51 protein-coding genes and 1 other annotated feature (1 of these 52 running past the window's edge) are annotated in these 57,671 nt (G+C 45.3%); of the genes, 39 read left to right on the top strand and 12 right to left on the bottom strand.

Annotation, left to right across the window (positions count from 1 at the left end; genetic code table 11):
• Window positions 1-165 precede the first annotated feature (165 nt).
• Window positions 166-3,123: a transglycosylase domain-containing protein gene (locus LCM20_RS04275; protein WP_225194196.1), complete on the bottom strand. Its 2,958-nt coding sequence runs from the start codon at window positions 3,121-3,123 to the stop codon at window positions 166-168.
• A 125-nt stretch (window positions 3,124-3,248) separates the two neighbouring features.
• Window positions 3,249-3,459: a binding site (T-box leader), on the top strand.
• 156 nt (window positions 3,460-3,615) lie between these two features.
• On the opposite strand from LCM20_RS04275, the gene tyrS reads away from it, so the two are divergent.
• Entirely contained in the window at window positions 3,616-4,881 is a 1,266-nt protein-coding gene (gene tyrS, locus LCM20_RS04280) for a tyrosine--tRNA ligase (RefSeq protein WP_225194197.1), read from the top strand.
• A 258-nt stretch (window positions 4,882-5,139) separates the two neighbouring features.
• A complete protein-coding gene (locus tag LCM20_RS20240; RefSeq protein WP_412097983.1) occupies window positions 5,140-5,298 on the top strand; it encodes a hypothetical protein in 159 nt (52 codons plus the stop codon).
• Between the two features lie 23 nt (window positions 5,299-5,321).
• Here LCM20_RS20240 and LCM20_RS04285 read toward each other — a convergent pair whose 3' ends face one another.
• Together LCM20_RS04285 and rpsD are read right to left on the bottom strand one after the other, a co-directional pair.
• Window positions 5,322-6,089, bottom strand: coding sequence for a hypothetical protein (locus LCM20_RS04285; protein WP_225194198.1), 768 nt, complete (start codon window positions 6,087-6,089; stop codon window positions 5,322-5,324).
• Window positions 6,090-6,379: 290 nt separating this feature from the next.
• A complete protein-coding gene (rpsD, locus tag LCM20_RS04290; protein ID WP_225194199.1) occupies window positions 6,380-6,982 on the bottom strand; it encodes a 30S ribosomal protein S4 in 603 nt (200 codons plus the stop codon).
• A 374-nt stretch (window positions 6,983-7,356) separates the two neighbouring features.
• Here rpsD and LCM20_RS04295 point away from each other — a divergent pair, with 374 nt between their 5' ends.
• Complete coding sequence (locus tag LCM20_RS04295; protein ID WP_225194200.1) at window positions 7,357-9,225, top strand: diguanylate cyclase domain-containing protein; 1,869 nt, start codon at window positions 7,357-7,359, stop codon at window positions 9,223-9,225.
• A 36-nt stretch (window positions 9,226-9,261) separates the two neighbouring features.
• Here the strand turns inward: LCM20_RS04295 and LCM20_RS04300 are convergent, their stop codons facing one another.
• Window positions 9,262-9,741 (bottom strand): GAF domain-containing protein, encoded by a 480-nt coding sequence (locus LCM20_RS04300; protein WP_225194201.1) that lies wholly within the window; start codon window positions 9,739-9,741, stop codon window positions 9,262-9,264.
• Between the two features lie 119 nt (window positions 9,742-9,860).
• Here LCM20_RS04300 and refZ point away from each other — a divergent pair, with 119 nt between their 5' ends.
• Window positions 9,861-10,463 (top strand): forespore capture DNA-binding protein RefZ, encoded by a 603-nt coding sequence (gene refZ, locus LCM20_RS04305; protein ID WP_225194202.1) that lies wholly within the window; start codon window positions 9,861-9,863, stop codon window positions 10,461-10,463.
• Here the strand turns inward: refZ and hisJ are convergent.
• Window positions 10,460-11,257, bottom strand: a complete 798-nt coding sequence (hisJ, locus tag LCM20_RS04310) for a histidinol-phosphatase HisJ (RefSeq protein ID WP_225194203.1) — start codon at window positions 11,255-11,257, stop codon at window positions 10,460-10,462. The genes refZ and hisJ overlap by 4 nt on opposite strands.
• Window positions 11,258-11,417: 160 nt before the next feature.
• On the opposite strand from hisJ, the gene ezrA reads away from it, so the two are divergent.
• The 5 genes from ezrA to LCM20_RS04335 all read left to right on the top strand — a co-directional run bounded on the left by ezrA (window position 11,418) and on the right by LCM20_RS04335 (window position 17,611).
• Window positions 11,418-13,109: a septation ring formation regulator EzrA gene (gene ezrA, locus LCM20_RS04315; RefSeq protein WP_225194204.1), complete on the top strand. Its 1,692-nt coding sequence runs from the start codon at window positions 11,418-11,420 to the stop codon at window positions 13,107-13,109.
• 10 nt (window positions 13,110-13,119) lie between these two features.
• Window positions 13,120-13,440 (top strand): hypothetical protein, encoded by a 321-nt coding sequence (locus LCM20_RS04320; protein WP_225194205.1) that lies wholly within the window; start codon window positions 13,120-13,122, stop codon window positions 13,438-13,440.
• A 135-nt stretch (window positions 13,441-13,575) separates the two neighbouring features.
• Window positions 13,576-14,718 (top strand): cysteine desulfurase family protein, encoded by a 1,143-nt coding sequence (locus tag LCM20_RS04325; RefSeq protein ID WP_225194206.1) that lies wholly within the window; start codon window positions 13,576-13,578, stop codon window positions 14,716-14,718.
• A gap of 2 nt (window positions 14,719-14,720) precedes the next feature.
• Entirely contained in the window at window positions 14,721-15,929 is a 1,209-nt protein-coding gene (gene thiI, locus LCM20_RS04330; RefSeq protein WP_225194207.1) for a tRNA uracil 4-sulfurtransferase ThiI, read from the top strand.
• 95 nt (window positions 15,930-16,024) lie between these two features.
• Window positions 16,025-17,611, top strand: a complete 1,587-nt coding sequence (locus LCM20_RS04335; RefSeq protein ID WP_225194208.1) for an amidohydrolase — start codon at window positions 16,025-16,027, stop codon at window positions 17,609-17,611.
• Window positions 17,612-17,698: 87 nt separating this feature from the next.
• Here the strand turns inward: LCM20_RS04335 and LCM20_RS04340 are convergent, their stop codons facing one another.
• Window positions 17,699-18,502 (bottom strand): NAD kinase, encoded by an 804-nt coding sequence (locus LCM20_RS04340; RefSeq protein ID WP_225194209.1) that lies wholly within the window; start codon window positions 18,500-18,502, stop codon window positions 17,699-17,701.
• 224 nt (window positions 18,503-18,726) lie between these two features.
• Here LCM20_RS04340 and LCM20_RS04345 point away from each other — a divergent pair, with 224 nt between their 5' ends.
• The 4 genes from LCM20_RS04345 to LCM20_RS04360 all read left to right on the top strand — a co-directional run bounded on the left by LCM20_RS04345 (window position 18,727) and on the right by LCM20_RS04360 (window position 22,501).
• Window positions 18,727-19,713 carry a class I SAM-dependent methyltransferase gene (locus tag LCM20_RS04345; protein ID WP_225194210.1) on the top strand — a complete coding sequence of 329 codons (987 nt, stop codon included), beginning with the start codon at window positions 18,727-18,729 and terminating at the stop codon, window positions 19,711-19,713.
• 127 nt (window positions 19,714-19,840) lie between these two features.
• Complete coding sequence (locus LCM20_RS04350) at window positions 19,841-21,031, top strand: acetate kinase (RefSeq protein WP_225194211.1); 1,191 nt, start codon at window positions 19,841-19,843, stop codon at window positions 21,029-21,031.
• Window positions 21,032-21,158: 127 nt separating this feature from the next.
• Complete coding sequence (locus LCM20_RS04355; protein WP_225194212.1) at window positions 21,159-21,989, top strand: EcsC family protein; 831 nt, start codon at window positions 21,159-21,161, stop codon at window positions 21,987-21,989.
• The gene (locus tag LCM20_RS04360; RefSeq protein WP_225194213.1) at window positions 21,989-22,501 is read left to right on the top strand and encodes a molybdenum cofactor biosynthesis protein B; all 513 of its coding nucleotides are present in this window, start codon (window positions 21,989-21,991) and stop codon (window positions 22,499-22,501) included. The genes LCM20_RS04355 and LCM20_RS04360 overlap by 1 nt, the downstream gene beginning before the upstream one ends.
• Before the next feature lie 518 nt (window positions 22,502-23,019).
• On the opposite strand, the gene LCM20_RS04365 is transcribed toward LCM20_RS04360, so the two are convergent.
• Together LCM20_RS04365 and LCM20_RS04370 are read right to left on the bottom strand one after the other, a co-directional pair.
• Window positions 23,020-23,472, bottom strand: a complete 453-nt coding sequence (locus tag LCM20_RS04365; RefSeq protein ID WP_225194214.1) for a universal stress protein — start codon at window positions 23,470-23,472, stop codon at window positions 23,020-23,022.
• Between the two features lie 258 nt (window positions 23,473-23,730).
• A complete protein-coding gene (locus tag LCM20_RS04370; RefSeq protein ID WP_225194215.1) occupies window positions 23,731-25,047 on the bottom strand; it encodes a purine-cytosine permease family protein in 1,317 nt (438 codons plus the stop codon).
• Between the two features lie 110 nt (window positions 25,048-25,157).
• Here LCM20_RS04370 and LCM20_RS04375 point away from each other — a divergent pair, with 110 nt between their 5' ends.
• The 9 genes from LCM20_RS04375 (at window position 25,158) to LCM20_RS04415 (ending at window position 33,691) form a co-directional block, all read left to right on the top strand.
• The gene (locus tag LCM20_RS04375) at window positions 25,158-25,916 is read left to right on the top strand and encodes an SDR family oxidoreductase (protein WP_225194216.1); all 759 of its coding nucleotides are present in this window, start codon (window positions 25,158-25,160) and stop codon (window positions 25,914-25,916) included.
• A 127-nt stretch (window positions 25,917-26,043) separates the two neighbouring features.
• Window positions 26,044-27,162, top strand: coding sequence for an alanine dehydrogenase (gene ald / locus LCM20_RS04380; RefSeq protein WP_225194217.1), 1,119 nt, complete (start codon window positions 26,044-26,046; stop codon window positions 27,160-27,162).
• 245 nt (window positions 27,163-27,407) lie between these two features.
• A complete protein-coding gene (locus LCM20_RS04385) occupies window positions 27,408-27,917 on the top strand; it encodes a DUF4178 domain-containing protein (RefSeq protein WP_225194218.1) in 510 nt (169 codons plus the stop codon).
• A 15-nt stretch (window positions 27,918-27,932) separates the two neighbouring features.
• Entirely contained in the window at window positions 27,933-28,604 is a 672-nt protein-coding gene (locus LCM20_RS04390; protein ID WP_225194219.1) for a PspA/IM30 family protein, read from the top strand.
• Between the two features lie 72 nt (window positions 28,605-28,676).
• Window positions 28,677-29,447: a DUF4247 domain-containing protein gene (locus tag LCM20_RS04395; protein ID WP_225194220.1), complete on the top strand. Its 771-nt coding sequence runs from the start codon at window positions 28,677-28,679 to the stop codon at window positions 29,445-29,447.
• A gap of 15 nt (window positions 29,448-29,462) precedes the next feature.
• A complete protein-coding gene (locus tag LCM20_RS04400) occupies window positions 29,463-29,858 on the top strand; it encodes a DUF350 domain-containing protein (protein ID WP_225194221.1) in 396 nt (131 codons plus the stop codon).
• A gap of 96 nt (window positions 29,859-29,954) precedes the next feature.
• Complete coding sequence (locus LCM20_RS04405; RefSeq protein WP_225194222.1) at window positions 29,955-31,505, top strand: polyamine aminopropyltransferase; 1,551 nt, start codon at window positions 29,955-29,957, stop codon at window positions 31,503-31,505.
• A gap of 34 nt (window positions 31,506-31,539) precedes the next feature.
• Complete coding sequence (locus LCM20_RS04410; protein WP_225194223.1) at window positions 31,540-32,220, top strand: metal-dependent hydrolase; 681 nt, start codon at window positions 31,540-31,542, stop codon at window positions 32,218-32,220.
• A gap of 157 nt (window positions 32,221-32,377) precedes the next feature.
• Window positions 32,378-33,691, top strand: a complete 1,314-nt coding sequence (locus LCM20_RS04415) for a DRTGG domain-containing protein (protein WP_225194224.1) — start codon at window positions 32,378-32,380, stop codon at window positions 33,689-33,691.
• 586 nt (window positions 33,692-34,277) lie between these two features.
• On the opposite strand, the gene LCM20_RS04420 is transcribed toward LCM20_RS04415, so the two are convergent.
• Window positions 34,278-34,571: a YtpI family protein gene (locus tag LCM20_RS04420; RefSeq protein ID WP_225194225.1), complete on the bottom strand. Its 294-nt coding sequence runs from the start codon at window positions 34,569-34,571 to the stop codon at window positions 34,278-34,280.
• Between the two features lie 120 nt (window positions 34,572-34,691).
• Here LCM20_RS04420 and LCM20_RS04425 point away from each other — a divergent pair, with 120 nt between their 5' ends.
• Window positions 34,692-35,639 carry a DHH family phosphoesterase gene (locus LCM20_RS04425; protein WP_225194226.1) on the top strand — a complete coding sequence of 316 codons (948 nt, stop codon included), beginning with the start codon at window positions 34,692-34,694 and terminating at the stop codon, window positions 35,637-35,639.
• A 49-nt stretch (window positions 35,640-35,688) separates the two neighbouring features.
• On the opposite strand, the gene ytrI is transcribed toward LCM20_RS04425, so the two are convergent.
• Together ytrI and LCM20_RS04435 are read right to left on the bottom strand one after the other, a co-directional pair.
• Complete coding sequence (gene ytrI, locus LCM20_RS04430) at window positions 35,689-36,210, bottom strand: sporulation membrane protein YtrI (RefSeq protein WP_412097979.1); 522 nt, start codon at window positions 36,208-36,210, stop codon at window positions 35,689-35,691.
• A complete protein-coding gene (locus tag LCM20_RS04435) occupies window positions 36,183-36,515 on the bottom strand; it encodes a YtrH family sporulation protein (RefSeq protein ID WP_225194228.1) in 333 nt (110 codons plus the stop codon). Before LCM20_RS04435 ends, ytrI begins: the two co-directional genes overlap by 28 nt.
• 128 nt (window positions 36,516-36,643) lie before the next feature.
• Here LCM20_RS04435 and dnaE point away from each other — a divergent pair, with 128 nt between their 5' ends.
• The 8 genes from dnaE to LCM20_RS04475 all read left to right on the top strand — a co-directional run bounded on the left by dnaE (window position 36,644) and on the right by LCM20_RS04475 (window position 47,465).
• Entirely contained in the window at window positions 36,644-39,967 is a 3,324-nt protein-coding gene (gene dnaE / locus LCM20_RS04440; RefSeq protein ID WP_225194229.1) for a DNA polymerase III subunit alpha, read from the top strand.
• Between the two features lie 133 nt (window positions 39,968-40,100).
• On the top strand, window positions 40,101-41,339 hold the full coding sequence (locus LCM20_RS04445; protein WP_225194230.1) for an NADP-dependent malic enzyme: 1,239 nt from the start codon (window positions 40,101-40,103) through the stop codon (window positions 41,337-41,339).
• A 77-nt stretch (window positions 41,340-41,416) separates the two neighbouring features.
• Window positions 41,417-42,034 carry a FadR/GntR family transcriptional regulator gene (locus LCM20_RS04450; protein WP_225194231.1) on the top strand — a complete coding sequence of 206 codons (618 nt, stop codon included), beginning with the start codon at window positions 41,417-41,419 and terminating at the stop codon, window positions 42,032-42,034.
• Window positions 42,035-42,109: 75 nt separating this feature from the next.
• Window positions 42,110-42,970: an acetyl-CoA carboxylase, carboxyltransferase subunit beta gene (gene accD, locus LCM20_RS04455; RefSeq protein WP_225194232.1), complete on the top strand. Its 861-nt coding sequence runs from the start codon at window positions 42,110-42,112 to the stop codon at window positions 42,968-42,970.
• Window positions 42,967-43,929, top strand: coding sequence for an acetyl-CoA carboxylase carboxyltransferase subunit alpha (locus tag LCM20_RS04460; RefSeq protein WP_225194233.1), 963 nt, complete (start codon window positions 42,967-42,969; stop codon window positions 43,927-43,929). Before accD ends, LCM20_RS04460 begins: the two co-directional genes overlap by 4 nt.
• Before the next feature lie 222 nt (window positions 43,930-44,151).
• Window positions 44,152-45,111 carry a 6-phosphofructokinase gene (gene pfkA / locus LCM20_RS04465; protein ID WP_225194795.1) on the top strand — a complete coding sequence of 320 codons (960 nt, stop codon included), beginning with the start codon at window positions 44,152-44,154 and terminating at the stop codon, window positions 45,109-45,111.
• Between the two features lie 27 nt (window positions 45,112-45,138).
• Window positions 45,139-46,902, top strand: coding sequence for a pyruvate kinase (gene pyk, locus LCM20_RS04470; protein ID WP_225194234.1), 1,764 nt, complete (start codon window positions 45,139-45,141; stop codon window positions 46,900-46,902).
• A gap of 170 nt (window positions 46,903-47,072) precedes the next feature.
• Complete coding sequence (locus LCM20_RS04475) at window positions 47,073-47,465, top strand: FxsA family protein (RefSeq protein ID WP_225194235.1); 393 nt, start codon at window positions 47,073-47,075, stop codon at window positions 47,463-47,465.
• A 40-nt stretch (window positions 47,466-47,505) separates the two neighbouring features.
• Here the strand turns inward: LCM20_RS04475 and ytvI are convergent, their stop codons facing one another.
• The gene (ytvI, locus tag LCM20_RS04480; protein WP_225194236.1) at window positions 47,506-48,618 is read right to left on the bottom strand and encodes a sporulation integral membrane protein YtvI; all 1,113 of its coding nucleotides are present in this window, start codon (window positions 48,616-48,618) and stop codon (window positions 47,506-47,508) included.
• Window positions 48,619-48,838: 220 nt separating this feature from the next.
• Here ytvI and citZ point away from each other — a divergent pair, with 220 nt between their 5' ends.
• From citZ to hflC, 8 genes are all read left to right on the top strand, one after another.
• A complete protein-coding gene (gene citZ / locus LCM20_RS04485) occupies window positions 48,839-49,954 on the top strand; it encodes a citrate synthase (protein WP_225194237.1) in 1,116 nt (371 codons plus the stop codon).
• Window positions 49,955-50,065: 111 nt separating this feature from the next.
• Window positions 50,066-51,340 (top strand): NADP-dependent isocitrate dehydrogenase, encoded by a 1,275-nt coding sequence (gene icd / locus LCM20_RS04490; RefSeq protein ID WP_225194238.1) that lies wholly within the window; start codon window positions 50,066-50,068, stop codon window positions 51,338-51,340.
• Window positions 51,341-51,446: 106 nt separating this feature from the next.
• Window positions 51,447-52,385 (top strand): malate dehydrogenase, encoded by a 939-nt coding sequence (gene mdh / locus LCM20_RS04495; protein WP_225194239.1) that lies wholly within the window; start codon window positions 51,447-51,449, stop codon window positions 52,383-52,385.
• Window positions 52,386-52,464: 79 nt separating this feature from the next.
• Window positions 52,465-52,941: a MaoC family dehydratase gene (locus LCM20_RS04500; protein WP_225194240.1), complete on the top strand. Its 477-nt coding sequence runs from the start codon at window positions 52,465-52,467 to the stop codon at window positions 52,939-52,941.
• Window positions 52,942-53,236: 295 nt separating this feature from the next.
• The gene (locus tag LCM20_RS04505) at window positions 53,237-53,932 is read left to right on the top strand and encodes a response regulator transcription factor (RefSeq protein ID WP_225194241.1); all 696 of its coding nucleotides are present in this window, start codon (window positions 53,237-53,239) and stop codon (window positions 53,930-53,932) included.
• Entirely contained in the window at window positions 53,933-55,687 is a 1,755-nt protein-coding gene (gene pnpS / locus LCM20_RS04510) for a two-component system histidine kinase PnpS (protein ID WP_225194242.1), read from the top strand.
• A gap of 286 nt (window positions 55,688-55,973) precedes the next feature.
• On the top strand, window positions 55,974-56,930 hold the full coding sequence (gene hflK / locus LCM20_RS04515; RefSeq protein ID WP_225194243.1) for an FtsH protease activity modulator HflK: 957 nt from the start codon (window positions 55,974-55,976) through the stop codon (window positions 56,928-56,930).
• A protein-coding gene (gene hflC / locus LCM20_RS04520; RefSeq protein WP_225194244.1) for a protease modulator HflC crosses the window boundary here: on the top strand, window positions 56,923-57,671 show its 5' portion. Its footprint extends 175 nt past the window's final position; only the first 749 of its 924 coding nucleotides appear in the window; the start codon lies at window positions 56,923-56,925; the stop codon falls past the right edge of the window. The genes hflK and hflC overlap by 8 nt, the downstream gene beginning before the upstream one ends.

Consider the following 57,671-nt stretch of genomic DNA (forward strand, 5'->3'; position numbering starts at 1 on the left):
ATATTGAGCAAAAGAGGGTAAGGAGACCTCTTATCAAGGTCATTTAACGGTTTACATAAAGAAAAAATTACAAATAATGGTATTAGCGCACTATAAGACATAGTTTCTCAACAAACTGGAAGGCAGTGACTATTTATAGTCACTGCCTTCTCGTTAAGAGTGTTACTATTCGTTGCTTGAATCGTTTTCATTGCCGTCATTTGAGCCATCACCTTGTTGTCCTGAATCTCCGTCATCAGGATTTGGTTCAGGTTCGGGTTCAGGCTCTGGTTCCGGTTCGGGCTCTGGCTCTGGCTCTGGCTCTGGTTCTGGGTCCGGCTGTGGTTCCGGTTCGGGCTCAGGCTCAGGTGCGCCTGGGTTTCCGACCGTCGCTGTTCCGGATAATCCAGATACAGATCCGAAGTAGTCAACCGCACGGACTGCGTAAATGCCTTCTGCTCCAGAGTAGCTGATTGAATTACTTGTCGTGCTTCCGATAAGGGAGTAGGATCCTCCAGGTACAGAAGCGCGGTACACACGGTATCCTACGACGTCTCCGCTTCCCGATGCGCCCCAGCTTAGTGCTGAACCACTTGCTGATACGCCTCCTGGCGCAGCTGGTGCCTGACCATCGTTTGGAACGGTAGATGTTGTCGATCCAATGCTTCCGGCTGATGGCAATGCTACATTGCTGAACGCTCCAGTATCAGGTAACAGTTCTCTCAATACAGCAGATGACGTGTATCCATTCTCTTCAAGGAATTCTGGACTAAGTGTCACGCCGCCGCCATCAATGATGAACTCACCGGGGGTATTCGGCCCAGCGACAGCAAGCTGTCCTTGAACTTTTACAAAATTGCCGCTGATCAAGCTGTCATCGACAGTAGTAGGAGCAAATTGAGCGTTGTAAATATCGCTTCTTGCCAGCCCCATTGAACTACACAAATCTGATGCAAGAAGTCCTGATGTGGCACAGTAAGAACGTGTCACTAAACCACCAGGGCTTTGGAAGTTCGTGTCCGGCACCATCAGTTCAGGACGGATTTTGGATACAGCATTGACGACATCAGTCCATGCGCCTTGTGTGCGGCTGCTGTAGCCACGATCAAGTCCTTTATCCTTGTCGTATCCCGTCCACATACTGACGGTTACATTCGGGTTAGTCGCAACAAACCACGAGTCTTTGTAATCCTGTGATGTACCCGTTTTTCCTGCCCAGTCTACGCCCGGGTAGGAAAGCTGGCTTCTGACACGGCTCGCCGTACCGTATTCCAGTACGTCTCTCATGACATCGATCATAAGGTAAGCGGTCTGAGGAGAGAATACATCAGTCATTGTAGACTCATGCTGATAAATGACCTCTCCATCTTTCGTTTCGATTTTCTCGATCAGGTAAGCGTCTGTGAAACGCCCCATATTTCCAAATGTTGCATACGCATTCGTGTTTTCTTCTACAGTGAATTCCTTCGCGCCAAGAGCCAGAGAAGGAATTTCATAGTCTACAGCAGAGAATCCATTGAATCCCATCTTCTCTAAATAGTTCTTTACTGGGTTCTGAGGTAGGATGTTCACGTACTGCTTAACGGCTGGAATGTTGTAAGACCTGGCCAAAGCGTAACGCGCCGATACGAAACCGCTGTGTCCTCCAGAGTAGTTGTTTACTTCCGTGGATGTGCCAGGGTAACGGTAAGGGACGTCCGCGATAACAGAGCCCGGCTGAGCCGCACCCATATCCATACTAGGACCATATACGAGCAATGGTTTCATCGTACTACCGATTGATCTTCTTGCATCTGTAGCATGGTTCAGTTGTTCAATATCAAAATCACGACCACCAACGAATCCGAGGATCTTACCTGTCTCATTCTCGACGATCATGCTTCCAACCTGAACCGGAAGATTAACGGCTACGCGTTCGCCTGTTTCAGGGTCCGTTTCGTAAGTCGTTTTATCTCTTCCGTAGTTTTGGTAGGCGTCTTTCACATCCTGCATCGTGTCATAGATGCCTTTATCGATGGTACTGTGAATCTTATATCCTCCAGCGCTTAATTCGCGTTCTGCTAGAGTACTATATTCCTGGTTCAACTCATCATTTTCATTAAGTTGTTGCTCGGTATAGCCATCTTGTTGGGCTAGTTGAATTTTCAATACATCCTGCGCTCTTTCCTGAATCTCTGTAGTCAGGTAAGGATATCGTACAAAAGCAGATTCTGTAGACTTCGCCAACGTGCTTTGGTTCACGTCAAACTTCATGGCGGCGTCGTACTCTTCCTGCGTAATGTAATTGGCTTCAAGCATCCGGTCGAGTACTTCGTGCATCCGGTCGATTCCAGGCTCCAGCCCTTCAGTAGACTTGATTTCTCCGCCATTCGTAAATGGAGTATAGCCGAATGGTGACTGAGGGAGGCCCGCAATGAACGCGGATTGTGCCAAGTTCAATTCACTTACATCACGACCGAAGATTCCTTTCGCTGCAGCCTGTACACCTGCAATGTTCTGCCCATTCGCATTTCGGCCGAACGGAACAATGTTCAAGTAGGCTTCCAAGATGTCTTCTTTTTCAAAGAATCGTTCGATTCTAAGAGCGAGAAGCATTTCCTTTGCTTTACGTTCAAACGACACTTCATTCGTCAAAATCTGATTCTTGACTAGCTGCTGGGTCAGTGTACTACCACCGGTCTTAACTGAGGAGTTTGTCACTTCCTGAAGAACAGCACGCATGATCGCCTTAGGGACGACACCATTATGTTCTTCGAAGTATTCGTCTTCCGTAGCAATGACGGCGTTTCTCAAATGACCACTGATTTGACTCATTTCAATCTCTTCACGATATAAATCGGAGCGTACATTACCGAGCATCGTATTTTCATCATTAAAATACATTTCGGAGGTTTCCGAATAGTTATAGATGTTTTGAGTCAGCTGCTCTTTACTTTCAATGGGCTGGTCTTTCACGAGGGAAGCAAAGTACCCTGCACCAACACCTCCGGCAAAGAAAAGGCCGACCACACCGATAATGATGAAAAATAAAATAATATTCCAAACGACATCATACGTAATTCGTGTGTTCTTCTGGATTAAGCCATTTTGCCAAAAAGACTTGAAATCCCATTTATTTCGCCCATTTTTCTGGTTATCAGACATTATCATACCCCCTAAAAAATCCACACATAATTATAACATACGTCGATAAGTTAGGACATATTTCCATCGAATCATCTTGTTGCTTTTTTATTTTAGATATGATAAATATAGATATACAGTTTTATAAGCGTGCGTTGAAGGATTGCAGTAGAGGATCAAATCCCTGTTCCCAGAGAGCTGGCGGTGGTGGAAGCCAGTACAGATTTGAACTTGAAATACGGTCTGGAGCGGATCTTCTGGTATGAATCAGAAGACGGCTTATTGGAGCCGTTATCGATACAAGTGGCGCAGTGATGCGCAACAAGGGTGGTACCGCGAATAGACCTCGTCCCTTTTCCAGGGAGGAGGTCTATTTTTTTTGGTCTGCTGAGGCAGGTTTGTTCGATGTTAGAGCCAAACGTTGCATTCTTCGTCGAACTTCCGCCCTCAGTCCATAGAGCCTCTGTACTACTTTATCGGCTGACGGACTTACATTACAAAGGGGTGTCAGAAATGGAATTACTAAAAGACTTGGAACAACGTGGGTTGATCAACCAGGTAACAGATGAAGAAGGATTACAAAAGCATTTAAGTGAGAAGCAAGTGACGTTGTACTGCGGCTTTGACCCGACAGCAGACAGCCTTCACATCGGCCACCTTCTTCCGTTGATGATGCTGAAACGTTTCCAAAAAGCTGGTCACAGGCCCATTGCACTAGTTGGTGGGGGTACAGGAATGATCGGCGACCCAAGTGGCCGTTCGACAGAGCGTCAGCTGAATACGGCTGAGGTTGTTCTCGGCTACAGTGAAAGCATAAAGAATCAAATGGCTAAGGTCTTGAACTTTGACGAAGGAGAAAATGCTGCGGTTGCAAGAAACAACCACGAGTGGCTTTCTGAAATCACGGTCATTGATTTCCTTCGTGATACAGGGAAGCATTTCGGAATCAACTACATGTTGGCAAAGGATTCCGTTGAATCCAGAATCGAAAATGGAATCAGCTTCACAGAATTCACATACATGATTCTTCAATCTCTCGACTTCCAGAAGCTTTACGAAAAAGAAAACTGCACGCTTCAGATCGGTGGAAGTGACCAGTGGGGGAACATTACGGCAGGTCTTGAACTGCTTCGTCGTACGGCAGCTGGTGAGCGAGAAGTCGAAGCGTACGGCATGACGATTCCGTTGATTACAAAGGCAGACGGAACGAAATTTGGTAAAACGGCAGGTGGAGCGGTCTGGCTTGACCCTAAGAAGACGACACCTTACGAGTTCTACCAGTTCTGGATCAACGCAGACGACCGTGATGTGATCCGCTTCTTGAAGTACTTCACGTTCCTTTCTCTTGAAGAGATTGCAGAGCTTGAAAAAGAAGTCGAAACACAGCCGGAGAAGCGTGTCGCACAACGCCGCCTGGCAGAAGAGATGACGGTTCTCGTGCATGACGAAAAAGCTTTAGAGCAGGCAGAGCGCATTACAGAGGCTCTGTTCAGTGGTGATATCAAGTCTCTTTCAGGAGATGAGATTGAGCAAGGATTCAAAGATGTTCCGGCATACAGCTCAGACGAAAAAGAACCACAGCTTCTACAACTTCTTGTCGATTCAGGCATTGCTTCTTCTAAGCGTCAGGCAAGAGAAGACATTTCGAACGGAGCGATCTACATTAACGGGGAACGGAATCAGGACTTGAAGCACACGATCAATGAAGAAGATCGTATTGAAGACCGGTTTACCATTATTCGTCGTGGTAAGAAGAAATACTTCCTTGTTCGTTTCTAATTAGAATAAGAGAAAGGGTTGAGTATAGTCTCTCAGCCTGTGAGAAGCCTGGACGGTTATCGTCCGGGCTTTTTTTATGGAGGGGGGGCTGATTGAGAATGTAGTCAAATGAAGCATCATAAGCAGGGTGTGATTGACGCTTTGGTATGATGTAGAAAAGGAGGAGAGCTAAATAACATAGAAAAAGCCCTCGAACACTTCGAAAAGCATTCAAGGGCTTGATTATATCGCTATTAGAATCGACTCTATTAACGAGACATATTTTTATTGAGCAAAGTCCATTTACTCTCATTTGATGAAATCGCCAAAATAACTGACCTTAATAAAGGGACAGTTCAAAGTAACATCAGAGCTGTCGAACAGAGATTAGATAAAATAATTAGGCATTTACTCGAAAAGGAAATTCAGGTTAGTTAAGGAGAAAAGCGCGGCTGTGCTCTTTAACTATTTTTATTTTGATGAGCTACTGCAATTTCTATAATATCTTGCATGTATTTTTCATATTCATCAAAAGTCTGAGAGAGATCTTGTATATGTGTATCAGCCCAGTCGCTATCGTGTTCATCTTTCAGGAATAAATCGTAAGTATAAGGATAGTTTAATTTCTTTTTTAGCTCATCTCGGATTTCAATAAAACTATCTTTGTGATAGGACCAATCGTCGTCGGTAATGTGTAGAGTGTCTTGAGATTCTAGAAATGATAATTTTTCTGAAACAATAGGGTCTATTTCTTTGAAGGTGTTACTGATTTCAAGTTTTTGCTGCTTTCCTTCAAGGTAGCTTATTTGGGACTTAAGGCTGTCGGTCTTTTCATGTAATTCTATTGTTTGATTTAGCTTTTTAGTTAGCACTCTAAGCTTTGAGGTCATAATACCATCTTTTGACTTAACTTCCTTCTCACTTCTTATGACTTCTTGATAAGCAACTGATACATCTTCAAAATATTTTTTAGTCTCTTCTTTGATTTTATCTATTTCCTCAAGCCGTTCCTCATAGTTCTCTTTATATTTTTTGTTTAAATACATAATCACAAATGTTGTGACCAATCCAACAATCGCTATCAATATGGTGAAATAGGTCATTACATAGGAAAGGTTATTTTGAAGTGCGGATATTCTGTCGTCCTTAAAACTCGAAATCAACTCATTTAGCTTTTCGTTGGTCACAGTAGTGTTAGTAGTTAAAAACATACTAAGAGTCACTTTCAACATTATCACTCCTACAATTTCTATCGGATTATGGAAAACTTTGCATTTTTGTATAGGCTATTGATAAATTTGCAAAGTGTCAATTGATTAGCTTTAATGAAAGTTCTTTACATCCGGCTGCCCACACAATATTTATGAACTCTTCATACTATCTACAACGATAATTCGCCCCAGAATAGAGCATATGTTTGCACTATTTTGCAAAGTAGACAAAAAACAAAAAAGCCCCGAAACGTTGGTATAACAACGTTTCTAAGGCTTTTATTGCTAAGATATACTTTTCGACTCTATTAACGAGAGTAGAATTCAACGATAAGCGCTTCGTTGATTTCAGAAGGAAGCTCAGAACGTTCAGGGAAACGAGAGTACGTACCTTCACGCTTGTCTTCATCGAAAGTAAGGTATTCAGGAACGAAGTTGTTTACTTCGATTGCTTCTTCGACAACGTTAAGCTTTTGAGATTTTTCACGAAGGCTGATCGTTTGACCAGGAGCTACGCGGTAAGATGGGATGTCAACGCGACCACCATCTACAGTTACGTGACCGTGAGTAACTAGCTGACGAGCTTGGTTACGCGTACGAGCTAGACCTAAACGGTACACTAGGTTGTCCAGACGAGACTCAAGAAGAACCATGAAGTTCTCACCGTGGATACCTTTCATGTTACCAGCTTGGTCGAATAGACGACGGAATTGACGCTCAGTCAAGCCGTACATGAAACGAAGCTTCTGCTTCTCTTGAAGCTGAAGACCGTATTCAGAAAGTTTTTTACGTTGGTTTGGACCGTGTTGTCCGGGAGCGTAAGGGCGCTTTTCAAGTTCCTTACCAGTTCCGCTTAAAGAAATACCATAACGACGTGATTTTTTCCAGGTTGGACCTGTATAACGTGCCATAGGAATTTCCTCCTTTGTATTTTTATTTTGTATAAAATAAAAACCGTGTGTGTCCTTGTTCCGTTGCACATTATGTTTTCATGCACCATCGCTCCAGCAGCAGAGAGTTACACGATGCACCTCTTAATAGAGGAACAAAATGTACACAACGGCGGCTCACAAAGGCTGCCATTTATTTTACACAACGACCATTATAATTTTTATTCGGGGATAAGTCAAGTTCTCTAACAAATTTATTAGGTTTAAATTTAAGTTTACAAGGGGATTTAGAAAAAATAAAATTTTTACACAGTTCAACTCGTTCTAAGGTGTAAAGTAGTGGTACAATAGACTCAAGTGTAAATGTGAAGAAGAGAAAGGTGTGAATATTGGTCATGCAAATACATAGCAAACAAAGCCTTCAACACCTTCAAGCCCGGATTTTTGAATTGTTTACGAAAGATACGACATACACCTTTGACACATTTCTTTATTTACTATCTGTAGAAATTCGTAACTTTCTTCAAGTCCAACAGTGTGGCGTGTATGTATTGGATGATTGGGAAGGTGGCTTCCACCTGAATGCAAACCATAAAGATGACGGTATGCAATGGCTGGAGTCCTTTTCGGTTCATGATATATCATTTGAAGGATCCAATATACTTCACAAGGGGGAGTTCGTCAATCCATTAGTTGACCGCGAGGCATCGGATCGCTCCTTCTCAGTGATTCCTTTGATTGAGGACAAGTTGTATGGGTTCTTTGTAATCCAGCATCATTCTTTCAGGGAAATGGATCAACAATTGCTGAGGTCTGTTCGAATCGAAGTCAGCAAATCAATCAATAAAGTGCGTGTCGTATTTGCCGCTTTGGAAGAGAAGCAGAAATATGAACGCTTATATAAAGGAACATCGGACTTTCACTCAACGAACCATAGTGAAGACGTCCTTCAGCAGGTGATCCAAACGGTAAAGAGGGTCTACCCTCAATTTCATTACTACTTATTGCTTTCTCAGGATCACACGTGTCAGGCGGACTTGCCGGTCAAAAGCCTGACGTACAATAAAGAAGCCTCTTCACAAGCCAGTGCGCAGGCCTATTTAATGGGAGAACTACAGATTGAGGATTCTGAAGAAAGAGACGAATCGGTTCTATACGCTCCTCTTAAGGGTAAGCAGGGAGTCTATGGTGTGCTTCAGGTCGTATCATCTCAGCTACTTTATTTTACAGAAGCACAAATCGAGTTTTTTGATCTTTTGTCTCAGGACGCAGGTAATGCCCTTGAGAATGCTCAACTCTATCAACAGTCAAGAAGACTGAATAACGACTTGCAATTGATCAATTCCACGTCGAAACATTTGAATTCAACTATGAAATTAACAGATAAAATTGCGTATGTAGCCGATCGTATCGATCAGTCGTTTGGTGCAGATGAAGTGGGGATTATTCTTTTTGAAAATGAAAGTCACACCAGCTTTGATATTCTGGAGGGCAGTTCAGCTTTCTTTGAAAGTCCAGCCTGCCATTCTTTGATAACCAAAGTTGATCGAGACCTCGTTAAGAATGACGAAGCCGTGTTTATCGGGGACTTGACCATGCGTCTGGAAGAATCGTTTGAATATCACTCTCTTATGGCCGTCCCGATGACGGATCATGAGTATTTGGATGGTCTTGCGATCGTGCTGCACAAGGAACCTTATTATTTCAGCTTCGACTCATTCAAGCTGCTTCAATCCCTTGTCCACCACTCAACGCTCGCTTTTGCCAACTCTATGCTTCATGAAGAGCTTGAGAGGACGGTTATTACTGATTATTTGACGAAGCTCCATTCCAGGAATTATTTAGATCAAAAAGTAGAACATCACCTGAACAAGGACAAGCGGGGGCACTTCTTATTGTTCGACATTGATAACTTTAAGAAGGTCAATGATACGTACGGTCACCAAATCGGGGACGATGTGATTTGTCAGGTCGCTGATATCATCCAGAATACCATTATGGATAAAGGGCTTGGCGCAAGGTGGGGAGGAGAGGAATTGGCTGTGTACCTTCCAGGTTTAACAGAGTCCCATGCGTACCACCTGGCTGATTCGATTCGGTCTACCATCGCTGTAGAGACGAACCCCTCCGTAACAGTGTCCTGTGGTATGGCGTCCTGGAGGTCCTCAGAGCGACCGGATGTGAAGCAGATTGTAAAAGATGCTGATCAAGCCTTGTATGTTGCAAAAGAATATGGAAAGAACCGGATTGTTGTTTCCTCATAAAGAAAGCTCTCTGCTGTTAGGCAGAGAGCTTTTGGTTTAAATGTGCTGCTGTAATGTTTCAACAAATTCTTTAAGGTAGACCTCATCTTCTTCATCGAAGCGGTCTTTGGACGGACTGTCGATATCGAGTACGCCGTACACTTCGTTGTCCTTCATCATCGGTACGACAATTTCGGACTGGGAGGCGGCGTCGCAGGCGATATGTCCTGGGAATGCATGAACATCGGCAATACGCTGAACCTCTTGATCCGCTACGGCTGTACCGCAGACGCCTCTGCCAGATGGGATACGAACGCAGGCAGGTAGCCCTTGGAATGGTCCGAGAACGAGCTCGTCTTTCTTCCATAGATAGAATCCTACCCAGTTGACATCGTCGAGAAACTGGTTGAGCAGGGATGCAGCATTTGATAGATTGGCAATTTCATCAGGCTCATCCTCGATGAGAGCTTTGAGCTGTTTGATGAGCAATTCGTAGTTCTCTTTTTTAGTGCCAGTGTAGGTCATGGTCTGAAACATGTTAAGTCCTCCTTACATGAATTCGCGTGCAGCGCGAAAATCATGTCGTGATTTGATGAACGATTACCAGCAGGAAAATCCTGCTTTTTAAAGAACTATTCCCTTGAGGGGGAAAAATAATGAGCCGACAGAATCAAACGAGTAATAAGGTGCTGGAAGTAGCGTGCCGACTTTTTTACAGCAAGGGATTTAATGGGACATCCGTTCGGGATATAGCTCATGCCGCCGATGTAAACGTGTCTTTGATTCATTACTATTTCAAAAGCAAACAAGGGTTGTTTGAATCGTTAGCTGTCAATTACTTTGAACCTTATTTGGATTTACTGGAACAAGAAGCAGCCTCTGATTTTCAGTTGGGGCTGGAATCGTTGTTGAAAAAAATTCTACATTATAAGCAGATGAATTATCAACTCTCTTGTTTAGTTTATAGAGAACTTTCCCTGAATACGATTTTTGCAAGAGAAATGCTGGTCACTTATATTGCGAAAGAAAACCATTTATTCAACCTCATTCTCTTTAATAAAAGATCAAAAGTTGAAGTGACGTTCAGAGAGAAGCTCTGTCTTCTGCAATTGAAAGGGTTGCTGAATGCCCCTTTTATGATGCCACACGAGTGCAGAGACCCCTTCATTACGGAAGCTTCGATTGATCACTTCGTGGAGGTGTACAGTGAATTGATGTCTGAACAGCAGACGGTCAAATCATTGAGCGCTCACTATTAACGACATACATTTGATAACTGTTGATATCCTTGTTTAAGGCCAGAGGCGCTATGAGCGTCAGAGCCATATACAAGGGGGATCCCCATGGCATGGGCCTGTTCGGCAATTGGTTTTGTCGGGTAGGTCTCATTGCAATGGGGTTTTTGTGTTCCGGCACCATTGTAATCGAGCTCGACATGATGGTCACTGGCAGAACGGAGCACCTCTACGGCCATCTGCTGCCAATTCGACGGTGATGGGAAGAGCTCGTGAAATTTTCGAATCAATGTCATATGCCCGATTCTTGAAGGTTTAAAAGGACCGAGGTCTGTCTCGATCGACGCGCGTACTTGACGGAAGTAGGCTTCATACATTTGCTCTATCCCCCCAAAGTCCAAGACAGCCTCACGGAACATGTCAGGACTAAAGTCCAAGCAATACCATCCGCTATTCCCCTGTAAAAAATGAACCGATAGAATGCCATCGTCAAGCTCTGGTCCATATTGTGTCAGAAAGGCTTCTGTCTCCTTTTCATACCCGGATATATAGTCCAGCTCAAAGCCTGCAAAAATCGTTATGTCCTTTTCATACTCCGCTTTCAATCCGTTCAAGTCTTTGAGGTACTGTTCGACATCCTGTGCGTTCATCCCACTGTCCTTATCAGGTACAGGATCGACGAAGGAAGGCGGGAGGGGGGCGTGCTCTGTAAAGGTCATCGTTGAGTATCCCACATGAATCGCCTTTTCTACGTATTCTTTCAAGGAGTCGAGCGTTCCGTGTGGGCAGTAAGGAGTATGGATGTGTCCATCTCTCATAGGTGAATCCTCCTTTACCTGTTAAAGTAATTGTCAATCAGTTGATAAATTTGAAATATTTTAGCCAAAAGTGCTATTTACATGGTATCATAATAAGCAATCAATCATTAATCTCGGAACCAGTTCCAACTGTGGGCGTTAACGTGTAAGGAGGATAATTATGGAGTACGTCATCGGGGGTATTTTGCTGCTTATCGTGCTGTTCATTACGGGTCTTATTTGGCGGAAGCGTGTGTACGATGAAGTGGATCGCCTTGAAAGCTGGAAGATGGATATTATGAACAGAAGAGTAACGGATGAGCTGTCGAAAGTGAAGGCGCTGAATCTATCAGGCGAAACGCAGGAGAAGTTCGAAGGGTGGAGGAATCGCTGGGATCAGATTCTTACGAAAGAACTTCCTGAGTTAGAAGAAGATTTATTTGATGCCGAAGAAGCGGCGGATAAGTATCAATTCAATCGTGTGAAGAGGGTCGTAGCTCATACGGAGGGGAAGCTCGAAGCGATTGAAGAGAGCATTGCTTCTATGTTTGAAGAGCTTGATACATTGTTGAATTCAGAGCAGAACAGCAGAGAAGAAATGGAATCTCTCAAACCTGAGTTGAAAGCACTGTCCAAGGAGCTCGTAGACCAACGTCATGCTTATGGGAAAGCTGTTCATGTGTTCGAACGCAGAATAGCCGAATGGCAGGCTAGCTTTGACGAATATGAACACCTTGTCGAACAGGGCGATTACTTAGAAGCGGATGAGCTGGCTCAATCGACGAGTCGACAAGTGAAGCAACTGAAAGAGGAAGTAGAACAATTCCCGATTCTTTATAAAAAAGCTCAGACAGAACTACCTGAACAGTTGAAGGAGTTAACGAACGGTCTTCAGGAAATGAAAGAAGATGGTTATCGTCTCTCGCACTTCAGCTTCAAACCGGAAATACATAATTTCGAACGCTCTCTCAAATCTATGGCAGCCAAACTTCAACAGGGAGATCAAACCGACGTGGAGAAAGAGTTGACCGAGATTGAAGCGCGTGTTCAGGAAATTTATCTAATGCTTGAGAAAGAAGCAGTCGCCCATAACTTCGTTGAAAAACAGTATGGTCCTCTTCAATCTCAGCTGGATGAGCTTGATTATGTTTTAGAGCTGACGGAGAAGGAAATAGAAGAGATACAATATACCTATCAACTGGGCGATGAAGATATTGAAACCTACCGCAGCCTGAAGAAATGGTATAGCCAGTTGAAGAACCGCTTATATCAAGTCGATGAGAAGCGGGGAGATGGGGAGACTTCCTTTGCTGAGATCCGAGAAGAGATGGAAGAAGCACAGGAACATCTTCAGCAACTGAAGGAAAAACAGGAATCGTTCAGCGAGAATGTTCAGACGCTCAGAAAAGACGAGCTTGAAGCAAAAGAAAAGCTTGCTGAAATGGAGCAGAAGCTGATGGACACGCACCGTCGCTTAAAACGAAGCAATCTTCCTGGCATCCCTGAAGTCGTATTTGAGAAAATGAAAGCAGCTGGTGAAAAAATTACCATCGTATTCGACTATTTGGAGCAGCAACCACTTGATATGTCACGAGTGGGTGAGAAATTAGAGGAAGCTGTTCAACTGACGGAAGAGTTGACTCAGGCAGCGAATGAAACGTTGCGCACGGCAGAGTTAGCCGAACGAGTCATTCAGTATGCCAACCGGTATAAGAGTAAACATCCATTACTTGCTGCAAAGCTGTTGGAAGCAGAAGCAGAGTTTAGGGAATGTCGTTATCAATCGGCTTTAGAATTAGCGAAAGAGGCTTTAAATGAAGTGGATCCACACGCATTCTCCCGACTTGAAGACAAGGAGCAAGTATTGGCTTAGGAGTGTTAGGATGAGAAAATGGGGTCTTATTGGTTTGGCGACGTTGACGATTGTATTGTGGTCATCTGTTATCGGCTTCTATGTCTTTTCAACGAATACCGTTGAATGGGCTGAAACACACAGCCAAGCTATAGAACCAATCCATTACAATAAATCGATCACGGACGATCAATTAACAGCTCACTTCGAGCGGACTGACCAGTCGATCAACGATGCAGAAACGATCCTCGGTGCGGATGCGCTCACTCAAAACTGGATCAATGATATGAATGAAGATGGAAAAGTCAGTATCGATACAGTGCTTGAGTCTCTCAACATCGAATCACAATAACGTCTTAAAAGTCACTTCCCTTTCAGGGGAGGTGGCTTTTTCTTTTACTGGGATAGAGGGCAGCCTTCTTCCATTTCGATTCGTGTTATGATAATATTATGGATTGGAATTTCAAACAAAGGAGCTCAAGAGCCCATGATCTATCTGGATAATAGCGCAACGACACAGCCTCACCCTGAGGTTCTTGAAAGTTATAAAAAGGTAGCAGATAAGTTTTTTGCAAACCCATCATCTGTTCACCGCTTCGGAAGTGAAGTGGAACGATTGCTTCAGCAAACGAGGAACCAGGCCGCTGAATGGTTCGGTGTACAGCCTAAGGAAGTCATTTTTACTTCTGGAGGAACAGAAGGGAACAATATGGCCATCAAAGGAATTGCTCTTATGCACCAGTCGAGAGGAAAGCATCTGATCACCTCTCAGGTTGAGCATCCATCGGTCATCGAGGCGTTTCGTGCCATGGAATCTTTGGGCTTTGACGTGACGTATCTTCCGGTCGACTCAGAAGGGAAAGTCAACCCACAAGATGTTTCTGAAGCGATGAGGGAAGACACGATCCTAGTAAGCATCATGTCTGTAAATAATGAACTGGGAACCATTCAACCCATCCAGGAAATTGGCGGCATCGTGAACGAGTATCCGAAAGCTTTCTTTCATGTCGACCATGTTCAAGGGCTTGGGAAAATAGATGTTTCATTAAATAAGGATCATATCGATTTATGTACAGTCTCTGGCCATAAGGTTCACGGATTGAAGGGAACCGGCGCTCTTCTTATGAAGCAGGAGGTTCTGTTATTTCCACTTCTTCACGGAGGTGGACAGGAGCAGGAAAAGCGGGCAGGTACAGAGAACCTTCCCGGGAGCGTAGCTTTTGTGAAAGCACTCCGGTTCCTTTTCGAAGACCAAGAAAAGAAGCGGAACCATTTAAACCAGCTTCGTGAGTCTTTATGGAATGAGCTTCAAGAGATAGAAGGAGTTTTCATAAATTCACCGAAGAATGGAGCTCCGCACATTCTTAATTTTTCGGTTCCGGGATTTAAGCCTGAGGTATTAATTCATACGCTGTCTGAGCGTGACATTTATATATCAACGAAGTCGGCATGCTCGTCTAAGCAGCCGGATGTGAGTGCTGTATTAAAGGCGTGCAATGTGGACAGGGAACGGACGACCTCAGCTTTGAGAGTCAGCATGTCCTATACGAACACGGAAGAAGAACTGATGACATTTGTACAAGCATTGAAGGCATCAATTGAACAACTACAAGTGACAATGGGGAGATAAAAATGAACTTTGATCAAATATTGATTCGCTACGGAGAAATGGCGATAAAAGGGAAAAACCGACGCTCGTTCGAGCAGAAGCTTATGCGCAATTTAATTCGTAAGCTGAAGCCTTTTCCCGGTGCAAGAATTCATAAAACAAGAGATCGCATGTACATTCTGCTAAATGGCGAAGACCCGCACGCGGTGATGGATGTATGTCGTAAAGTGTTCGGAATCCACAGCTTAAGTTTTGCTGTGAAGGTGGAGAAAACGGAAGAGAACTTAAAAGAAGCGGCGCTCCTTGCCTTCCGGGATGCTGAGGGAGCAAAAACGTTCAAGATCTCTTCAAAGCGTACGGATAAGGAATTTCCTATTTCCTCTCAGGATTTGAACCCTCTTATTGGAGGTCACATTCTTCAAAATACGGAAGGTGTAACCGTGGATGTCCACAATCCTGATGTAGAGATTAAGGTTGAAGTTCGTCAGGAGGCAGCCTACATTACGGCCCGTGACTATCCTGGAGCAGGAGGTCTTCCAGTCGGCACAACAGGAAAATCCCTTCTCATGCTCTCAGGGGGCATCGACAGTCCGGTTTCCGGTTACCTGACCTTGAAGCGGGGAGTCGAGCTTGAGGCGATCCACTTCCACTCTCCTCCTTATACGAGTGACCGTGCGAAGCAGAAAGTGATCGATTTGGCAGAACAGCTGAGTCAGTATGGGAATAAAATTAAAATACATGTAATTCCGTTTACGTCAATCCAACAGAAGATTCACCGTGAAATGCCGGAAGGGTACAGCATGACCATCATGAGACGTATGATGATGCGAATCAGTGAAAAGCTCGCAGAACGACAAGGGATCCTGTCTCTTACGACAGGAGAGAGCCTGGGACAGGTTGCGAGCCAGACCATGGAAAGTATGAATACGATCAATGAAGTGACCAACTATCCCATCATTCGCCCACTTGCAACAATGGACAAGCTCGAGATCATCGATCTATCCAGAAAAATCAACACGTATGATATTTCCATTCGTCCGTATGAAGACTGTTGTACAGTGTTCGTACCGAAAGCTCCGAAAACCAAGCCAAACAGAGAAAAGGCCAATTATTACGAGTCGAACTCTGATTTTACGGAAGATATTGAAAAAGCTTTAGAAGATAGTTATGTCATTGAAATAGAAGACGGCAAGCAGATCAAGCAGGAAGATGAATTCAGCGATCTGTTCTAATAAAAGAACCGCTCCCTCCGGGGCGGTTCTTTTCGTTTCATTTTGTACTTGAGTGTGGTATAAGTAGTACTAAAAGCTAGAGAGGGTGCAGGGATGTGAAACTTTGGTATGGAGGCAAGATTTATACGATGAAGAAGGAAGGAGAATGGGTTGAAGCAGTTGTGACTGAGAAAGGTACGATTGTCGCAACTGGAGACACGCAGACTCTTTTCCAGAAATTCAAGGATCAAATTGTGGAAGAGCATGATTTGAAAGGCGCTGTGATGTATCCTGGTTTCACGGATAGTCATTTGCACATCATCGGTCATGGAGAGCGCCTTATGAGGCTTGATTTGTCCTTTATGAAGTCAGCAGAAGAGGTCGTCCAAGCATTGAAGCAGCATGCTGAACAGCTGTCACCTGGGGAGTGGATCATCGGCGATGGTTGGAACGAGAATCAGTGGGAAGAAAAACGCATCATACATAAAGAAGAGTTGGATGCGATTTCGACAGAACACCCTATGATGCTGACAAGGGTTTGCCGCCACGCTCTCCTTGCGAACTCACGAGCCATCGATATGGCGGGGGTTACGAAGGGTACGCCTGACCCTCAGGGGGGTGTCATTGTACGCGATGAAAAAGGTGAAACGACCGGATACTTTCATGACCAGGCACAGGAACTGATTAAAGAAGCGATGCCGGAAGTAACGCCGGATTATTTGAGGAAGGCGACCGAACTTGCCGTAAATGACATGCACGCACATGGGCTTGTCGGGGGGCACAGTGAGGATTTGAACTATTATGGTGGATTCAAGAAAACACTGGATGCCTTTACGGACATCATCAATGAACAGCGTTATAAATTCAGAGCTCATCTGCTCGTTCACCACGGCGTCATTGAGGATGTAGATGCTCACAACCTGGGTTTCAAAAAAGGGACGGAATTTGTTGAGCTCGGTGCGCTCAAGATCTTCTCTGATGGCGCGCTTGGCGGCCGGACGGCCTGGCTTTCAGAAGACTATGCGGATGACCCGGGAAATAAAGGGGTAGCGATCCACACGCAAGAGGGGCTGGCTTCACTTGTAGGTGAAGCGAGAAAGCGTGATATGCCTATTGCGGTTCATGCCATTGGTGATGCGGCAGTGGAAGCCGTAGCAAATGAAATTGAACGGCAGCCTCTGCAAACGGGTGAAAGAGACCGTATCATCCATGCCCAGATTCTTCGTGCTGACCTGCTTGAGAAGTTAAAGTCCTTGAACGTGGTCTTAGATCTTCAGCCGACATTCGTTGCTTCAGATTTTCCGTGGGTGATGGATCGTATCGGCAATGTACGCTTAAAGACCTCCTACTCTTGGAGAACACTACTTGATGCGGGGATTATGTGCGCTGGAGGATCGGATGCGCCGATCGAAGAAATCAATCCATTGCTTGGAATCAGAGCCGCGGTGGATCGAAGAGCGACTTATGATCACCAAGTCTATCAAGCGGAGGAACGTCTTTCTGTATATGAAGCGATCTCCCTCTATACGAAGGGCAGTGCGCAAGCGATTTCCAAGGAGCATTCACAAGGTAAGATCGAAGAGAGCTATGTGGCGGACTTCACGGTATTGGATCGGGATTTGTTTGCTCTAAAATCACATGAACTAGCTGATGCCAACGTTATGATGACGATTGTTGATGGAGACATTGTATATCAGCGTTAACGGCTTTAAGAGCATCCTGCTGGAATGATCACAAGAATAAAGCGTCCAGGTTTCGCAGCCTGGACGCTTTGCTTTGGAAAGGTTTTATTATAAGAAGGTCCGCTTGACGCGGTCCCAGTATGTGTTGTGTTTCATTTTCACCGTCTTGATGACATCATCGCTTAATTTGATTGTGACATCATGAATGTTTCGGATGGAGAACGCTTCATTATCCATACCGATCACAGGATAGTCGTTGCCGTCTTGAAGCACGTCAAGCCTTAGTGTACGTTCACCACTCAGGATGAAAGAAGACCCGAGAGTTCGGTAACGATTGTTATTCAAGGAAGCCAGCTCACTGACTTGGAAACAAGGGAGCTTCGGGTCGACTACCGCTCCACTGGTGGACTTATTGTATCCTGTACTGCCGGTAGGCGTTGCCACAACCAGTCCATCCCCTCGGAAAGTCTCGAAATGAAGATCGTCGATATGCACATCCATTTCAATTGATTTAATCAGGGTAGAGCGGACGCTGCACTCGTTCAAGCATTTGAATGTGGATTCCCCATTGACGGTCGCTTCGATGATCGGGAAGCGTCGGACTTCCACTTCAGCATTCTTCATAGATTGGATCATTTCTTCGTGATCATCAATGTCGAAGTCACAATATAACCCTGCTTCGTTTTGGCTGCGGATTCCTACATAAAGGCAGTCTTGTCTGAAGCCTGTCTTTCTGACTGCTTGCAGGAATGTGCCGTCGCCTCCGATGGCGATGATAATATTGGCTTCTTTGGAGTCCTCCACTAAATGAAAGTCATTATCTTGAGCCAATTGGAAAAGGGCTTTTACTTTATCGTCGATCTCATGGTTTGGGTGATAATAGAAATATAGGTTTCTACGTTGATCGGACACAATGTTTCCTCCTTTATGTATGCTGTGATGTCATTTTACCATTTTCTTCGTGAAACCGCACTCAATTTTCACACAAGTCCGTCAATAGCGTCTTTGTTGAATCCAGCTGGATAATTCGATATGGTGTAAACAGAAGAAAGAAGAACAAGATCGATAATGGCGCATTGTGTTTCAGGACAGATGCGCTCTTTTCTTTTTAATTTGCTCGTTGAAGGAGAATGACAATGAAACAAGAGAACGTGGAAAAGTTATTCCAATGGATTGACGAAACGGCTATGACCGTATCAGAAGATATGAACATCACTTATCTAGAATCGATTGCAGAGACGCTCGATGTTCTGTTCAATGGCAAGCCTTTTGATGATATGAGTAAAGGTCTTCAAACAACACTGAACAATGAGCTGACGAAACTATCGAAAGATGAATTTGAGAAAGAAGAAGTCCGGAAAGCTGTCCAGCTGACCATCCTTAAAGGGATGAAAGGAGCGACGCAGCAACAGCACCTTATTACACCGGATTCGGTAGCCATGTTTATGGGATACATCGCATCCAAACTATTCGAAGGAAAAGAAAATCTTAAACTGTTTGATTTAGCTTCTGGTTCGGGTAATTTAATAACGTCGGTTATGAACCAGCTTGAGATGCCTACCAATGCGTACGCTAGTGAAGTGGACCCGACATTGATCCAACTGGCCGTTACCAACGCCAACCTTCAGAAGAACCATATCGAGTTCTTCCACCAGGACAGCCTTCGTCCGTTTCTGATGGAACCGGTTGACTTCGTAGTGGCTGACCTTCCTGTCGGTTACTACCCGGATGATGTCACAGCTGCGAACTATGAATTGAAAGCAGAAGAAGGCCATTCGTACGCTCACCACTTGTTTATTGAACAAGGATTGAACTATACGGAAGAAGGCGGCTACCTTATGTTCATCGTGCCGAACTTCCTGTTCGACAGCGATCAATCCAAGCAGCTGAATGCCTTCTTACGTGAACATGCTCATATTGTCGGCATGCTCCAGCTTTCTGATTCATTGTTCAAAGATGAAAAACATGGCAAGAGTATCTTGATTTTACAGAAGAAAGGGAAAGAGACGAAAGCACCCAAAGAAGCGCTTCTTGTTAAACTTCCATCGTTCAAGAACCCTGATGCCATGGCTGATATCCTTGCTCAGATGAATCAATGGTTTGATCAGTATAAGTTGCAGTAATTGTGTGAAAATAGTGAATATAAGAAGTAAACGTTATCATGTTCTTTCCGCCTTGAAATCGCACGTAACGGGTGATTAAATAGTAGTGGTAGAAACAAACGAACCTATCTTAAGGGGATGAGCAACGTTGAGTAATAAAATTCTAGCAATAAATGCAGGTAGTTCATCACTGAAATTCCAGTTGATTGAAATGCCAGAAGAAACAGTTGTTACAAAAGGTCTTGTTGAACGTATCGGTTTAGACGATGCTGTTTTCACAATCGAGTTCAACGATGAAAAAGATAAAACAGTTACAGAAATCCCGGATCACGGTAAAGCCGTTACGATGCTGTTGGACAAGCTGACAGCTAACGGAATCATCGAATCACTGGATGAAATCAATGGCGTTGGACACCGTGTTGTACACGGCGGAGAGCGTTTCAGTGAATCCGTCCTCATTACGGATGAAGTCATTGAAGAGATCGAAGGTGTATCAGATCTAGCGCCGCTTCATAACCCTGCGAACCTTACAGGTATCAATGCGTTCCGTGAAGTGCTGCCGAACGTCCCTCACGTAGCGGTGTTTGACACAGCGTTTCACCAAACGATGCCTGAACAGTCTTACCTGTACAGCCTTCCATATGAGTACTATGAGGAGTATGGCATTCGTAAGTACGGTTTCCACGGTACATCTCACAAATATGTGTCAGAGCGTGCCGCTGAGATGCTTGGGCGCCCGGCCGAGCAGCTTCGCTTACTTTCCTGTCACTTAGGAAACGGAGCAAGTATTGCAGCCATTGAAGGCGGAAAATCCATCGACACGTCCATGGGCTTCACACCACTTGCTGGTGTAACAATGGGTACGCGTTCAGGTAACATCGACCCAGCCTTGATTCCATTCATCATGGAGAAAACAGGTAAATCTGCAAGCGAAGTCATGAACGTATTGAACAAAGAGAGTGGTATGCTTGCCCTTTCCGGATTCTCAAGTGACCTTCGTGATATTGAAGATGCAGCAAAAGAAGGCGACGAGCGTGCAGAGCTTGCGCTGGAAGTATTCGCTGCCCGTATTCACAAATATATTGGTTCTTATGCATCCCGCATGCACGGAATCGATGGCATCATCTTCACAGCAGGTGTTGGTGAAAACAGTACATCCATCCGTGAACGCGTCCTGAAAGGTCTTGAGTTCATGGGCGTTTACTGGGATCCATCGTTGAACCAAGTACGTGGTAAAGAAGCATTCGTAAACTATCCGCACTCTCCTGTAAAAGTAATGATCATTCCTACGAACGAAGAGGTTATGATTGCACGCGATACAGTTGAAAAAGGACTATAATAGATAGAGTGGTGATCCTCAAACGAGGGTCACCACTTTTTTTGCTTTTCTTCTCGTGCTTGCCCTTTTGAATGGAGTAGCGATACAATAAAGAAAAGGAAAAATAAGGTGCGAGGGGGCGCTTTTTTTGTCTCAAGAACGAATTACCCAAGATGTGAAGAAATGGATGGATCATTACCGGAACTACCAGCCGAACGATTTCGAACGGGTGTATGACGACTGGCTGGCCTATAGCTTCGGTAGGATGGATCCGGGTGTGAAGGAGAAGCTTTTTTCGAAATTGGATGATTGGTTTTTTCATACTCACGCGTTTTTGCAGGGGAGTTCTTTTCAAAACGATGCGAGAGAGCGGATCTTGACGGTCGGGCGTGCGATTTCTGAGGATATTCAAATCATTGATGACATGAAACACCACTTAACCATTGATCAGCTGACGTACATAGCGGACCAGCAAAGAGCGCGGGGGAGGCTTTATTCGTTCACCCAAGGCGGTCTCACCGGAACGGGGGGGTGGCTGCTTCTCGGTGTCGACTTCCCCCTTATGATGGTCATGAACATAAGAGCGGTTCAATTGATCGGTCTCACGTTCGGCCACGAAATGAACCACCCTTATGAGATGATGATTTCTTTGAAGGTATTTCATGCAGCTACTTTGCCTAAACGACTGCAGGCTGATGCATGGCGGGAGCTTGTCCTTGAGATCCAAAATAAAGAGCATCCCTATATCTACAGCGGAGACGATAAATTGACCGATGAGAAATGGTTGGAACAGCCGATTAAGCAGATTACCAAATCGCTGGCCATTCTGATGTTCAGGAAGAAGATATTCCAGGGGCTTCCTTTCATCAGCATCGCTGTCGGAGCTTACTCGAACTACCACCTGACAAAGAGGGTCACGGACTTCGCTCTTCGATTTTATCAATACCGTCATTTACACACGATGAAAGGGGAAAGTTGATGGCTGTCGAAGCTCATAAAAGAGAAGCGCCGGACTCTGTGAAATGTATGGTGATCACGATTAGTGACACTAGAACAGAAGAAACGGATAAAAGTGGGCAGATCATGCTTGAGTATCTCGAGGAAGAACAGCATGATGTGGTGGATTATCGTATTGTTACCGATGACTTTGACAAGGTAACCGGTGCTTTAAAGGACGGGTTCTCACACCCTGATGTTGATGTCATCCTTACGAATGGAGGGACTGGCATCGCTGCGCGGGACATCACGATTGAAGCCGTTCAATCACAAATTGAAAAAGAAATTCCAGGGTTCGGGGAGTTGTTCCGAATGCTCAGCTACACGGAAGACATCGGCTCTGCGGCCTTATTGTCGAGGGCTGTTGCTGGGACGAAAGGGCATACAGCGGTGTTCTCTACACCTGGTTCAAGCGGGGCTGTACGCCTTGCTATGGAGAAGCTGATTCTCCCTGAAATGACTCACGTGGCGAGAGAACTGAATAAAGATAAATAAAAAAGAGACGACTTATGAAAAAGTCGTCTCTTCTAGGATGTCGAGAAAGTCCTATCGGTTCTCATAAAGTTTGAAAAGCGCTGTTGGCGAAACAACTCGCTTTCCGTGGGCGTCCGCTGAGTCGCCTCGCTCCCTTCGGTCGCTGTGGGGTCTCATCTGTACTCTGCTCCCACAGGAGTCTCGCTGTTTCGCCAACACCTTTATGAAGGGGAAACGGAACCTCTATTTGCCACGACCTGAAAGAGGCGATGATCGCACAGAATAACGTTCGGCTTTCCACGTACTAGCTCGGTTCTGTTCCCGCTACCTTCGTACAGTGGGGTGGAAAATGACGAGACTCCTACGGGATGCACGGACCACGGCGAGATCCCCGAAGACGAGGTCTGAGGTAGCTCGCCGTCCGCCGTGGAAAGCGAGTTATTTTCCACCCCACTGTCCTCCACATTTGTAACAGAAGCGTTTTCTAACCTTTTTCAACAGACTGAAAAGAGACGACTTATGAAAAAGTCGTCTCTTCTTTAATCTTCTTTTTGGTCGGGTCTGACTACGAGCACATCGCAGGAGGCATAGCGGGTGATGTGTTCGGAAACACTACCTATGAAGAATCTTTCCATCGTACTTAGCCCCGTAGCTCCACAGATGATTAGATCGGCTTTGTATTTAGGAGCCACATCTTTCGCAATTTTTACCTTCGGGGAACCATATTCTATATCTACCACGACATCTTTAATACCTGCATCTTCTGCTTTCTGTTGGTAATCGTTCAATAATTCCGTTGCGTATTTCTCTGCCCTTATGGCAAGAGAACGATCGTAAGCTTCAACGGTTGCAAAAGCTCTCGTATCGACTACGTGGGACAAGATCAACTTAGCTTCGTTCCGGTTTGCGATATCAATCGCCTTTTTGAAGGCTACCTCAGCAGTTTCCGATCCGTCGACGGCGACGACAATGTCTTTGTATTCAAAAGTCATTTGATGATTCCCCCTTCCTTGTTAGTTCTATTATACCACGTCGTTTTTTAAGAAATGCGAATATTTTACACTATTTTGTGAACAGTAAGAGTGAGGTGATCATAAATGGCGAAAAAGAAGCCGGTTAACCCATTGGAAAGAGAAGCGGAACAGCAAATGATGAGTGCGCTGAACGAAAGCTATCAGTCTGGTGTAGAGACTGAAAAAGAAAACAAGAAATAAAAAAGAGCCCACCGATGAAGATCGGTGGGCTTTGTTTCATCCCCAGGTCCTGTTTTTCATGACCAGCGGGTAGGAGATGGCGACGACCAGGAATGTGAGGAATCCTGGTGATGCGCCTTCTGGAAGAACAAAGTACAGAATGCCTCCTGAAATGATATGAATGATCGCCCATGGATTGATGCTTGAGGTTTTCGTCAACTGTGCGAGTGCCTTCTCGTCGAGCATCCGTTTTTTTACAAATAGATAATCGCTCGAGATGACGGCGGAGATCGGAATGATAAAGCCTCCGAGTAAGGAAATATACGACTCTGCTTCATTTACTAAGTCCGGGAATCCACTTAGCAGAACGCCTAGTGCGCCGAACAGGACAGCACTCTGTACCCGACTCAAGCGACTGAACGTGTTCAGAAGGCTGTAGCCGCCGGTGTACGCATTGCTGATATTGATCGAAACCATCGAGATGATGGCTGTCAGCGTGATGATGCTTATGAATAAGGGTGAATCAGTTACATTACTGGATGACACATAGGGGTTGATATCATTGAATAAGTAAGCTGAACTTGCCCCAATGAATGCTGTGATGAAAAAGCCGATACTGTTGCCGGATAAAAGCCCCCAGAACCCGTGAGCGGGTGTCTTTGCGTACCTGGTCATATCGGCTGATGCGCTGACGCCGGATACATACTGAACAAAAGCCAGGCTTGAAAAGAAAAAGAAGCTCGTCCATGACATTTCTGATGCGTCATCAGGGAGCGTCAGCCATGAACCTTGTGCATCGTTTGTAGTAAAGTAAAGATAAAGCATCGTTCCTTCCCCGATCAGCAACAGTGGAAGGAAGTAACTGGTCGCTTTTTTGACGGCGTCGAATCCGATGATGGCTAGTACGACCATCACGATCGACAAAGGAATGGAAAACAGTAAAAAGGGCAGTTCATTTCCGGTGACTCTTACGATCAGTTGCTGAATCACATATGTACCACCGATGGTCTGAACACTGAACCAATACAATGAGGTCAGACTTCTGATCGGGGAGGATAAGTATCTCGCTCCTTGGACTCCTAGCATCGTACGAATCGAGTACTGAGCAGGGATGCCTAATCTGGCCCCAGGCAAAGATAAATAGGAAACAAATAAAAAGCCTAGTACAGCACCTATGCTGGTTGATAATACCGCACCCCAAAAAGAAAGGCCGCCCTCTATGACGGCTAGTGCCGGGATTAAGAAATTACCCGCATTGGCGGCAATCGCAATTTGGATGATGGCGAATCGATACCAGGGTGTATTTTGCTGCTCTTTTGGAACGGATTCCAATCCAAAGGTTTCAATCATTTTCTTACGAGAGGATGTTCTCATAGCCCTCACGTCCTTTCTGCCGCATTCATTTTACAGAAGCGAATGAATATTGTAAACAAATCAAGATTTAATGTAACGAGAGTGAACTGATATAGAGGAGGAATGAAGTGATGAGACATGCCATTATTACAGCTGGAACGAAAGGGCTCGGCAAGAAAGTGACGGAGAGCTTCTTGAATAAAGGAGTGTCAGTAACCGTCACATATAGAAGCGATCGCGAGAAAGCTCTTGAATTATACGAGCAGTTTCCGTTGCAGAAAGACTCCATACAATTAATACAAACTGATGTCACGAAGAAGGAGGACCTCGAAAGGATCGTCCAAGAGACTGTCGAGAGATTCGGAAGAGTAGACTATCTTATAAACAACGCAGGTCCATATATATTCGAGAGGAAAAAATTAATGGATTATACGACGGAAGAATGGAATGCTATGATCAGAGGCAATTTAGATGCCGCTTTTCACCTTATGAAAGCAACGGTTCCGTATATGCGTAAACAGCAGTTCGGAAGAATCATCAATTATGGATTCCAAGGGGCAGGAGAAGCATCCGGATGGATATACCGCTCGGCCTTTGCTGCGGCCAAGGTTGGACTTGTTTCTCTGACGAAGACCATCGCTTATGAGGAAGCGGAGTATGGAATCACTTCCAACATGATCTGCCCTGGAAAAATATTAGGTGAATGGAAGGAAGCTTCCATAGAAGATGGACGCCAGTCGAAGGATGACGAAACCCCGATTGGCAGACCTGGAACAGGCGAAGATATTGCGAGGACAGTGGAGTTCCTCTGTCATGAGGATTCGGACATGATTACCGGGACAATATACGAGGTGACAGGTGGTCTGGACGTCATTCACCGCCATTTGTAGAAAGATTTATAACTTTGGGAAAAGTAGTTGTTTTTCCTGCCGATTTTGTTACAATGAAGTGGCTTTCGACGTCTTCTTGGCAGAAAGTAGTGGGATATAGAGAAAATGGAATGGGAGGTAGATGACCGTGAAAATCGGAATACCAAAAGAGATAAAAAATAACGAGAACCGTGTCGCAATGACACCTGCTGGAGTTGTGAGTCTGACAAATAATGGCCATGACGTATTTGTAGAAACACAAGCAGGACTGGGTTCTAGCTTTACGGATGAACAATACGAGGAAGCTGGAGCCACGATTGTCTCTACAGCCGAAGAGGCATGGAGCAAAGAGATGGTTATGAAGGTCAAGGAACCACTCGCTGAAGAGTATGATTATTTTTATGAAGGACTTATTTTATTTACTTACTTACATTTAGCTCCAGAGCCTGCATTGACGAAGGCCCTTGTAGAAAAGCAGGTCGTTGCCATCGCGTACGAAACGGTACAAGCGGCAAACGGTTCTCTTCCTTTATTGACGCCGATGAGTGAAGTAGCCGGAAGAATGGCTTCTCAGATCGGAGCGCAGTTCTTAGAGAAGTCTCACGGTGGTAAAGGGATTTTGTTAGGTGGTATTCCCGGTGTCCGTCGTGGAAGAGTCACGGTCATTGGTGGCGGAGTGGTTGGAACGAACGCAGCCAAAATCGCAATGGGACTCGGAGCAGATGTAACCATCATCGACCTCAGCCCGGAACGCCTTCGTCAGTTAGACGATATATTCGGATCAGAGATCAATACACTGATGTCCAACCCACTGAACATTCAGGAAGCACTTGAAGAATCCGACTTAGTCATCGGGGCTGTACTGATTCCAGGTGCCAAGGCGCCGAAACTAGTCAGCGAGGAAGTCGTGAAATCAATGAAAGAAGGTTCTGTCATCGTAGATGTTGCCATCGACCAAGGCGGCATATTCGAAACGACAGACCGAATTACGACTCACGATAATCCGACCTATGAAAAGCACGGAGTTCTTCATTATGCTGTTGCCAACATGCCAGGAGCGGTTCCGCGTACGTCGACAATCGGGTTGACGAACGTTACGGTACCGTATGCAATTCAGTTGGCGAATAAAGGATATGTGAAAGCATGTCAGGATAGTGAGCCTTTGATGAAAGGGATCAACACGTTAGAAGGATACGTCACATACAAAGCCGTAGCAGAAGCGCAAGGACTTGAATATGCAGACGCGCGTAATCTAATTAATAAATAAGGAACTTAAATCCAGCAGTCTGACTGCTGGATTTTTCTTTCAGGTTTCTATGATTCACAAAGAAACATCATGGCTGACAAGTTTGGTATACTAGGAGTGGGAATTTTTGTTTTCCTGGTCATTGTGAACGTTTTGTTACATCGAGAAGAAGAATTTAAATAAAATATTGAAAAACGTGAAACCTCTGTGCCTCCTTACCCGTAAATACAGGTACACGAGGTCAAAGTGGAAGGAGAGGTGAGCACTTGGGATTCTTTTCAAAGTTATTTTCGAGTAAAAAAGAGACACCCGAAGTGAAAGAACGAACCGTATTGAATATTCAAATTGGTGACATTATCACATACGATCTTGTGGATTACGAAGTCGTAGGGAAAATTACGTACCGGGATGGTTCTTATGAGTGGTATTCCTATCAATTGCTAGAAGGGAATTCAACCAAATGGCTGGCGGCTGAAATGGATGATGAACTAGAGCTTGGCATATATGAAACGGTTAAGCTCCCTGTCCAGACTCCTTTTCCTAAGAAACTGGAGTATGAGGGTGCCACCTACTTCAAAGATGAAGAAGGAGAGGCGAGAGTAACGGGAGAAGGGCGCAGTCAGAACATTAACGGGCGCACCACCCGCTACGGGGATTATATCGCCGAAGACGAACAGAGTTATCTGAGTGTTGAATCATGGGGGAGTGAAGTCGAAGTCAGTTATGGCTACGACATAGAATCCTATGAAATTAAAATTATTGCAGGTTCAAAATAACAAGGAGGACTTTACATGTTTAAATTTTTCAAGCGAGTACAGACGGTTGTTGGTTCTGAGTTGAATTCAATGCTCGATAAAGCGGAAGACCCGGTGAAAATGCTGGATCAATTCATGCGCGATATGGAAAGCGATATTCGTGAAGCAGAAGCGGCTGTTGCGAAGCAGATTGCTAACGAGAAGATGATGAAGCGTAAGTATGACGATGCGCAGGCTCTTGTCGACAAGCGTATGCAGCAGGCTGAGAAAGCCATTGAAGCAGGCAACGAAGACCTTGCCCGTCGTGCTCTTGAAGACAAAAACAGCCAGCAGGAGCAGGCTGAGCAGTTCAAAGCTTCATGGGACCGTGCAAAAGCGGACTCTGACAACCTTCGCACAAAACTGGACGATATGAAAAAAGAGTACCAGGAAATGAAACTGAAGAAAGATTCCTTGAAAGCACGTGCTGAATCTGCCAAAACGCGTACGAAGATGAACCGTACGATGTCTAATATCGGTGGAGATGAGTCGCGTCAAGGCTTCAATCGTATGGAAGAGAAGGTTCTGCGTTATGAAGCCGAGGCGGAGACTAGTGAAGATATGTCTCAGGCCAGCCGTTCACTGGATGATGAATTCGATGCACTGGACGACAAGAACGGTGTAGATGATGAACTGGCAGAACTGAAAAGAAAAATGAATAAAGAGTAAGGATGAATACAGGCCCGTGCCCGACATATAATTGTTGGGCACGCCTATTTCTGAAGGAAGGAGGAATTTGTTGTGAATATTAAGGATTTAGCTGGATTAGCGATTGCTGTTATCGTCGGGATCATTCTTTTGTTTAACGTGTTCGGAGAAGATGACGATCCGTTGAGAGGTATGACGGGCTCTTATACGCAAGATACATACAATGAATTGCCGGACGAACCGAGTAGGAATGAAATTATTGATAACATTGATAACTACAGTTCGAATGGGACATCATCAGAGAATGATAATGAGAGCCAGACTCAAGATGATTCCGATGATGCTCAGACGGACAGCTCCTCATCTAAGTCCATTGAAGAGCTGATCCAAGTTGCCTTCCCACTACTGGATACCGTGAATCGAAATAACGGAACTTCAAAGATTTACATGACGAGAGAGCTGACACTACCAGAAGTGGTACAGCAGCTGTCTGATGAAATTCAACCCGAGGAAATCAGTCAGAGACAGGATGACAGACAGGTTCTCGTGTACCCTGAACACTTTGTCATCGTACAAGAAAGCAATGAAGAACCAGGTCTGGTAACGATTGAGCTTGCCAATGACCGATTCGTTCGGGAGAACTATTCTCCAAGCTTCTTCAATGGCATGCTGACGGCCATCGTCCTGAACCGTGTACTGGATGCGGATGATTGGTTCGACCGCAGGAGAAGCAGTTGTAGACAGTCCAATGACTGTTATGGCGGATATGGGATGTATGGAAGCTTCGGTTCAAACAGCTCAGGAAATTCAGGTTCATTCCGTGGATCATCGACACGCGGTGGAGGACCAGGAACAGGAAAATAAAGGAGGAAGATTAGAATGGGACCATTTCTTGCAACAGTAGGATATTTTTTAATTGCCATTATCATTGTGTTAATCGGCTTAGTTATTTTCGAATTTTTAACAAAACAGTATAAGGACTGGGACGAAGTGAAGAACGGAAACCAAGCGGTCGCAATGTCGATTGCTGGTAAAATCATTGGGATCTGTATCGTTCTTTCATTTGCCATCTACCACAGCTTCACGGTATGGGATACACTCATTTGGGGTGCGTTCGGAATGGTGCTTCAAATGGCAGCGTATATTCTATTTGAATTGTTCACGCGTAAATTCTCAGTTGAAACGAACCTGAAGGCAAACAACACCGCAGTCGGAATTATTTCTATGGGAGTTTCGATCGGGCTTGCCTTTGTAATTGGTGCATCGATTACATAAATCATGACTATAGGGGATGTTTTGGAGAAGCCACTAAGAATGAATCCTTAGTGGCTTTTCAGTACGCAAAAGCAGGAAGTGTAGGAGTGAAAAACGTTGGAAGCAAGTAACATCAGAAAAAGTCATTTCATTTATTGGGCATCAGGAATTGTTTCCATATGTGGAATCATATTCGAGGTACTGTTCGGCGCACTGGGTTCTTATATTTTAGGTGACGGAGTCAAGCAGTACACGTTAACAATCAGTCTATTTCTAACAGGGATGGGAATTGGGGCAAGTATCAGTGAAAAAGTGATGAAGCAGCTGATTGTCACTTTTGTCTGGATTGAATTTATGGTGGCGTTGATCGGAGGGTTCTCGAGCTTCACAATGTTCGGGTTGACGGCCTTTGCTCCTTCCGGTACAGATGCCTTTTTCTTATATTTAGTCACGTTCACGATCGGTGCATTGACAGGTTTAGAATTACCGATTTTGATCCGAAAGGCGAACGAAATCGGGGTGGAATTGAATCGAAGTACGGCTCGGGTGCTCTTTTCGGATTACGCGGGAGGCTTGATCGGTGGACTGTTGTTCGCCTTCTATTTACGCCCGCAGATGGGAATGGTCAAGAGCGCATTCTTTGTCGCGTGTATTAACTTGGCTGTTGCACTGGTTGTGTTGTATTTGTTCCGCTCTGAAATTACAAGGATGCGGATCCACGTGACAGCAGGGACCGTTATTGCAGTCCTGTTAGTGGCCGGGTTGTTCTTCGGGGAAGAGATGGCCTTTACTTTCGAGCAGAAATTGTACAAGGACCCGATCATTCATATGGAGGACAGTGCCTATCAAAAGATCGTCTTGACGAAAGAACAGGAAGATACCCGGTTGTTCTTAAACGGCTCTCTTCAATTCAGTTCTTCAGATGAATACCGATACCACGAAATGCTCGTTCATCCAGCCATGGCTTATGCTTCGTCTCATCAGAATGTTCTCGTGCTCGGAGGCGGAGACGGGATTGCTGCTAAAGAGCTGCTTAAATATGACACTGTTGATCAGATATCACTCGTCGACCTTGATCCTGCAGTGACTGAGCTTGCGAAGAACAATCATCATCTTCTGTCGCTGAATGAAGGAAGTTTGAGTGATGACAGGGTCGATGTGAGGAACGAAGACGCTTTTAATTATCTCGAGCAGTCGGATCAGTTCTATGATGTTATCATCGTCGATCTGCCTGATCCGAACAATGAGAGCTTGAACAAGCTTTATACCCGTGAGTTCTATTCTCTTCTCAGAAACCACTTAGCGCCTGGCGGGGCAGCGATGGTTCAGGCTACTTCCCCAGTGTTCGCGACCGAAGTCTATTGGACGATTGATAAAACGGTACGGGAGACCGGTTTAAACACAGCGAACTTCAATGTTGATATTCCGAGTTTCGGTAACTGGGGCTTTGTGATGGCAAGTCGTGATCCGATTGATGTGGAGGACATACAAATCGATATGGACACACGCTACTTAACGAATGAAATGCTTCCTGCCTTGACCGTGTTTGGGAAGGATGAAGATGGGGAAATCGTAACGAGTGACGGGGAAAAAGTGACCATCAAGCCTAATACGCTGATCGATCCTCATTTAATCCAAAAGTATGAAAAAGCATGGCAGAACTATTGAGGTAAGATTCATTTATTCATAAGGAGTGGTATATGTGAAAATATCTTATCATGGACATTCAGTAGTCAAAGTAGAGGCAAATGGGAAAACGATTCTATTCGATCCATTCATTTCTGACAATGGAAACACAGATTTAGATGCAGACACCGTTGAAGCGGATGTGATCCTGCTGACGCACGGGCACAATGATCACGTAGGCGATACATTTGATATTGCGAAGCGGACGGATGCTCAAATTGTGGCTCCGTTCGAGTTAGCTACTTATCTCGGAAATAAAGGGTTGAATGCCCACCCGATGTATATTGGTGGCGGGCACGAATTTGATTTCGGTCATGTGAAGTTTACTCAGGCGTTCCACGGATCCTCTTACACTGAGGAAGATGGAACAATTGTGTACACAGGAATGCCGACGGGGATCTTGCTGACGATCGATGGCAAAACCATCTATCACGCAGGGGATACGGGGCTCTTCTCAGATATGAAGCTGATAGGGGAGCGTAACGATATCGACCTTGCTTTTCTACCGATTGGTGATAATTTCACGATGGGACCAGATGATGCGTTGACAGCTGCCGAATGGTTGAAAGCGAAACAGGTGGTTCCGATTCACTATAACACCTTCGATCTAATCAATCAGGACGGTGAAGGGTACGCGAAGAAGGTCCGCCCCGGAAAAGGAGCGGCCTTGGAACCTGGTGAGTCGATCGAACTTTAAGAATATGCTTTTTTTAACAGCCTTCCTCCATTAGGGGGAAGGTTTTTTATTTTCTGAATACATATTTCCTGGAAGAAATTGCGGTGAAACTGTATCAGTTGTATAATAACAATAGAACCTTATTCGATTAGTACAGTTAGAAAGATTGGTGGACATAATGGCTACAAAGCATGAACAGATCCTACAGCATATTGAATCGTTAGCCGTTGGTAGTAAGATTTCGGTGCGTGGAATTGCGAAGGCTTTAAATGTAAGTGAAGGAACGGCCTATCGTGCCATCAAGGAAGCGGAGAATCAGAACCTTGTTAGTACGATGGAGCGAGTAGGAACAATCCGGATTGAAAAAAAGAAAAAAGAAAACATTGAAAGACTGACATTCGCAGAAATATTGAATATTGTGGATGGACAAGTCCTCGGCGGACGAGAAGGTCTTTATAAGACGCTGGGTAAGTTCGTCATCGGTGCGATGAAATTAGATGCGATGATGAGGTACACAGAGGCGGGGTCCCTCCTGATTGTGGGGAACCGCACGAATGCTCATGAACTGGCTGTCCAGGAAGGCGCGGCTGTTTTGATAACCGGTGGCTTTGACACGAATGAGACTGTCAAACAACTGGCTGACGAGAAGAAGCTGCCTGTCATTTCGACGAGCTACGATACGTTCACAGTGGCTACCATGATCAACCGGGCGATTTACGACCAATTGATAAAAAAAGAAATCGTACTCGTAGATGACATTTACACACCTTTTGCGGATTCGAAATATTTAAAAACGACAGACACGGTCCAGAAATGGTATGACTACAATTCTGAAACGAAGCATAACCGGTATCCGGTGGTCGATCTTCATAACCGTGTGGTTGGAATCGTCACCTCCAAAGATGTGATCGCAAAAGATCCTGGCGTACGAATTGATAAAGTGATGACCAAGAATCCGATGACGGTGAATACCACCACTTCTCTCGCCAACGCTGCTCATGTGATGGTTTGGGAAGGTATCGAGCTGATGCCGGTCGTTGATTCTTCTCATCATTTGCAGGGGATTATTTCAAGGCAGGATGTGTTAAAAGCTCTCCAGCACATTCAAAGGCAGCCGCAGGTCGGTGAAACCATTGATGATTTAGCGACGAAGCAGCTAGAGATTGTAGAAACGTCAGGACGCTCTCATCATTTAAGATCCAAGGTCACACCTCAAATGACGAACCAGCTTGGAACGATGTCTTACGGCGTGTTCACGACGTTAATCACGGAAGCTACCAGTCGGCTCTTGCAGAAGCATAAAAAGGGAGATTTGGTCGTCGAGAATATTTCCGTCTACTTTATCAAGCCCGTTCAGCTCGAGAGTGAAATTGATTTGTATCCTCAAATATTAGAGGTCGGACGTAAGTTTGCCAAGGTCGAGATTGAAGTGCACCACGAAGGAGCCATCGTCGGAAAAGCGCTTCTTATGGCACAACTGATTGACCGTTAATATCATATCTCGTATCTTAAGAAAAGGGCTGTTACTTCTATGAGTAACAGCCCTGCAGGATGTCGAGAAAGTCCTATCGGTTCTCATAAAGTTTGAAAAGCGGTGTTGGCGAAACAACTCGCTTTCCGTGGGCGTCCGCTGAGTCTCCTCGCTCCCTTCGATCGCTGCGGGGTCTCATCTGTACTCTGCTCCCACAGGAGTCTCGCTGTTTCGCCAACACCTTTATCAAGGGGAGACGGAACCTCTTATGCTATCATCTGGAAAAGGCGATGATTACTCTGAATCGTCTCTACTTATCGCCGCTCGGTTCTGGACCCACTGTTATGGCAAAGTGGGGTGGAAAATGGCGAGACTCCAGCGGGATGCACGGACAACGGCGAGATCGAACCCAAAGGAACAAGGATGTTCGAACTAAAACCGCCAAGTCGTTTGGCAACGTCGAACGACCCAACGTCCTGTTGGGCCGCCGCCGGAAAGCGAGTTATTTTCCACCCCACGCTCCACTGTATCTCATCCAGAACCTTTCTCAACACCCAGAAGGGCTGTTACTTCTATGAGTAACAGCCCTTTTCTAACGGTTCTATAGTCAAGTTGTGCGGTGTTTTTGGTATTCCCCTTTATAGTGGTTCATGGCCTTCCAGCCTGTGATGGCTTGATAGCCGCCCAGAAGGATGAAGGCAAGACCGATAAATAGGGAAAGCTGTGTTTGGTAGAATAAGTACTGGTTGATTCCCCAGAAGAAGATGAACGCCCCTAGACAGATTTTAGCCTTGCTGTTCGTGAAGTCTTGTACCAAAGGGTCGTTTGTTCGGGTGATCATGACTTTGTAGTAAATATATAGGACAAAAGAGAGTAAAATAAGAAACGCAAAGATTAGCAAATGAATCGACTCCTGCTACGTATGATTTTTCTCTCCTATTGTAGCTTGTTTTCAGCCATATGGCTACCTGTTGGAAAAAAACTATGTTTTAATGAGAGGTAGAACGAAAGGAGCAACGATATGACCAAACAAGCGATTTTCAATAAAATTAAGCAATACGATACGATCATCATTCACCGTCACGTGCGTCCGGATCCAGATGCTTACGGTTCGCAGGCTGGTCTGGCTGAGATCATCCAATCCAATTACCCTGATAAAAACGTGTATATTACAGGAGAACATGATGCTTCCCTTGACTTCTTAGTTCAGATGGATGAAGTGCCCGACTCTGCGTTTGAAGGGGCGCTGGTCATCGTTTGTGATACAGCGAATCAGGCCCGCATTGACGACCAGAGATACAACCAAGGCAGTGAACTGATCAAAATCGATCACCATCCGGTTGTAGATGAATATGGAGACATTCAATGGGTGGATACGAATGCAAGTTCAACGTGTGAAATGATCTATGGACTGTATCTACATATGAAAGAGGAAGGCACTGAACTTAGTGACCAGGCGGCACGGTTGATCTATGCCGGCATCGTCGGAGATACAGGACGGTTCCTTTTCCCTAGTACAACGACGAAGACGCTTTCCTATGCATCGGAGCTTGTTCACTATAATTTCGATCGAAAGCTTTTGTATAACGAATTGTACAAAACACCGCTTCACGTTGCTAAATTGAAAGGGCACATCTTGCAAAATGTGTCGTTGGATGAGGCTGGGTCAGCTACAATCATCTTGTCGAAAGAAGTGTTGGAGGAATATGGTCTGACTGCTTCAGAGACGAGTCAACTGGTTGGGATTCTAGGAGATATCGAAGGGATTCTCGCCTGGGTCTTTTTTGTGGAAGAAGAAGAGAGCATTCGTGTACGGCTGCGCTCGAAGGGACCGGTTATTAATAAAATTGCCGAAAATCACAATGGCGGCGGTCATCCTATGGCAGCTGGAGCTACAGCAGGGTCGTGGGAAGAGACAAAGGAGATTGCAGAAGAGCTTCGAGATGTTTGTAAATCTTATCAATCATAAGGTGAAATGGTCCTGCTTCGACACAGGGCCATTTCCCTTATCCATAAGATTAGGGGATCAGCTTAATTTCAAGATTCATGATGACCTCTTCTGTCACAATCAATCTTTTCACCGTTAGTTGATAGGTGAGTTGGTCTACAACGTAATCTTTATTTTCAACCGTAGAAATCACGAGGTCGATCTGATCTGCGACGGCCTGAACATTCTGACCATTGATTGACGACAATAAGTCCTTTACGAGAGAAGTCAGCTCGTGCTGGGTAAGCAAGTCGACCTCCAGCTTTTTGGCATTTGTATAGCTGATGACGACATCCCGTACCTTCAGCGGCTTTTCTTCACCTTTAGGTGGATTGTCGAGCAAATGCTCATACTTCTTCTCGACTTCATTTAATTCAGCTGACAGACGGATATGTTCCTGCGTCATATTCTCTTGCTGCTGACCATGTATAATGAGAAAAAAAGTGTACCCGAGCATGGCTCCAAGTGCGATGCCTGCTAAAAAGCGGCGCCACTCTTTCCTTTTATACAAGGGAGGGATATGCATTATGTCACCTCTTCTCCAAGCAGCCATTCAAATAGAAGCAGAGCCGTTTTCACCCCGCCCATGGCTGATACGATGATCACAAGTTGTTTGAACACGTCAAAGGTAGAGCCGTCCAAGATTCCTTTTTCAAAATTACTGATCGCATCGAACGTTCCTCCGATTGCAGCAACAATGGCCCATATGCGGAGTCCCTTCGCGATGCGGAACATGGCTGTCAACGGAGCTTCTCCAGTCAAGTAACTTCCAATACTCCCAATGATTGTCCCACCGACGATGACCCCGAAAGCGATAAAGAAGCATTGTACGATCGACACAATTAAGCGGTCCTCCATCTTGTCCCTCTTTTCGCCAGAGAATGTGGTCCTGTTTACACATTATTCTAGTCCGACGTTTCTTATGCAGAAGGGTTTCTTATCCAGAGAGATGCCGCTATAATTTACATTGAAAGAAGGTGGAACCGATGGCTTTTACTCACTTACAAGTAAAGAGTGGATACAGTTTAATGCAGAGTACTATAAAAATAGAAGAGTTAGCGGAAGAGGCCGGTCGTTTAGGGTATGGGGCTCTAGCTCTAACCGATCATGAAGTGATGCACGGTTCTGTCTCCTTCTATCAAGCTTGTCTTAAAGCAGGAATCAAACCGATCATCGGATTGGAGCTTTCCGTCCAGTACGAGCACGAACGTTTTCCTTGTCTTTTTATAGCTGAGAATAACGAAGGGTATCGGAATTTAATGAAGATCAGTTCCTGGATTCAAACGCAGGGAGTGACCCCAGAGCTTGCCCAACTAACGAAATACAGTCAAGGATTAATTGTTATTGTAAAAACGTCTCAGACTATTTGGGCAGAGACGTTCGTTCAAGGACGCGAAATGCAGGTGTCCACTCACCTTGCAGAATGGCGTGAGGTGTTCGGAAACGAAGATGTCTTCCTCGGGATTCAAGATGTGGACCTGCACGAGGAACGTCAAATCCATCGCCCTATGAAGGAATGGAGTATAAAAGAGGAAGTGCCGGTTGTCACACTCGGGGACGTTAAGTATTTACATAAAGAAGATGCTGAGGCGTTCGAGTGTCTTCAGGCGATAGAAAGCGGCAGCAGGGTTTCCGCAGGGACGCCCGCTAAAGGCCACGAATACTTGAAATCCGTAGACGAGATGGAAAGGTATTTCATAGACTGGTGGCCGGAAGCCCTGCAGGCGACTGAAGATATCCAAAAGCGATGCGAAGTCACAATCGACCTCGAGCAGCAACTGATTCCCGCCTATCCTACGCCGGAAGGGAAGGCGGCAGATGAGTATTTGGAGGAGTTATGTGTACGTGCTTTGGACGACTATTCAGGTCAGAACAAAAAGCTTGCACATGATCGACTGAAACACGAGCTAAGTGTGATTCAATCGATGAGTTTCAGTGATTACTTCTTGATTGTTTGGGACTTCATTGCTTATGCCAGAAAAGAGGGCATCCATGTCGGACCGGGGCGAGGGTCGGCGGCGGGCTCATTTGTCGCTTATCTCTTAGAAATTACGCAAGTCGATCCGCTGGAATACGACTTGTTATTTGAACGGTTCTTGAACCCTGAGCGTGTGAGTATGCCGGATATCGATATTGACTTCCCGGATCACCGAAGAGACGAGGTTATCCGATACGTGGCCGATAAGTATGGTAGACACCATGTCGCCCAAATCTGCACATTCGGTACTTTCGGGTCGAGAAGTGTACTAAGGGATTTGTTTAAAGCGATGAGCATTGATGATCAGGATGCGGCCTATATCCTGAAACAAATCCCGAAGAATTCCAACCTTTCCCTTGTCGAGATTGTGAAAGATTCAGACTCGCTGAAAGAGTACATCAAAAAAGATGAAGCCTTGAAGCGGTTGTTCAGAGTAGCTGCGAAATTGGAAGGGCTTCCTCGTCACGTCTCCACACACGCTGCAGGGGTGATCATCAGCGAGAAGCCTCTGATTCATTACACAGCGTTAATGAAGGGGCAGGGGAACGCTTACCTGACACAGTCAGCCATGAATGAGTTGGAAAGTGTCGGCCTACTGAAAGTCGACTTCCTGGGCCTTAGAAATCTGACTTTGCTGGAACGATTGGAACAAAAGCTGCAGCGGTATGAAGACAGTTCGTTTCATATAGATGATATTCCGCTTCATGATGATCAAACATTCGAATTATTGAAGGAAGGGCGGACGAACGGGGTGTTTCAGCTTGAGTCCCAAGGAATGAAACAGGTGTTGCGGCGATTAGCGCCTTCTCACTTTGAAGATGTTGTAGCGGTCAATGCGCTGTATCGTCCGGGTCCGATGGAATACATCCAAACCTATGTGAACCGCAAGCATGAAAGAGAGAAGGTCGAGTACCCACACCCGGATATCAGCACAGTCTTAGAGCCTACATTCGGCGTGCTCGTTTATCAAGAACAAATCATGCAGGTAGCACAGAAGGTGGCTGGCTATTCTTTAGGGCAGGCCGATATTTTGAGAAGGGCAGTCAGTAAGAAACAATCCGACACACTGGAGCAGCAGCGGAATGCTTTTATTAAAGGGAGTGTATCAAAAGGCTATACGGAGCAGGTTGCGAAGCAGTTGTTCGAGTGGATCGTGAAGTTCTCGAACTATGGGTTCAACCGCAGTCATGCGGTGGCTTACAGTGTCATTTCCTTTAAACTCGCTTATATAAAAGCTCATTACCCGACTTATTTTATAGCTGAGCTGATGAACGCAAACCTTGGTGATCAGGAAAAGGTCTCGATGTATATAAGGGAAGCGAGAGAGGCCGGTATTTTGGTGTCGCCCCCTAGTGTGAATAAGAGTGGTCTCGTAACGAAGGATGAGAACGGGGGAATCCGGCTCGGACTCGTTGCAATCAAAGGTATTGGTTTTCAAGCAGCGGAGGAAATCCTGCAAGAACGCAGGAATGCAAGGTTTCGTGGGTTGAATGATTTCTGTCTGAGGATTACTTCACAATCGATCAGCCGAAATGTCATCGAATCACTCATTATAGCCGGGGCATTTGATGAATTCGACACCAATCGTGCAAGGCTTTTGGCAAGTGTCGATCAGGCACTGGAGCAGGGCGAGCTCTTTAAGGAGTTTCAAGACCAGCCTGAGCTCTTCAGCGAAGACTTTGGTATGGGAGAAGCCATCGATATTGAGCCTTTTCCACCGCTTAAGAAACTGGCGATGGAGAAAGATGTGCTCGGGAGTTACCTGTCGGATCACCCGCTGCAGGAGTTTAGAACGTCTCTTGAGCAAGGTGGTTTTCTTCCTATACGAAAGAGCATTGAGAAATTGAATCAGAAGGTGAAGATCGCAGCTGTCATTGAATCAATCAAAGAGATTCGGACGAAGCGTGGAGAGTCGATGGCATTTGTCAATCTGAACGATGAGAATGGGGAAGTAGATGCTGTTATTTTCCCGGACGTTTACCGAGAAGTGCGCTCTTGGATGAACGAACAGATCCTTGTAATGATACAAGGGAAAGTCGAAGAAAGAAGAGGGAGCGCGCAGCTGATCATTCAATCCATCCAACGTTTTGAAGAGCGTGACTCGACTTCATCGAATCAAAGGTTGTTTGTGAAAGTGCAGGCAGACCAGGAAACGGAATCTGTTGACCACCTAAGGAAATTGGCACGGTATTTCCCGGGAAATACACCAATCGTCATATTTCGAGCGGAGGACCGAAAAACGTATCAGCTCGAAGACGGCGTAACGGTAAGTGACGACTTGATGAAGAAAATGCATCAATTTTTCGCTGAGGACTCTGTCGTTCTCCGCTGACAATTGAAAAAGCTCAGTCCACATTTTTGTATTTCTTTACACTGAAAAACCATCTGTTATAATAAAGGAGTTCACGGTGGTCAGACCACCTAAGTACGGCTTATATTTCATTGATTAAAAGGAGCGTGTCGTCGTGTCGAATTTGAGAGATGAAGCACTTCATATACACAGAGTGAACAAGGGGAAATTGGAAACAACTTCGAAAGTACCTGTACGTAATGCAAAAGATTTGAGTTTAGCTTATTCCCCAGGGGTGGCTGAGCCTTGTAAAGAAATCTATGACCATAAAGAAACGGTCTATGATTATACGATGAAGGGGAATATGGTCGCCGTCGTGAGCGATGGTTCTGCTGTGTTGGGCCTTGGTAATATTGGTCCTGAAGCGGCTCTCCCAGTGATGGAAGGGAAGGCTGCTCTGTTCAAAAGTTTTGCCGGAGTCGACGCGTTCCCGATTTGTTTAAACACACGAGACGTTGATCAAATTGTACAGACGGTCAAGCTGATGGAGCCGACATTCGGAGGGGTAAACCTTGAGGATATCGCTGCACCGAACTGCTTTATTATAGAAGATCGTCTGAAGAAGGAAACGAATATTCCCATCTTTCATGATGACCAACACGGTACAGCGATCGTAACCGTTGCGGGCTTAATGAATGCCTTGAAGCTGACAGGGAAGTCCTGGTCGGATATCAAGGTGGTAGCAAACGGAGCGGGCGCCGCAGGAATTGCCATTATTAAACTTTTATATCATTTCGGCGTTCGTGACATCATCATGTGTGATTCGAAAGGTGCGATTTTTGAAGGTCGCGATTATGGAATGAACGAAGTCAAAGATGAGATTGCCAGAATTACGAATAAAGATCGTGTAGAAGGCAAGTTGGATGACGTGATGGAAGGCGCAGACGTATTCATCGGAGTGTCAGTCGGAGGATTATTGTCAAAAGAAGATGTTGAAAAGATGAACGATGACCCGATTATCTTTGCCATGGCAAACCCTGAACCGGAGATCATGCCGGAAGATGCGAAGAGCGCAGGTGCTCGTGTAATCGGTACAGGACGTTCTGATTTTCCGAACCAAGTCAATAATGTACTAGCTTTCCCTGGTATTTTCAGAGGTGCTCTGGATGTAAGAGCGACACGCATCAATGAAAAAATGAAAATTGCCGCAGCCGAAGCGATTGCCTCTCTTGTAAGTGAGGAAGAACTAAGTGATGACTATGTGATCCCGGCTCCGTTCGATTCCAGAGTAGCTCCAGCTGTTGCAGCAAGTGTTGCAAAAGCAGCCATGGAATCAGGGGTTGCGCGCCATCACGTCGACCCTGAGGAAGTAGCAGAGAAAACCCGTCAGTTAACGATGATTGACGAAGATTGAATTCAGTACACAGGAGAATAGGGCGCCATCCCTTCCTCCTTACATAACGGAAGGTTTGTCCAACGGAGGTGCGTTTCATGCCCCATTCTCATAATGGAAAAGTCTATGAAGGTGTCTTACACCAATTGAAAAGATATATTGAAAGTCACCAGCTTAAGCCCGGAGATAAGCTCCCGTCAGAGCGGGAGTTGAGCGAGCAGCTCCAGGTGGGACGCTCCTCCATCCGAGAAGCGTTCAGAGCGATGGAGCTGCTCGGGCTCATTGAGACTAAGCGGGGAGAAGGTACATTTATGAGGGCGTACCGGCCTTATCATATGGTCGAACTGCTATCGAATTTTCTCCTCAACGAAACGAGGACGCGAGACGAACTGGTAGCGGCTAAGCAAATGCTTGAGAAAGAGGCATTGATGAGACTTGCCGGAAATGTCTCTGCCGATACCTTGGCTGTCATCGAGCAAATTTGTCATGAATTTGACGGGGAAGAAAAGCATTTGAAGCTCTTTCATTATTTATTTGAAGTTTGTGGGCAGCACTTATTATTGTCAATGTGGCAGTTTATTTCCGGTTTCACACAGACTGTGCACAAAATAGAGTATGAGTCCTCGTGGTACCAGTCTGCGATACGAATTTTGAAGGGTGGTAAGCCGGAAGATGTGTTCGCTTTATTTTCCACTACCGATAACCCTTCGACATGAACAGAGAGATTCTGTGGTGTCAGTCGTGTATATTGATAAAGAAAGGAAGCTTTTGTCCCAAAGGAGGAAATCACCTTGCTAAGAGATTTTTTCAGCAAAAAGAAACGTTATGCATCCATACCTAGACAAGAAGCAAAAAAGGATGTACCAGAAGGGCTGATGCAGAAATGCCCGAACTGTCAGAAGATATTTTATAGAAAAGAACTACAACGAAATATGAACGTCTGTCCTCATTGTGATCACCACCACCGTTTGACGGCATATGAGAGACTGGAACACTTATTTGATGAAGGTTCCTTTGTAGAGTGGGACAAGCATATGATCTCCAATAACCCCCTGCAATTTCCTGAATATGAGGAGAAGCTGGAAAAGGACCGCTTGAAGTCTGACCTGAACGAAGCCGTCGTAACGGGGAAAACGAGTCTCGAGGGAATTGAGACGGCGGTAGCGATTATGGATTCCCGCTTCCGGATGGGAAGCATGGGCTCTGTTGTAGGCGAGAAGATTGCGAATGCCATTGAGAATGCACGTAAAGAAAAAATTCCATTTATCATCTTTACAGCTTCCGGTGGTGCCCGCATGCAGGAGGGTGTACTCAGCTTGATGCAGATGGGGAAAACCTCTGTTGCCTTGCAGCGTCTTCACGCAGATGGTGGCCTGTTTATCTCTGTCATGACGCATCCGACAACAGGAGGGGTTTCTGCAAGCTTCGCCTCCTTAGGTGACTACAACTTCGCAGAACCGAAAGCATTGATTGGGTTTGCCGGACGACGAATCATCGAGCAGACGATAAGGGAAAAACTCCCTGAAGATTTCCAGACCGCTGAATTCCTGCTTGAACACGGACAGCTGGACAAGGTCGTTCACAGACACGATCTCCGTTCTACTTTACACACCGTATTGGACATTCATTATCCTGGAGGTGAAGAAGAGTGAAGCATGTGTTAGAGTTCGAAAAGCCAGTGGTGGAATTACGCGAAAAAATCGCCGACCTGAAGCGGCTGACTGAAAACAGTGAAATGGACTTGACGGATGAAATCGTCAAGATGGAGGAGCGTCTCGAGAAGCTCGAGGCCGACGTCTATGACAGAATGCAGCCTTGGGATCGCGTACAGATGGCACGCCACCCGGAACGCCCGACGACATCAGATTATATCGAACATCTGTTTACCGACTTTCTTGAACTTCACGGTGATCGGTTCTACGGAGATGATGAAGCAATCATCTCTGGTATCGCCAAGTACAAAGGGAAGCCTGTGACAGTCATCGGTCATCAGCGCGGGAAGGATACGAAAGAGAATATCCGACGTAATTTCGGAATGCCGCACCCGGAAGGTTACCGAAAAGCACTTAGACTCATGAAACAGGCTGAGAAATTCAACAGACCGATAATTACGTTCATCGACACGAAAGGTGCCTATCCAGGCAAGGCGGCAGAAGAACGAGGTCAAAGCGAAGCCATAGCCCGCAACCTTATGGAAATGGCTGGTTTAACGGTGCCGATTGTTTGTATCGTAATCGGTGAAGGTGGAAGTGGTGGCGCATTAGGACTAGGGATTGGTGATCGCATCTTCATGCTTGAGAACTCCACCTATTCTGTTATCTCCCCTGAAGGAGCTGCCTCGATATTATGGAAAGATGCTGCTTATGCCCAGAAGGCAGCAGAATCCATGAAGATTACAGCGTACGACCTCGAAAAGCTCGGCATTGTCGATAAGGTGATCTCTGAAATCCGCGGAGGTGCACACCGTGATATTGCGGCACAGGCGGAACAGATTGACCTCGTCATTTCCAGCGCGTTGGGAGAGCTTTCAAGCCTTGATGATTCCCAGTTATTAGAAGGTAGGTTCGAGAAATATAAAAACATTGGCGAATATACGCATCTTGATTTATAATGGGTACGGTTGAAACATGACGGTTCCCATTTTCAAGGAAAAAAGTCGCACAGGACAGGTGCGGCTTTTCGCATCTTAAGGGGTTGGTAACGCTATCATTCGCGTTTCATACACCTTTTGGGAAAACTTGTACATGCTATAGAGTAGTTGGGCACAAAGGCAGGTTTTAGTGAATCCTTGTTTGGGGACAGAATAACTAGTCTAACTTTTGAGGTGATGAGTATGAAGAAAATCGGTGTACTTACAAGCGGTGGCGATGCTCCCGGTATGAACGCAGCCATTCGAGCTGTTGTTCGTAAAGCTATTTTTCACGGCTTAGAAGTGTACGGGATTAAATACGGCTATCAAGGATTAATTGATGGCAATATCGAAAAGATGGACCTGGGTTCGGTCGGTGATATCATTCAGCGTGGTGGTACGAAGCTCTACTCTGCGCGTTGTGAAGAGTTCAAAACCGAAGAAGGTCAGCTGAAAGGAATCGAGCAGCTTAAGAAACATGGCATTGAGGGCTTGATTGCAATCGGCGGTGATGGTACTTTTATGGGTGCGAAGAAAATAACCGAAAAGGGCTATCCTTGTATCGGTGTTCCGGGTACAATTGATAACGATATTCCTGGGACTGACTTCACAATTGGATTCGATACAGCACTGAATACCATTATAGATGCAATTGACAAAATTCGTGATACCGCCACTTCTCACGAACGTACGTATGTCATTGAGGTTATGGGAAGAGACGCTGGTGACCTCGCATTATGGGCAGGCCTTGCAGACGGTGCAGAAACCATCCTGATTCCTGAATCTGAGGATAACATGGATGAAGTTGTAGAACGCTTGAAGCGCGGTCATGACCGTGGTAAAAAACACAGCATCATCATCGTTGCTGAAGGTGTTGGCAGTGGTGTGGACTTTGCGAAGCAGATCGAAGAAGCGGCTCAATTAGAAACCCGCGTAACGGTTCTCGGTCACACGCAGCGTGGGGGATCACCATCCGCTTCCGACCGTGTACTGGCAAGCCGTCTCGGCGCACATGCTGTTGACCTGCTGTTGGATGGCAAAGCCGGACGCATGGTGGGTATACAAGCAAACAAACTGGTCGATCATGATATTATCGACATTTTAAATACAGAGCACCAAGTTGACTTGGATATGTATCGTCTTTCCAAAGAATTGTCTATATAAGAGTGGTACTAGAGGAGGAGAATAAGAATGTTTAGAAAAACTAAAATTGTAAGTACGATCGGTCCGGCTTCTGAGTCTACCGAGAAGCTGACAGAACTGATCAATGCTGGTATGAACGTGGCTCGCTTAAATTTCTCTCACGGTGATTTTGAAGAGCACGGTGCTCGAATCAAGAACATCCGTGAAGCTGCGGCTGCAACTGGAAAAACGGTTGCGATCCTGCTTGATACGAAGGGACCTGAAATTCGTACAGGTACGTTGAAAGAAGGAGAAGTTTACTTGGAGAAAGGGTCCACGGCTTATGTAAGCATGGATGAGATTGAAGGAGACGCTGAGCGTTTCTCTGTAACGTATCCTGGACTGATCAACGATGTCCACCCTGGATCCAAAATCCTTCTTGATGATGGACTTGTTGAACTGCAAGTTGAAGAAGTAGATAAAGACAACAATGAAATCAAAACAACGGTTCTGAACAATGGACCACTTAAGAATAAAAAAGGTGTCAACGTTCCGAATGTGAGCGTAAACCTACCTGGTATTACGGAAAAAGACGCAAAAGACATCGAGTTCGGAATCGAACAAGGCGTTGATTTCATCGCTGCATCGTTCGTTCGTCGTGCTTCAGACGTACTGGAAATCAAAGAGCTTCTAGAGAAGCATGATGCTCTTGATATTCAAATCATTCCGAAGATCGAGAACCAAGAAGGTGTCGACAACATCGATGAAATTCTTGAAGTCAGTGACGGACTGATGGTTGCACGTGGTGACCTTGGTGTTGAGATTCCTGCTGAAGATGTACCTCTTGTACAAAAAGAACTTATTGCGAAGTGTAACAAAGCTGGTAAGCCAGTCATCACAGCTACTCAAATGCTTGATTCCATGCAGCGCAACCCACGTCCTACACGTGCGGAAGCTTCTGACGTAGCGAACGCAATCTTCGACGGTACAGATGCGATCATGCTTTCTGGTGAGACAGCAGCAGGAGACTACCCAGTTGAAGCTGTTCAAACGATGCACAACATCGCAAGCAAAACAGAAACTGGCTTGAATCATAAGTCCATCCTGGACAACCGTTCTAAGCACAGTCACATGACGATTACAGATGCGATCAGCCAGTCGGTTACGCACACAGCGATCAACTTGGATGTCAACTTGATCCTTACACCGACAGAGAGCGGACATACGGCTCGCATGATTTCGAAGTATCGTCCGAAAGCACCAATCGTAGCGATCACATCAAACGACAGCATCAACCGCAAGCTTTCTCTTGTGTGGGGCGTTTACGCAATCATGGGTGAGCGTGCTTACTCTACAGACCAGATGCTTGACCTTGCAGTAGAAAACAGCCTTTCTTCAGGTCTTGCAACTCGCGGGGACCGTGTGATCATCACAGCAGGTGTACCTGTAGGAGAAAGCGGCACAACGAACTTGATGAAAGTTCACGTCATTGGCGATGTTCTTCTTAAAGGTCAAGGTGTCGGGCAAAAGAGTGCATACGGACGTGCCATCATCGCTAAAAATGCGGAAGATGCAAACAACCGTATGGAAGACGGAGACATCCTTGTCACACAGAGCACAGACCGTGACATGATGCCGGCCATTGAAAGAGCATCTGCTCTTGTCACTGTTGAAGGCGGTCTGACTTCTCATGCAGCTGTTGTAGGCTTAAGCCTTGGAATCCCAGTTGTAGTTGGCGTCAAAGACGCTCTTGAGGTTGTAAAAGACGGATCTGACTTAACTGTAGACAGCTCTCGCGGAGATATCTACGAAGGTCATTCAAGCGTCATTTAATTTTGCATAAAAGATGAGATAACCCGGATGATGCTCACAAAGCGTCCTCCGGGTTTTTCATTTTACGTCGCACCGGTTCGAAAAACTCCTGCCTTACCACTGACCGTATTACTTTATGATTATCCGGTTGGTGGGTATAATGAAAGAAAAGGATTGGAAAGGACGATTGTATGTTCCGCTGGTTGCTGCTTTTTATACTGATTGTACCAGCTTTAGAAATAGGCGTTCTCATCTGGGCCGGGAATTGGATCGGGCCTTGGTGGGTGATCATGCTCATTGTATTGACAGGTGTCATTGGCGCTTGGCTCGCGAAACAACAGGGTCTTGAGACGATTCGAAACGTTCAGCAGTCGATGTCGACAGGGCAGCCACCACAGGATGCTTTGCTGGACGGGGCCTGCATTCTCGTGGGTGGAGCGGTTCTTCTGACCCCGGGCTTCATCACGGATGCCATCGGCTTTATTCTACTTGTTCCGGCGACAAGAGCGCCGATCAAGCGATTGCTTCGCAAAATCATTATGCGAATGATGGATAAAGGTTCTGTCACCATCTATCGCAGATAATGCTTTCAGTCATTCTCTGAGTTCAGAGAATGGCTGTTTTTTATTTTCTGATCATGATGAAGTCCAGCGCCAAATGAAGCATACCGGTTGTGTGAAGAGTCTTGATGCATACGAGAATAAACGGGCTGAGGAGCATGCCGTAGACACCCAGCAGTTGAAAGCCTAAGAACAGTGCCATTAATAGAAGGACAGGGTGTATGCCGAAATGAGAGGCGAGCAGCTTAGGCTCAAGCAGCTGCCTTGTGATCATCACAATCATATACAAACTACTCAATTGGATTGTTACTAGGAAGTCTCCTTGAAAAAACGCATAAACAGCCCAAGGGACGAAAATGACTCCCGTTCCGATGTAAGGGATCAAGTCAACGAATGCTGCGATGAGCGTGATGCTTGTGGCATGCTCGAGTTGAAACAGCTTAAGCCCCGTAAAGATAAGAACGCTTGAAACACACACTAAAATGATTTGTGCTTTGATTACGCCTTTCACGGTCTGCTTCATCTGCTTCGGAATCAGGCTGGCTCGTTCCCGCCAGAATTCCGGAACCACTTTAGACAATGCGTTCTCCATCTTGTCCCAGTCATTACTAAAGAAAAAGGCTGCCAGTGCAAAGGCAAGGAACGAAGTCAGAGACGTTGGAATGCTAGTGAGTACAATCGTCAGAATTCCAAGAACAGATTCAATGACAGTAGATGCAAGTTCTCTGATCTTAGATTCTAGAACCGTCCATGACTCTTGTAAGGACAAGTGGTCAGAAATGGGAAGGGAATTGATCCATTCTTCCATCCCTCCTGAAAATTTAAAAAACACAGATTTGACCTGAGTCAATACATGGGTCACCATCTGTTCGACCTTCGCTGGTGTATCGACGGCCATAATTTTGATTCCTTTTACAGCTTCAACAATCACCAGCAATATAAGAGATGATAGGAAGGTGAAAAAGAATCCAAGCAGCAGTACGACGGCGAGTGGTCTTGGGATTCGAAACCGATGTTGGAGAAGCGATATGAAAGGCTGTAAGATCCAGGCAAGCATTAGAGCGATGATAAAAGGGTATAGGTATTTCCATGAGAAATAAAAGATATAAAGGGCTACTATAAGAATGGAGAGAAGCATGATCAAACGGAAAAAACGTTGTGACAAAAGGCTGTTCAAGGGGATCCTCCTTTACAGGTCAAAGAAAGACAGATTGCGACCAAAGTTCGAATCATTTGATAAAAACCCAGAAATTTAACCGGTTTCAATTCACATTCTCTTCAGAATACTTTATAATTGAATCTGGGGTTCATTTCCTAATTGTTTATACTGTAAAAGTAAAGCGTTTTCTTGTCGGATAGACTTGGAAACTTTGGAATTACTTAAAAGGAGAGATTGTATGGCATCTACTAAAGGTTTAGAAGGAATTACAGCAACGGATTCATCGATCAGCTCAATCATTGATGATAAGCTTACATACGTTGGCTATGACATCGATGATCTAGCGAATCATTCCAGTTTTGAAGAAGTTGTTTATTTACTATGGAATCAAAAACTCCCGACATTAAGCGAGTTGAATGAATTTAAAACAGAGCTCGTCTCAAATATGGATATCCCTACAGAAGTGATCGGTCACTTGAAGTCTTATGACCTGTCCACTGTTCATCCAATGGCTGCCCTTCGTACAGCTGTCTCAATGTTAGGACTGTTCGATCCAGAGTCAGATGTAATGGAAGAAGCAGCAAATAAACGTAAGGCACTGCGCCTGCAAGCGAAAATCCCTACAGTAGTAACAGCTTTTGCACGTATTCGCAAAGGAGAAGAACCGATTTCACCTAAAAAAGAACTGAGCTTTGCTGCAAACTTCTTATATATGTTGAATGGCAAAGACCCTGAAGATATCGAGGTTGAAGCATTCAATAAAGCACTTGTGCTTCACGCAGACCACGAATTGAACGCTTCTACATTCACAGCCCGTGTATGTGTAGCTACGCTTTCTGATGTCTACTCGGGCGTAACGGCTGCGATCGGCGCACTGAAAGGACCACTGCATGGTGGAGCTAACGAGCGCGTTATGAAGATGCTCACCGAGATTGGTGAAGTAGAGAATGCGATCCCAGCCATTGAAGAGAAGCTTAAAAACAAAGAGAAAATCATGGGTATGGGGCACCGTGTATATCGCACCGGCGATCCTCGCGCAAAGCACTTGAGAGAAATGTCCCGTGAACTTACAGAATTAACCGGGCAATCCAAGTATTACGAAATGTCAGTTAAGATCGAAGACTATATTAAAGAGAATAAAGGTCTGCCAGCTAACGTGGACTTCTATTCTGCGTCCGTTTATCACAGCCTTGGGATCGATCACGATATTTTCACGCCGATCTTTGCCGTAAGCCGTGTATCTGGATGGCTCGCTCATATTCTTGAGCAGTACTCCAATAACCGTCTGATCCGTCCAAGAGCGGAATATGTCGGTCCAAAAGGTCAATCCTACACACCGATCGAAGACCGCTGATCCAAGGGTGGATCAGTAGGGACAGGCTTTTTATTCTTTATAGTTTAACGTATGATAGAAGAGGATGTAACATCCCAAAAAAGTATTGAAACAAATCTAGGAGGGTTTCCATTGTCACAAGCAGAAAAAATTTCAGTAGAACAAAACGGAGATTTAGTCGTACCTAACCGCCCGGTTATTCCTTTCATCGAAGGAGATGGAATCGGTCCCGATATCTGGGCAGCAGCAAGCCGTGTTATCGAAGCAGCTGTTGATAAAGCTTATAATGGTGAGAAATCAATCGAGTGGAAAGAAGTATATGCAGGTCAGAAAGCCTACGACAAGACGGGAGAATGGCTTCCTGAGGCGACACTTGATACCATTCGTGATTATAAAATCGCAATCAAAGGTCCTTTGACGACTCCAATCGGTGGAGGAATCCGTTCCTTGAACGTTGCTCTTCGTCAAGAATTAGATCTATTTACTTGCCTGCGTCCTGTACGTTATTTCGAAGGTGTGCCTTCTCCTGTAAAGCGTCCTGAAGATACAGATATGGCTATTTTCCGCGAGAATACAGAAGACATCTACGCTGGTATTGAGTGGCAGCAAGGTACTCCTGAAGTGAAGAAAGTGATCGAATTCCTTCAGAACGAAATGGGAGTACATAACATTCGCTTCCCTGAAACATCAGGAATCGGAATCAAGCCGGTTTCTGAAGAAGGAACGAAACGTCTTGTTCGTGCAGCGATCGATTACGCACTGAACGAAGGTCGTAAGAACGTAACACTTGTTCACAAAGGAAACATCATGAAGTTCACGGAAGGTTCCTTCAAGAACTGGGGTTATGAAGTGGCGGAAGAAGAATACGGTGACAAGGTCTTCACATGGGCTGAGTATGACCGTATCGTAGAAAAAGAAGGAAAAGACGCTGCAAATAAAGCACAAGATGCTGCAGAAGCAGAAGGCAAAATTATCGTGAAAGATGCGATTGCAGATATCTTCCTTCAACAGATCCTGACTCGTCCTAAAGAGTTCGATGTTGTTGCAACAATGAACTTGAACGGAGATTACATCTCTGATGCACTTGCTGCGCAAGTGGGTGGAATCGGAATCGCTCCTGGAGCGAACATCAACTTCGAAACGGGGCACGCTATCTTTGAAGCAACTCACGGAACAGCTCCTAAATATGCAGGAATGGACAAGGTGAACCCTTCATCTGTAATCCTTTCAGGCGTACTGATGCTTGAGCACCTTGGGTGGAGAGAAGCGGCTCAACTAATCTCTGACTCTATGGATAAGACAATCGGAAGCAAGACCGTAACGTATGACTTTGCTCGTATGATGGACGGCGCTACCGAAGTGAAATGTTCCGAATTCGGAGATGCGTTAATTAAGAATATGGGTTAATTCCCTAAAACATAAAGAGGCTGGCAGAGAAAAGTGGATTCTCGCCGGCCTCTTGTTGTATGATTAAGAGCATAAACTTGAAGTGTAAGATGGAAAGGGGATTACTATGGCAATTCGAAGAAATAAAATCTCTGTAATTGGTGCAGGCTTTACTGGTGCCACAACAGCTCTAATGGCGGCCCAGAAAGAATTGGGGGATGTCGTACTCGTCGATATCCCTGATATGGAAGACCCAACCAAAGGAAAAGCGCTGGACATGCTTGAGGCGAGCCCGGTGCAAGGTTTCGATGCGCACATTAAAGGCACATCAAACTATGAAGATACAAAGGATTCAGACTTAGTCATTATTACGGCTGGAATCGCCCGTAAGCCGGGGATGAGCCGCGATGACCTTGTCAATACCAATTCCAAAATCATGAAGAGTGTAACAAAAGAAATTGTGAAGTATTCTCCTGAAACATTCATCATCGTTTTGACAAACCCTGTAGACGCGATGACGTATTCCGTTTTCCAGGAAGCTGGTCTTCCGAAGAACCGTGTAATCGGTCAATCCGGAGTGCTTGATACGGCGCGTTTCCGTACATTTGTTGCAGAGGAATTAAACGTATCGATCAAAGATGTGACTGGTTTCGTACTAGGCGGGCACGGAGATGATATGGTGCCATTGACTCGATATTCCTTTGCCGGAGGAATTCCTCTTGAACGACTAATCTCTAAAGACCGCCTGGATGCAATCGTGGAGCGTACTCGTAAAGGGGGAGGCGAAATCGTCGGGCTCCTTGGGAACGGAAGTGCCTACTATGCTCCGGCCGCTTCTTTAGTTCAAATGGCAGAAGCCATCCTGAAGGACCAGCGTCGTATTCTTCCTGCGATTGCGTATCTAGAAGGAGAATATGGTTACGATGGCATTTATCTTGGCGTTCCTACCATTCTTGGCGGGAATGGAATTGAAGAGGTCATTGAACTGGAACTGACAGAAGATGAAAAAGAACAGCTCAATCAGTCAGCAGACTCTGTTAAAAATGTCCTCAATGTATTAAAATAGAGGGAGTAGGATTCGAGGTTGTCCTCGGATCCTTTTTTTACAACCGTTTCAGAAAACGCTTACAAAGAGGTGACCCATCATGTTGGATAAAAAAAGAAAGCTCGGAAGAAAGATTAAAGATTTAAAAGTGGGGGAAACGTTTACGACATCCTTTTCGGTAGAGGATCGTGATCTCCTTATGTACTTAGGGTTGACGGACGATGCGAACCCTCTTTATATTCAACACGACTATGCATCACAGACCCCTTTCAAAAGACCAATCGTACCGAGTGTCATGGTTTTCGGAATGGTTTCCTCGATTGTTTCGATGCATCTGCCCGGTCCTGGAAGTCATATCATTCGACAGGATCTCGACTATCCAAAGCCGGTCTACCACTATGCAGAGGTGCGCTTCAATGTGGAACTGACGGACCTAGACACCAACGAGCATGAAGTGGTCCTTCACGTAACGGGTTATGATGAAGAGGGGGATGAAGTCGTCAAAGGATCCCTCACCGTTCAGCCGCCATACGAACCGAGCTCGATGAATGCGACTTCCCTGGAGAATTTTTATTAAACGAAAGATATTGTATGAAGAAGGAGTCTTCTTTTTATAAAAGAAGGTGATTCTTCCTAAAACTCAAACCTTTTTTAAAATAAACCCGAACAGCTGCATAGGAAGCTGTTCGGGTTTATTGTCCTTACGTTCAGCCTTCCTTCTTTTTTCTCCTTTTTGTGTATAAAACAACCAACTCCTATACCATATTGATCATACGGCCTTTATTAAGATTAAGTAAAATTCGTTAAGATCCGTATTCAAACTGTAAAGTTCATTGTATGATGAAGGTAACTTGTAGCTTGAGGTGATGGGAATGGAACAGAAGATTTTAATTGTTGACGACGAGGAATCAATCGTCACACTACTGAAGTATAATATTGAACAATCCGGCTATGAAACAGAAGTAGCCTATACAGGGACAGACGCTCTTGAGAAAGCGTCTAATACATCGTTCGACTTAATTGTACTGGATGTCATGCTTCCGGGAATGGATGGAATGGAAGTATGTAAACAACTCCGCCAGAAACAAGTCGATACCCCCATTCTTATGCTGACGGCAAAAGATGATGAGTTTGATAAAGTCCTTGGTCTCGAACTTGGGGCGGATGACTATTTGACGAAGCCTTTCAGTCCGCGTGAGGTCGTGGCAAGAATTAAGGCCATTTTAAGACGGATGGTCCGTGAGCCTGTTGAGGACAACCAGGACCATATTCAAATTGCAGACTTAACCATTTATCCGGAGCAATACGAGGCGACAATCAAAGAAGATCCACTTACCTTTACGCCGAAAGAGTTTGAATTGCTACTGTACTTAGCGCAGAACCTGGGGAGAGTGCTCTCTAGAGATCAACTGCTGAGTGCGGTGTGGAATTATGATTTCGCTGGTGATACGAGAATTGTCGATGTCCACGTCAGTCACCTTCGCGAAAAAATCGAGCCTGATACAAAAAAGCCTGTTTACATTAAAACAATCCGTGGACTTGGTTACAAAATGGAGGAGCCGAAATAAATGCCGTCTAATACGAGACCACTGCTCACGTACACCGTTCTCGTTGTCATCGTGATGATTGGTCTTGGCGTTATTCTCGCTCAGCTTACGAGAGGCTACTTCATCAATGTTTTCGAACAGCGTATTGAAGTGGAAAGCCAGTATTTTGCTGATTATATAGAAGACTTTACAGAAAATAATGAAGTGAGTCGGGAAGAACTTCTCGAATTCAGTGAACAGTTCAATACAGGTATGGTGCTTGTATCCAGTAAAGGGGAAGAAGTCATCAATACCATTGATGTGCTTCCTTTGATTTCTAAAGAAGAGAAAACGCGGGTGATGAACCAGGTCGTGAACGGAGAGATTGAGAACCGGGAAGGGAAGATTATCGAGAACATCTTTTACTACCCTGTTAGTATTGACTATGAAACGACAGAAGGAACGCTGGTTCTTCTCTCTCCCGTGAAATCGTTGACGAACATCACGAAGAACATCTGGCTGTTGATTGGTGTGACCCTTCTGCTAGGCCTCCTTGCTATCTTCTTAATCGGGTTCAATATTTTCTCGAAGTATGTCCGTCCCATCCGTTCTGCTGCTTCTGTTGCGACGGAACTGGCAAAAGGGAATTATAAAGCGAGAACGTATGAAGGTCATTTTGGCGAAGCGGGTCAGCTTAGTCGATCGATCAACATATTGGCTCGCAACCTGCAGGAAATGACGAGTACGAAAGGGATGCAGGAGAATCAGCTGGAGGCCGTGATTAACAACATGGGGAACAGCCTTGTGTTAATTGATGAGAAAGGGTACATCCTTCTTGTAAATCCTGCTTTCCTTGAAACGTTTGGTGGAGAAGAAAAAGATTATATCAGCTATTTGTACCATGATGCGATTCCTCATACTGCCATTCATGAAACCGTTAAACGGATTATTATGTTCGAAGAAACGGTGAGTGAGATGTTTGTCCTTCCTGTCAACATTGATCGGAAGCACTTGGAAGTGACAGGAGCTCCGATTTTCAGTGAAAACAAAAAGTGGAAAGGCGTCGTGTTGGTCTTCCACGATATCTCTGAGCTCAAGCAGCTGGAGCAAATGAGAAAGGACTTTGTAGCGAACGTATCGCACGAGTTGAAAACACCGATTACGTCCATTCGGGGCTTCTCTGAGACGCTCTTAGATGGTGCGATGAAAGACGAGAAGATGCTGGAGCAGTTCCTTCAAATCATTTTGAAAGAGAGCGGGCGTTTACAGTCTCTCATTCAGGATTTACTTGAGCTATCGAAACTTGAGAGGGAAGACTTCCACTTGAACATCGAGCCGATTGAGATTCAGAAACTGCTGAATGATTTAATACCGATTGTCGAGCAGCAGGCCAATCAGAAGGACATCAAACTAATTGTCGATCTGAAAGGCGATGCTATGGTGCAAGGGGACTCGAGTCGTCTGAAACAGGTCTTTATGAATCTGTTGACGAATGCGGTCAACTATACCCCTGAAGAGGGGAATGTATCGATTAAACTGAAAGAATTCAACGAGTTTATCAGAGTCTCGGTTTCTGATAATGGGGTTGGCATTCCGGAAGAAGAGATTTCTCGAATTTTCGAACGTTTCTACAGAGTGGACAAGGCGAGAAGCCGTAACTCTGGGGGAACTGGCCTCGGGCTTGCCATAGTGAAGCATATCGTGGAAGGCCATGAAGGCAGGATTCACGTCGAAAGCGAAATCGACAAGGGAACGACTTTTCATGTCGAGATTCCTAAGGAGTTTACACAAACTTAATACTTCCTTTATTTTCAGTTTATATTCGTTTGTTACATTACCTATGAAACCCTTTCATCCAAGGTGTTTTCTCTATTGGGCAGAAGCATCCCTCGCTTCTGCCTCTTTTTGAAAAGTTTATGAAACATAAAGATACAATCATTCGAGGATCTCCCTTTAAACTAGGGAGATCCTTTTTCATTGGCTGGAAATTCATTTTTATGGATATTTTTGGAGTGTAAAACGAAACCTTCTCAAATCGTGAAACGTATAACTAGTAACCAATACATAGAGAAGGGGAAATCCTATGAGTGTCAAACAAATTTATAAATGGACAGGGTTACTGGTGTTGGCTGTCGTTCTTTTGTTCGCTTTTTTTACCACCTGGTACACCGTTGATGAGTCCGAGCAGGCGGTTGTCATCACGCTCGGAGAAGCGGAGGAAGGCATTACGGATCCGGGACTTCATTTCAAAATGCCGTGGCCGGTTCAAGAGGTAGAAAAAATGTCGAAGGAGACGTTCAGTCTGGACTTTGGCTTTAATGAAGAGGAAGAAGCGGCTGATAAGGCGACGATGATCACCGGTGACGATGAAATTGTTCAAGCAGATCTTGTCGTCCAATGGAAAATTACAGAGCCGGAACAGTACCTCTTTGCTTCTGAGGATCCGAAGCAGGTATTGAATAATGCGACATCCTCTTCCTTACGAGGTGTCATCGGAAGCAGTGAAATCGATGAAGCACTGACGTCCGGAAAGGCAGAGATCGAAAATGAAGTGCGCGAGAGGCTTGTCGCATTAATGGAACAGTATGAAGTCGGGGTTTCCATTATCGATGTACGGCTTCAAGAGGTGGACCTGCCGAATGAAGAAGTCCGTCGAGCTTTTACAGAAGTAACGGATGCACGCGAACAGATGCAGAGTAAAATCAATGAAGCGGAAAAATACAGCAACCAGAAGCGGGAAGAAGCGCTCGGTGAGAAAGACGCCATCATCCAGCGGGCAGAAGGGGACAAGGTTGAACGGATTCAGGAAGCCAAAGGGGCCGTGGCAAAATACAATGCTTTGTTGACGGAATATCAGAGCAATCAGGCGATTACGCGTGAACGGCTGATGATGGAAACACTCGAAGAGGTACTCCCGGAGGCGAACGTCTACATCATGAACGATGATGGTAACACGATGAAATATCTGCCTTTAAATCAAGGTCAAGTTCAGACGGTTACACCACCAGCCGCATCGGATGAGGAGGATTCCAATGAGTGATTCCATCAAAGACATTCAGGAAAAGAGCCGAAAGGACCTTAAAGTCTTTGTAAGAGCAGGACTGACGATACTGTTGATTGCGATTGTGCTCTTTATCGCTATCAGTTCTGTGACGATCGTGAAAGAGGGCGAATACAAAGTCGTCCGTCAGTTTGGTGATGTTATTAAGATTTATGAAGAGCCGGGATTGAAGTTCAAAGCTCCTTTGATTCAGGATACCTCTACGTTGACGAAGAAGAAGATGGTCTATGATGTCGAAGAGAAAGAGATTACGACGCTCGATAAGAAACGGATGATCATCGATAACTACGCGATTTGGAGTATTTCCGACCCGGAAGCGATGATTTCGAACGCGCGTACCGTAGAAAACGCAGAAGCAAGGATGGGGGAGTTCATTTTTTCCATCGTCCGTACGGAGCTCGGGAAGATGAATTTTTCTGAGATCATCAGTGAGGACAGCTCGCGTGGGGCATTGAACGAAGAGATCACCAATACGGTGAATGAGTATTTGACGAGGGATGAATACGGGATCGTCGTAGCGGATGTGCGGATTAAGCGTTCGGATCTACCGGAAGCGAACGAACAAGCCGTATTTAATCAAATGATTACCGACCGGAATAAAGAGGCCCAGAAATATATTTCACAGGGGGAAGCGGAGAAGAACAGACAGCTTGCGACGGTCGACCGAGAGGTACAGGAAATGCTGTCGACCGCCAATGCCAATGCAGAGACGATCCGCGC

Source organism: Halobacillus litoralis (genome assembly GCF_020171725.1).
GTDB classification, from domain to species: Bacteria; Bacillota; Bacilli; order Bacillales; family Halobacillaceae; genus Halobacillus; species Halobacillus litoralis_F.

What these genes read in the sequence shown, in the direction of transcription:
- LCM20_RS04275 (WP_225194196.1), bottom strand. Translation starts at nt 3,123, where the DNA reads ATGTCTGATAACCAGAAAAATGGGCGAAATAAATGGGATTTCAAGTCT.
- tyrS (WP_225194197.1), top strand. Translation starts at nt 3,616, where the DNA reads ATGGAATTACTAAAAGACTTGGAACAACGTGGGTTGATCAACCAGGTA.
- rpsD (WP_225194199.1), bottom strand. Translation starts at nt 6,982, where the DNA reads ATGGCACGTTATACAGGTCCAACCTGGAAAAAATCACGTCGTTATGGT.
- LCM20_RS04295 (WP_225194200.1), top strand. Translation starts at nt 7,357, where the DNA reads ATGCAAATACATAGCAAACAAAGCCTTCAACACCTTCAAGCCCGGATT.
- LCM20_RS04300 (WP_225194201.1), bottom strand. Translation starts at nt 9,741, where the DNA reads ATGTTTCAGACCATGACCTACACTGGCACTAAAAAAGAGAACTACGAA.
- refZ (WP_225194202.1), top strand. Translation starts at nt 9,861, where the DNA reads ATGAGCCGACAGAATCAAACGAGTAATAAGGTGCTGGAAGTAGCGTGC.
- hisJ (WP_225194203.1), bottom strand. Translation starts at nt 11,257, where the DNA reads ATGAGAGATGGACACATCCATACTCCTTACTGCCCACACGGAACGCTC.
- ezrA (WP_225194204.1), top strand. Translation starts at nt 11,418, where the DNA reads ATGGAGTACGTCATCGGGGGTATTTTGCTGCTTATCGTGCTGTTCATT.
- LCM20_RS04320 (WP_225194205.1), top strand. Translation starts at nt 13,120, where the DNA reads ATGAGAAAATGGGGTCTTATTGGTTTGGCGACGTTGACGATTGTATTG.
- LCM20_RS04325 (WP_225194206.1), top strand. Translation starts at nt 13,576, where the DNA reads ATGATCTATCTGGATAATAGCGCAACGACACAGCCTCACCCTGAGGTT.
- thiI (WP_225194207.1), top strand. Translation starts at nt 14,721, where the DNA reads ATGAACTTTGATCAAATATTGATTCGCTACGGAGAAATGGCGATAAAA.
- LCM20_RS04345 (WP_225194210.1), top strand. Translation starts at nt 18,727, where the DNA reads ATGAAACAAGAGAACGTGGAAAAGTTATTCCAATGGATTGACGAAACG.
- LCM20_RS04360 (WP_225194213.1), top strand. Translation starts at nt 21,989, where the DNA reads ATGGCTGTCGAAGCTCATAAAAGAGAAGCGCCGGACTCTGTGAAATGT.
- LCM20_RS04365 (WP_225194214.1), bottom strand. Translation starts at nt 23,472, where the DNA reads ATGACTTTTGAATACAAAGACATTGTCGTCGCCGTCGACGGATCGGAA.
- LCM20_RS04370 (WP_225194215.1), bottom strand. Translation starts at nt 25,047, where the DNA reads ATGAGAACATCCTCTCGTAAGAAAATGATTGAAACCTTTGGATTGGAA.
- LCM20_RS04375 (WP_225194216.1), top strand. Translation starts at nt 25,158, where the DNA reads ATGAGACATGCCATTATTACAGCTGGAACGAAAGGGCTCGGCAAGAAA.
- LCM20_RS04390 (WP_225194219.1), top strand. Translation starts at nt 27,933, where the DNA reads ATGTTTAAATTTTTCAAGCGAGTACAGACGGTTGTTGGTTCTGAGTTG.
- LCM20_RS04400 (WP_225194221.1), top strand. Translation starts at nt 29,463, where the DNA reads ATGGGACCATTTCTTGCAACAGTAGGATATTTTTTAATTGCCATTATC.
- LCM20_RS04415 (WP_225194224.1), top strand. Translation starts at nt 32,378, where the DNA reads ATGGCTACAAAGCATGAACAGATCCTACAGCATATTGAATCGTTAGCC.
- LCM20_RS04425 (WP_225194226.1), top strand. Translation starts at nt 34,692, where the DNA reads ATGACCAAACAAGCGATTTTCAATAAAATTAAGCAATACGATACGATC.
- ytrI (WP_412097979.1), bottom strand. Translation starts at nt 36,210, where the DNA reads ATGGCTGCTTGGAGAAGAGGTGACATAATGCATATCCCTCCCTTGTAT.
- LCM20_RS04435 (WP_225194228.1), bottom strand. Translation starts at nt 36,515, where the DNA reads ATGGAGGACCGCTTAATTGTGTCGATCGTACAATGCTTCTTTATCGCT.
- dnaE (WP_225194229.1), top strand. Translation starts at nt 36,644, where the DNA reads ATGGCTTTTACTCACTTACAAGTAAAGAGTGGATACAGTTTAATGCAG.
- LCM20_RS04450 (WP_225194231.1), top strand. Translation starts at nt 41,417, where the DNA reads ATGCCCCATTCTCATAATGGAAAAGTCTATGAAGGTGTCTTACACCAA.
- pfkA (WP_225194795.1), top strand. Translation starts at nt 44,152, where the DNA reads ATGAAGAAAATCGGTGTACTTACAAGCGGTGGCGATGCTCCCGGTATG.
- pyk (WP_225194234.1), top strand. Translation starts at nt 45,139, where the DNA reads ATGTTTAGAAAAACTAAAATTGTAAGTACGATCGGTCCGGCTTCTGAG.
- LCM20_RS04475 (WP_225194235.1), top strand. Translation starts at nt 47,073, where the DNA reads ATGTTCCGCTGGTTGCTGCTTTTTATACTGATTGTACCAGCTTTAGAA.
- citZ (WP_225194237.1), top strand. Translation starts at nt 48,839, where the DNA reads ATGGCATCTACTAAAGGTTTAGAAGGAATTACAGCAACGGATTCATCG.
- mdh (WP_225194239.1), top strand. Translation starts at nt 51,447, where the DNA reads ATGGCAATTCGAAGAAATAAAATCTCTGTAATTGGTGCAGGCTTTACT.
- LCM20_RS04500 (WP_225194240.1), top strand. Translation starts at nt 52,465, where the DNA reads ATGTTGGATAAAAAAAGAAAGCTCGGAAGAAAGATTAAAGATTTAAAA.
- LCM20_RS04505 (WP_225194241.1), top strand. Translation starts at nt 53,237, where the DNA reads ATGGAACAGAAGATTTTAATTGTTGACGACGAGGAATCAATCGTCACA.
- pnpS (WP_225194242.1), top strand. Translation starts at nt 53,933, where the DNA reads ATGCCGTCTAATACGAGACCACTGCTCACGTACACCGTTCTCGTTGTC.
- hflK (WP_225194243.1), top strand. Translation starts at nt 55,974, where the DNA reads ATGAGTGTCAAACAAATTTATAAATGGACAGGGTTACTGGTGTTGGCT.